Source organism: Nocardioides sp. HDW12B (assembly GCF_011299595.1).
Lineage (GTDB): Bacteria > Actinomycetota > Actinomycetes > Propionibacteriales > Nocardioidaceae > Marmoricola_A.
On sequence record NZ_CP049867.1, the window covers coordinates 1,486,929 to 1,542,933 of the forward strand.

The following is a 56,005-nucleotide window of genomic DNA, read 5'->3' on the forward strand; positions in this document are numbered from 1 at the left end:
CCGTGGGGCCTCCCTCAGCAGTGGTGTCGGTCGCGGCCGGTACGTCGCTGCGGGCCGGGTTGCGGGTGGTGACGGTGGTGGTGCCGGTGGTGGTGCCGGTGGTGGTGCCGGTGGTGGTGCCGGTGGTGGTGCTGGACATCGCGGGTTCCTTCTCTCGTGGGTTGGTGGTTGCTGCGATGACCTGACTCTCGGGGGCCGGTTGTCCCGGGGCCCAGGGACAACGGGGCACGTCCGGCGGGACACCTGTCGACGGGCAGTTACCGACGAGTAGCATGCAGGCATGCCGAGCCTGCTGACCCTCTGGAACCGTGCCTCGTCCCTGCCGCAGGGCCGTCGGGCCTTCTCGCTGGCGTTCAGCCAGAAGGCGCCGTACTTCGCGACGGTGCGACCGCTGTTCGTGGAGCTGCGACCGAACTACGCCGAGCTGCGCATCAAGAAGCGCCGCGGCGTGCAGAACCACATCGGCACCGTGCACGCGATCGCGCTGTGCAACGGGCTGGAGGCGGCGATGGGGGCGCTGGCCGAGGTCAGCATCCCCTCCGACAAGCGGTGGATCCCCAAGGGCATGGACATCTCCTACACCGCGAAGGCCGACAGCGACGTGCGGTGCATCGCCGAGACCGACGCCTCGCAGTGGGAGGGCGACGACCCCGACCTGCCGGTGCGCGTCAAGGGTGTGCGCAAGGACGGCACGGTCGTCGTCGAAGGCGTCATCCGGCTCTGGGTGACCGCCAAGCCGGCGCGCGCCGACGCCGCCGGCTGAGTCAGGCTCACGCGCACGCTCAGGTCTGCACCCGGGAGCGTCAGACGATCCCGCCACCGGCGCCGCCGCCGGTGTTGGTCGACTGCATGCCGGGGATGGCGGTCGTGTCGAGCGGGCTCTTCTCACCGACGAGCCGGTGCTGCAGCCAGGTCGCGAGGGCGGTCAGGAGCAGGTTGACCCCGATGTAGATGACGGCGACGACCGTCCAGGTCTGCAAGCGCGACTCACGGAACTCGTCCTGGATGGAGCCGCCGACGAAGGTCAGGCCGGGGGCTACGACGTAGGCGCCGAGGCTGGTGTCCTTCAGCGCCACCACGAGCTGGCTGATGAGGGCCGGCAGCATGATCTTGACCGCCTGCGGCAGCAGGACGATCGTCATGACCTGGGTCTTGCGCATGCCGATGGCGTACGCCGCCTCCGCCTGACCGGGGGGCACGGCGTTGACGCCGGCCCGGAAGACCTCGGCCAGCACGGACCCGTTGTAGAGGGTCAGGGCGAAGACGACGGCCCAGAAGGAGCCGAAGCCGTCGCCCACGCCGTAGGCGAAGTAGATGAAGATCATCAGCAGCAGCACCGGCACGGCGCGGAAGAACTCCACGATCAACCAGCTCGGCCAGCGCAGCCAGCGGTGCTCGGACATCTTGCCGACACCGAACACGAGACCGAAGACCACGGCGAAGACGATGGCCAGCGAGGCCATCTTGAGGGTCTCGAGCAGCCCGTCGACCAGGATGGCCTCGATGTAGGACGGAGTGAGGAACGGCTCCCACTTCGCGTAGGCGAACTGGTCGAACTCCACGAGGCGGGCGACCAGCAGCCCGGCCAGGGCGAGCAGCATGACGACGGTCGCCAGGGTGTAGAGCCGGTGGCGCCCGCGGGTCTTCGGGCCGGGGGCGTCGAACAGGATCGAGGTCATCGGGAGGCCACCTTCCAACGACGCTCGAGGGTCCACGCCCCGGCGGACAGGATCTCGACCAGCACGATGTAGCCGAGGGCGAACAGCAGGAAGATCTCGGGCCGCACATCCGCGTTCGCGTTGGTGAAGCCGCGCATACGGGCCGTCGCCTCGAGGAGCCCGAAAGCCGCCGCCACCGAGGTGTTCTTCAGCAGCGCGATGAGCACGCTGGCCAGCGGCGGCACCACGGCGCGGAACGACTGCGGCAGGATCACGTGGCGCATCGAGTCGCCGAACGTCATGCCGATCGCACGCGCCGCCTCAGCCTGGCCCAGGGGCACGGCGTTGATGCCCGAGCGGACGGACTCGCAGACGAAGGCGGAGGTGTAGAGGCTGAGGGCGATGACGCCCTTGACCAGGAACGGAGTGCCCACGAACCACTGAAGCGATGGCGCCACCACGAAGATGAAGATGAAGACGATGAGCAGCGGGGTGTTCCGCACCACGGTGACGTAGGTCCCCGCGGTGCGTCGCATGACCGCCACCGGACCGACCCGCAGCGCGCCGAGCAGGGTGCCGAAGGCCAGGGAGGCCAGGGCAGACCAGAAGAACAGCTGGATCGTCAGCCAGAAGGCCGAGAGGTACAGGTCGAAGTCCGCGAAGACCGGCTCCACCGGGTCACCTCCTCATCGTCGCTCGTGGGTCTCTCGGGACGGATCCGGGGCTGCCCGTGGGGCACGACGGACGCCGCGCCCCACCGGGCAGCACTCAGGATCCAGCGGGGCTCAGGCCTCGCAGGGGTCGAGCTCGGGCTGCTCCGGGGCGTCGACGCCGGCCTCGCCGAGCGTGGCGGCGAAGGCGTCCTCCCACGTGCCGTCCTCGTAGGAGGCCTCGATGGTGTCGTTGATCCACTGGCACATCTCGGGAGCGTCCTTGGAGTAGCCCACGCCGTAGCGCTCCTCCGAGAAGGGCTCCACGACGACCTTGAGGTTGTCGGGGTCCTCCGCGGCGTAGCCCAGGAGGATGGCGCCGTCGGTGGTCATCGCGTCCACCGTGCCGTTGGCGACCTGGTCGACGCACTCGGAGTAGGTGTCGAAGCCGCGCGGCGTCGCCCCCTCCTTCTCGATGTTCTCCAGCGAGGTGGAGCCGGTCACCGAGCAGACCTCGGTGCCCTTGACGTCGTCGAGGGTCTCGATGTCGGAGTCGGCGGCGACGAGGAGCTGCTGGCCGGTGACGTAGTAGGGGCCGGCCTGGCCCACGATCGCGCGGCGCTCGTCGGTGATGGAGTACGACGCGAGGACGAGGTCGACCTCGCCCTCCTGGAGGAACGGCTCGCGGTTGTCGGAGATCGTCTCCTTCCAGGTGATGTCCTCGGCCGCGATGCCCAGGGACGCGGCGAGGATCTTGCCCATCTCGGGGTCGAAGCCCTCGGGCATGTCGGCGGTGGCGCTCTTGAAGCCGATGCCGGGCTGGTCGTACTTCACGCCGATGGTGATCTCGCCGCTCTCGGCGAGCTCCTTCATCTTCGTGCCGTCCTCGAACTCGGCGGCCGCGTCCTCGGCGACCTCGACGTCGGGGGCGTCCTCCGAGCTGCTGCTGCCGGCGTCACCGCAGGCGGCGAGCCCGAGCGAGGCCAGGAGCAGGGCGGCTCCGAGGACGGGGGTCTTCCGGATCTTGTTGCTGCGCATCTCTTCTCCTGGTGCTCGTGGCGATGGATGGATGACGAACGAACGGGTCGGGCGACAGTCGGGTCAGTGCTTGAGGATCTTGCCGAGGAAGTCCTGGGCGCGCGGCGACTGCGGGTTGGTGAAGAACTCCTCGGGGGTGTTCTCCTCGACGATCGCGCCGTCGGCCATGAAGATCACCCGGTTGGCGGCCGTGCGGGCGAAACCCATCTCGTGGGTGACGACGACCATCGTCATGCCGCCCTCGGCCAGCTCGACCATGACGTCGAGGACCTCCTTGATCATCTCCGGGTCGAGCGCGGAGGTGGGCTCGTCGAAGAGCATGACCTTCGGCTCCATGGCCAGTGCGCGGGCGATGGCCACGCGCTGCTGCTGGCCGCCGGACAGCTGCGCCGGGTACTTGGACGCCTGGTGACCCACGCCGACGCGCTCCAGCAGCTGCTGGGCGCGCTCGTCGGCGGCCTTCTTGTCCTGGCCGCGGACCTTGATCGGACCGAGCGTGACGTTCTCGAGGATCGTCTTGTGGGCGAAGAGGTTGAACGACTGGAAGACCATGCCGACCTCGGCGCGCAGGTTGGCCAGGGCCTTGCCCTCCTGGGGCAGCGGCTGGCCGTCGAGGGTGATCGTGCCCTTGTCGATCGTCTCGAGCCGGTTGATGGCGCGGCACAGCGTCGACTTGCCGGAGCCGGAGGGTCCGATGACGACGACGACCTCACCGCGCTTGACGCTCAGGTTGATGTCCTGGAGGACGTGCAGGTCACCGAACCACTTGTCGACCTTGTCGAGGACGACGAGCGGCTCACCGGTGGACGGGTCGGCGTTCATCGCCGCAACGTAACGTGCCGACCGGCGTGTCTGCACCCGCCGCACCGAGGGAACCAGGCAACTCGCAACCGGATCGTGACCTTGGTTGCACTTCAGGTCCAGCCCGCGCGCGGGCGGGGCGGCTCCAGTAGCCTCCCCGGCCATGGACATCACCGGAGCAAGTGCAGTCGTCACCGGAGGGGCCTCGGGCATCGGGGCCGCCGCCGCGCGGGCCCTCGCCGGGGCTGGGGCGAGGGTCGTCGTGGCCGACCTCAACGAGGCCAAGGGCCAGGAGGTGGCGACGGCGATCGGCGGCGTCTTCGTGCGCGTCGACGTGACCCGCACCGAGGACATCGTGGCGGCCGTGGACGTGGCCGAGCAGCTCGGACCGGTCCGGGTGCTCGTCAACAGCGCCGGCATCGGGTGGGCCCAGCGCACCGTCGGCAAGGACGGCACGTACGGGTCCGCCGCCGACCTGGCGGCGTACAGCAAGGTCATCGCGATCAACCTGATCGGCACCTTCGACGCCATCCGCATCGCCGCGACGGCGATGAGCCGCACCGAGCCGCTGGACGCGTCGGGGGAGCGGGGCGCGATCGTCAACCTCGCCTCGGTCGCCGCCTTCGACGGCCAGATCGGCCAGGCGGCGTACTCCGCGTCCAAGGGCGGCGTGGTCGGCATGACGCTGCCGGTGGCCCGCGACCTCGCCGCGATCGGCGTGCGCGTGAACACGGTCGCGCCCGGTCTCATCGACACCCCGATCTACGGCGAGGGCGAGGACAGCGAGCGCTTCAAGGCTCACCTCGAGCAGGGCGTGCTGTTCCCCAAGCGCCTCGGGGCGCCGGAGGAGCTGGCGTCGATGGTGCTGGAGGCGGCGACGAACTCCTACCTCAACGGCGAGACCATCCGGGTCGACGGCGGCATCCGGATGCAGCCCAAGTAGCGGGTGCGGGTGTCGGGTCCGCCACCGTTTGGGGCGGCCGGTCGCGGGCACGTGAGAGGCGTGACCTCGTCGACGAAGGAGAACGCCTTGACCCCCATCCGGCTGGCCCAGAGCCTCGCCCACACCGCCGTCCACACGGCGGTCGACACCGTCCGCCACCCGGTGGCCGGCGCCTCGCGCGCGGTCGGCCTGGCGCGGGGGGCAATCCAGGTGGCGCGGGCCGCTCCGGGCATCGTGGCGGACACCGTCGCGACCCGGACGCAGGGCGGACCTCCGACCGACGGGCCCGTCACGAGCCCGGCCGACCGACCCGCTGACCGTGCCGCCGACCGGGCTGCCGACTCGCCCCGGGCCCGCGCCGGCGCCGGTACGTCGAAGCCGGCGGACTCGTCGGCTCCTGCCCCGGGCCCGTTGAAGACCACCGTGCCGGACCCGGCGAACCCGACGGCACCCCCGGCCCCCGGCCAGGGCGGGGTGCCGGACCTGGCGCCGCCGGACCCAGCCGACCGCGTGCTGGTCGTCGAGGAGGCGCTGGCCGCCGAGGCGGCCGACGGCACGACGGACTCGCGCTTCGGTGTCGCGACCGAGCCGCACGCCTCGACCCGGGGCGAGGACCACGGCGAGCGGCCGCTGGCCCGCGCCGAGGTCGACGAGCTGGCCGAGGAGGCCGAGGCCCGCGAGTGAGCGGCAGGCTCAGCCGCGGGGCGCGTCGAGCCGGGTGATCCAGTAGTCGGCGGTCGCCGGTGACGGGTTGCCGAAGCGGGCGTTCACGGCGTACAGCGAGCCCCGCAGGAGCGCCACCGTCGTGGGCACGTCGACGTCGTCGCTGGTCAGCTCGTCGGTGACCTCGCGGCTGAGCAGGTCGGCGGCGAGGTCGACCACCGCGATGAGGTTGTCGCGGTTGCGGACGACGTAGAGCCGGTCGCCGTCGATCTCGAGCCCGTCGCCGTTGGTCACGAGGTAGCCGCCGAGGTCGATCTGCTCGGTGTCGCCGGTGAGCGGGTCGACGCGGAACAGCAGCCCCTTGGCCGACTGCACCAGCACCAGGTAGCCGCCGCTGGCCACGATGCCGTTGGCGTTGAACCCGGCGCCGTAGACGAGGTCCCCGGTCAGCGGCAGCAGCTCGGCCGGTCCGGAGGCCGGCACCTGCTTGCCGTCGAGCCGGACCACCGCCAGCTCCTGGTTCATCGAGTCGGTGGCGTAGACGGCGTCGCGGGTCACGACGAGGTCGTTGACGAAGCGCATCGCCGTCGGCAGCGGGTAGGTCGCCAGCACCCGGCCCGAGGCGGCCGACTGGGCCCGGATCTCCCCGGCCTCGCCGCCGGCGACCCAGATGACGCCGCGCCGCCGGTCGGCCTCGACGCCGACCGCGGGCTTGCCGGTCGCGCTGCGGGGCAGCACGGAGGTGGTGCCGGTGCGCGGGTTGGCCCGCAGGATGGCGCCGGTGGCGAGCGAGCCGACGTACAGCTTCTGCCCGTCGGTGGTGATGCCCTCCGGCTGCCAGCCGCGCGGCAACTCGATGCGGTCCGGGGTCGGACCGGCAGTGCCGGAGCCGGGGGCGGCCTGGGCCGCACCGGTCGACGCGACCGTGGCGGGGGCGAGCAGCAGGGCGGTGGCGAGGGCGACGATCCGTGTGCGCACGTCAGGGGCCTTCCGGGTGGGGCGCCCCGGTGGGACGCGACCCTGTCCACCCTGCGTGGGCCGCGACGCCCTTTCAAGGCGGTCCGCCCGGCGCGGCCCGGGATTGGGGCTGCGACCGAGCGGCGCCGTACCCTGGCACGGTCATGACTGCCACGCCTGAGACCGTCGCCTCCGCCAATCCTGCCGGCCCCCGCACCTACGAGGTGCGCACCTACGGCTGCCAGATGAACGTCCACGACTCCGAGCGCCTCACCGGGCTGCTGGAGGACGCCGGCTACGCCAAGGCGCCGAGCGAGACGCAGGCCGACGTGGTCGTGTTCAACACCTGCGCGGTGCGCGAGAACGCCGACAACCGGCTCTACGGCAACCTCGGCCACCTGGCGCCGGTGAAGGCCGCGAACCCCGGCATGCAGATCGCCGTCGGCGGCTGCCTGGCGCAGAAGGACCGCAGCGAGATCACCCGCAAGGCGCCCTGGGTCGACGTCGTCTTCGGCACCCACAACATCGGCTCGCTGCCGGTGCTGCTGGAGCGCGCGCGGGTGCAGGAGGAGGCCCAGGTCGAGATCCTCGAGTCCCTCGAGGTCTTCCCGAGCACGCTGCCGACGCGACGCGAGTCGGCGTACGCCGCCTGGGTGTCGGTGTCGGTGGGCTGCAACAACACCTGCACGTTCTGCATCGTCCCGAGCCTGCGCGGCAAGGAGAAGGACCGCCGGCCCGGCGAGATCCTCGCCGAGATCGAGGCGCTGGTCGCCGAGGGCGTCAGCGAGGTCACGCTGCTCGGCCAGAACGTCAACGCGTACGGCGTCGAGTTCGGCGACCGCCAGGCCTTCAGCAAGCTGCTGCGGGCGTGCGGGGAGATCGAGGGGCTCGAGCGGGTGCGTTTCACCAGCCCCCACCCGGCGGAGTTCACCGACGACGTCATCCACGCGATGGCCGAGACCCCCAACGTGATGCCGCAGCTGCACATGCCGCTGCAGTCCGGCTCGGACCGGGTGCTCAAGGCGATGCGTCGCTCCTACCGCCAGTCGAAGTTCCTCGGCATCATCGACCGCGTCCGCGAGGCCATGCCCGAGGCCGCGATCAGCACCGACATCATCGTGGGCTTCCCGGGCGAGACCGAGGAGGACTTCCTCGACACCCTCGACGTCGTACGACGAGCGCGGTTCGCCAACGCCTTCACGTTCCAGTACTCCAAGCGCCCCGGCACGCCGGCCGCGGACCTGCCCGACCAGCTGCCCAAGGCGGTCGTGCAGGAGCGCTACGAGCGGCTCGTGACCCTGGTCAACGACATCGCCTGGGAGGAGAACAAGGCGCGCGTCGGCACCGTCGTCGAGCTGCTGGTCTCCGAGGGGGAGGGGCGCAAGGACGCCGCCACCCACCGCCGCACCGGCCGGGCGCGCGACAACCGACTCGTCCACTTCGAGGTCGACCCGGACGGGGTCTCGACGGGCTCGACCGACGTGCCGCGCCCCGGCGACGTCGTCGAGGTCCTCATCACCTCCGCCGCGCCGCACCACCTGATGTCGGACGCCCCGCTGCGCAGCCTGCGCCGCACCCGCTCCGGCGACGCCTGGGAGGCCCGGACCTCCACCCCGACCGCGTCGGGCACGTTGCTGGGTCTGCCCTCGGTCGGCGTCCCGGCGCCGCTCCCGGCCGCGACCGGCTGCTCGGTCGGCTAGCGCCCGTCTGTCGGCCCGTCTGCCGGCCCGTCTGCCGGCCCGTCTGCCGGCCCTGGTGTCGGCCCGTCGGTCGGTCCCTCCTGCCGCACCGTCGGCCCGGCCTGGTCCGGACCGGCGGGTATCACCCCCGGCCCCCGACCGCTCCTCCCCAGGGTCCACGACTCGACGAGAGGGAGGTGGACGCGATGTTCACCTGGATGTTCTGGCGGTCCGCGGTCGAACGGGCCGTCAAGTCGTTCGCGCAGTCCCTGGCCGCCTGTCTCGGCGCCAGCGGAGCCGGCCTGTGGGAGGTGGAGTGGACGACGGTCCTGGCCGTCGCGGGCATGACGACGTTGCTGTCGCTGCTCAGCTCCGTGGCCTCGGCGCCGGTGGGCGCCGACCACCACAGCCCGTCACTGCTGCCGGCACCGGGCGGACCCGCCGGACCCGCCGGGCCCGCCGCCGCCCCGGCCGGGGCCGTGCCCCAGCAGCGCGCGCCGGAGCACCTGCAGCCCGCTGCCGGCTGAGCCGACGCCGGTCGCGCCGGTCGCGCCGGTCGGCAGGGTCGGCACGGTCGTCGCCGGTCGTCGAGGCGGGCTGGGCGCGCGAGAGGTCTCAGGTCTCGCGGCGCAGCTTCTCGTCCGCGATGGGTGCCGGCTGCGGCTCGTCGACGTCCCACGGCGTGCCGCCGCGGTTCTCGGCGTCCGCGTCGGGCCGCTCGTGCTCGGCCAGGTCCCGCTGGGAGACGTCGGCGGCGTCCCACGCCCCCGGGGTGACGTCGAGCTCGCCGTCGGTGCGGGTCCGGGCGGTGCCCTTGGTGCCCATGCCCTCGACGCTGCCGGGAGCGCCGAGGCCGCGGGGGTCGGGGCCGTCGGGCCCGGTGCGCTCGCTGCTCACGCCCATGCGCCCGCCTGCCCCCTCGGGGCCGGGACTGTTCGGCGTCGAGGCCTCGTTCTCGAAGGGCACCGGCGCCTCGCCGGACTCCTTCGAGGTCACCGGGGGTACGTCGTGATCGGGTGTCTCTTCCATCGGTCCTCCTGAGGTCTCGACGAGCGCGACCGTCGTCGGCTGTCAGTCGGGCTTGCTGGTCTCGGGGTCGGCGGCGTCGCCGTCGGCACTCTCGTCGGTGTCCTCGGGCTCCTGCAGCGCGTCGGGCACGTCGGTCTCCTGCGTCTGCGCCGACAGCGGCTGGTCGGCGGTCAGCAGCTCGTCGGAGCTGTGGTCGCCGGCGCCCACGTCGGACTCCATCACGGTCGCGTCGGCACCGCCGGGGGCACGGTCCACGTCCTCGTCGATCTTCGCCTCGGGCAGGCCGGGGTCGTCGGACGGTGCGAGCACCTTCGTGACGTCACCCTGCTTGTTGGTCTCGACCTCGCGGTCCTCGTCGCTCATGGCACCACTGTGCCCGACACGCGCCCGGCCACACGCGGGACGGCCACACACGGGCCGGCTGCACGCGGGCCGGCCCTGCGACCACTCAGAAGCCGAAGGTCACCACGGCCGGGACCTGACCGGCGGCGAGCAGCGCCAGCACCGCGTGCTCGTGGGGCACCATCGGCGCGGGCGGCACGGCGGGGGAGACCCACCGCAGGTCGACGCACTTCTCCGGCTCCTGGATGGCCGGCTCGCCGGACCACGAGCGCACCGTGAAGAAGAAGTCGACCCGCTGCTCGATGGGAGCGGGGTTGCCCGGATCCGTGCGGTGCATGGCCGTCAGCGGCTCCAGGGCGTCGGGGTCGAGCTCGACGCCCAGCTCCTCGCGGGCCTCGCGCACGGCGGCACCGAGCACGGACTCGCCGGCCTCGACGTGGCCGGCGGCGGCAGTGGCCCAGTGGCCCGCCATGTACGTCGTCGCGGGCCCGCGCTGCTGCAGGAGCACCTCGGGCCCGGACGGGCCGTCACGCGTGAGCAGCACGTAGGCGGCCGGCACGACCTGGAAGCCGGGCTGCTCCGCGGGGTAGCCGCTCAGCGGAGGTCGTCGTTCTTGCCGTCGAGCTTGTCGAGCTGGACCTTCGCCTGCCCCTGGGCCTTGCGGATCTTGTCGCGGTGCTTGCCGCCGGTCTTCTTGTCGGCCACGGCGGCGCCCTGGTCGATGGCCTTGGAGATCTTGTCGCCGTGCTGGTCGACGGCCTTGGTGGCGGCCTTGCGTGCCTTGTCCAGGAATCCCATGGCTGCTCCTCGAGCTGGTCGGGCGGGTGGTGCGCGTGGACGGGCCTCCAACCTAGCGCGGTCGGCGCACGCCCCGGTCCCGCGTCGGGAGCCGGTGCGCGAGACTGGCGCGGTGAGCACCGACCCGCGCGCCGAGGCCCTGCCACCGGTCGTGGCGGTGGTCGGGTCGACGGCGGTCGGGAAGTCGGACCTGGCGCTGGAGCTCGCGCTGCGTCTGGGTGGGGAGGTCGTCAACACCGACGCGATGCAGCTCTACCGCGGCATGGACATCGGCACCGCCAAGCTGCCGCCGGACGAGCGCCGCGGGGTCCCGCACCACCTCCTCGACGTCCTCGGGGTCACCGAGCGGGCCTCGGTCGCGGTCTTCCAGCGCGAGGCGCGCGCGGTGATCGCCGACTGCCGGGCCCGCGGCGTCGTACCGGTGCTGGTCGGAGGCTCGGCGCTCTACACCCGCGCCGTGCTGGACCGCTTCGAGTTCCCCGGCACCGACCCTGCGGTCCGGGCGCGCTGGGAGGACGAGCTCGAGCGCGTCGGCGCACCTGCGCTGCACGCGCGGCTGGCGGAGGCCGACCCGGCCGCGGCCCTGGCCGTGCTGCCCACCAACGGACGCCGCGTCGTGCGCGCGCTGGAGGTCATCGAGGTGACCGGTCGACCGTTCAGCGCCACCCTCCCGCGCAAGGAGTACGTCGACCCGCGCACGGTCCAGCTCGGGGTGGACGCCGACCGCACGAGCGTCGACGACCGCGTCGGCCGGCGGGTGGAGCGGATGTGGCGCGACGGCCTGCTGGACGAGGTCCGCGACCTGGCCGCGCGGGGGCTGCGCGAGGGCTCGACGGCCGGACGTGCCATCGGCTACCGCGAGGCGCTCGACCACCTCGACGGGGTGCTGACCGCCGAGGAGGCGCGCGCCGCGACGGCGCTGGCCACCCGACGCTTCGCACGCCGTCAGGAGTCCTGGTTCCGCAAGGACGAGCGCGTCACCTGGCTCGCCCACGACGCACCCGACCTGCCCGAGCGGGCCGTCGCGGCGGTGCGTGACCTCGGACACCACGTCGTCGGCGGTGCGTGAGGGGTCCGGTGTGCGGTAGGAAGGACCCATGTCTTCGACCTACACCGTGGAACGTTCCCGCGTCGTCGACGCGCCCGCCGACCGCGTCTACCAGCTCGTGGCGGACTTCGAGCAGTGGACCCGCTGGTCGCCGTGGGAGGACGTCGACCCGCAGATGGAGCGTCGCTACAGCGGCGCCGACTCCGGCGTCGGGGCCGTCTACAGCTGGGCCGGCAACCGCAAGGCCGGCTCGGGACGCATGGAGATCAGCCGCGCCGACGAGCCCCGCCTCGTCGAGATCGCGCTCGAGTTCGAGAAGCCGTTCAAGTCGAGCAACCTCACCGTCTTCACCATCGACCCCTTGGAGCCGGCCGCCGGCGCCGACGAGGGCCGCTCGAAGGTGACCTGGCGCATGACCGGCCCCCGCCCCCTGCTGCTCAAGCTGCTGAGCCCGGTCATGAACATGGAGAAGATCGTCGGCACCGACTTCGAGAAGGGCCTCGCCCGGCTCGCCGAGGTCGCCCGCCCCAAGCCCGCCGGCTGACCACCACCCTGCCGTCGAGCACCCACCGGCCTACCCTGGGGACGTGACCGACGCGATCCGCTTCCTCAAGGGACACGGGACCGAGAACGACTTCGTCCTCCTCCCCGACCCCGACGGCGTCCTCGGACAGCCGACGCCGGAGCTGGTGCGCGCGCTGTGCGACCGCCGCGCCGGGCTGGGCGCCGACGGCGTCATGCGGGTCGTGCGCACGGCGGCCACGGACGACCCCGCCGCCGTCGCCGCTCGTGGGCAGGCGGAGTGGTTCATGGACTACCACAACGCCGACGGCTCGACCTCGGAGATGTGCGGCAACGGCGTCCGGGTCTTCGCCGAGCACCTGCGCCGCGAGGGCGCCGTCGACGCCACCGCGCCTCTGCCGATCGCCACCCGCGGGGGCGTGCGGACCCTGACCTGGACCGAGGGGCGTTTCACCGTCGACATGGGCACGCCCGAGGTCACCGACGCGCCCACCTGGGTGACGGCCAACGGCGGCCGGTGGACCGCGCGGACCATCAGCATGGGCAACCCGCACGCCGTCGCCCTCGTCGACGACCTGGCCGACGCCGGAGCGCTCACCGAGCAGCCCGGCTACGACGCCGCGGTCTACCCCGACGGCGTCAACGCCGAGTTCGTCGTCCGGGTCGGGCCGCACCACGTCGCGATGCGGGTGCACGAGCGCGGCTCGGGGGAGACCCGCTCCTGCGGCACCGGCGCCTGCGCCGTCATGGTCGCCAGCGCCCTCGCCGACGGGAACGGACCCGGGTCGACGTACGTCGTGGACGTGCCGGGCGGGCGGCTCGAGGTGACCTGGACCGAGGACGGGCGCACGCTGCTGACCGGTCCTGCGGTGCTCGTCGCGGAAGGTTATTGGTTCGCCTGACGTTGTGCCTCGTGCGACCCTGGGTCGCAGACACAGGAGGCACATGACCACGCGCAAGAACCTCGCCCTCGACGGCACCCGTGACGACGTCGAGACCGACTCCGTCGTGACCGGCGACGGGTCGGTGGAGCTCGACGACACCTGGACCCCCGACGACGACGCGCTCGACGCCGACCACGCCGACGACGACGACGCCGACGACCTCGACGACGTGGACGGCGCGGACGACTCGCTGGACTCCGACGAGTGGGGAGACGACCCGGAGGAGACCGACGGCGACTGGGACCTCGAGGCCCGCTACGCGCTCAAGCGCGTCGGCGGCCTGCGGACCGAGCTCGAGGACATCACCGAGGTCGAGTACCGCCAGCTCCGGCTCGAGCGCGTCGTGCTCGTCGGGGTCTGGACCGAGGGCACCAACACCGACGCGGAGAACTCGCTGGCCGAGCTCGCGGCGCTGGCCGAGACGGCCGGCTCGGAGGTGCTGGAGGCGATCTACCAGCGCCGGCAGAAGCCGGACCCGGCGACGTACATCGGGCGCGGCAAGGTCGAGGCGCTCGCCGAGATCGTGCAGCACACCGGCGCGGACACCGTCATCCTCGACGGCGAGCTCGCGCCCAGCCAGCTGCGCAACCTCGAGGACAAGGTCAAGGTCAAGGTCGTCGACCGGACCGCGCTGATCCTCGACATCTTCGCCCAGCACGCCAAGTCCCGCGAGGGCCAGGCCCAGGTCGAGCTGGCTCAGCTCAACTACATGAAGCAGCGCCTGCGCGGCTGGGGCGGCAACCTCTCGCGCCAGGCCGGTGGCCGCGTCGCCGGCGGTGCGGGCATCGGCGGTCGTGGCCCCGGTGAGACCAAGATCGAGACCGACCGTCGTCGCATCAACACCAAGATCGCGAAGCTGCGCGCCGAGCTGCGTCACATGCGCACGACCCGCGACACCAAGCGGTCCGAGCGCAAGCGCCACGCCATCCCGGCGGTGGCGATCGCCGGCTACACCAACGCCGGCAAGTCGTCGTTGCTCAACCGGCTCACCGACGCCGGGGTGCTGGTCGAGGACGCGCTGTTCGCGACGCTGGACCCCACGACACGGCGTACGACGACGCGCGACGGCCGGGTCTACACGCTCTCCGACACCGTCGGGTTCGTGCGCCACCTGCCCCACCAGCTCGTCGAGGCGTTCCGCTCGACGTTGGAGGAGGTCGCCGACGCCGACCTGATCGTGCACGTCGTCGACGGCTCGCACGTCGACCCCGAGGGTCAGCTCGCAGCCGTGCGCGAGGTCTTCGCCGAGATCGGTGCCAGCCAGGTCCCCGAGCTGGTCGTCATCAACAAGGCCGACGCCGCCGACCCGCTGGTCGTCGCCCGGGTGCTGGCCGCCGAGCCGCACTCCGTGGTCGTGTCGGCGCGCACGGGGGAGGGGATCGCCGAGGCGCTGGCCGCGATCGAGACCGACCTGCCGCGACCGGGCGTCGAGTTCGAGGCGCTGCTGCCCTACGAGCGGGGCGACCTGCTCAACCGGATCCACACCAGCGGCGAGGTCGCGACGGTGGAGCACACCGGCGAGGGCACGGTCGTCACCGGGCGGGTCAACGAGGACCTGGCCGGGGAGCTGCAGCCCTACCTGGTCTGAGCGCCGCGCGGCTGCGTCAGAGAGAGCGGGCGGCGGCCACGCGGGCGGCCTCCGCGGCTCGCTGCGCCCGGCGGGACAGCCGGCGCTCGCGCGAGAGCCGGCCGCCGCGGCGAGCGTCGTGCGCCTCGGCCCGACGACGGGTCAGGTAGGCCTGGAGGGTGAGGTCGCTGCCGGGTTCCATGGGTCTCTCCTGTCGGTGGGGCCGGACGCGGGCCCGGGCGTTGGACCGGACGGGGGCCCGGGCATGGACTGGACCGGCCGTACGGCCAGTTCGGGGTGTCAGACGTGGGTGAGGACGACGTCGCCGCTCATGGTGCGGGCGAGCACCTCGAGGTGCGGGTCGCCCTCGGCGGGGGCGCCGACGCTCTCGAGGTCGGAGCGGACCCGGCCCGTCATCGAGGTGATGTCGGTCCACACGGGCAGGCCACGGGGGACCGCGACGCGCACGTCGCCCGAGCCGCCCTTGGCCGACAGCCGACCGGCGCGCGCGTGGCGGACGGTGAGGTCGCCGCTCCCGGTGGTCAGCGTGACGGCGCCGGAGGTCTCACCGAGCTCGAGGTCGCCGGAGCCGGTGCGCACGACGGTCTTCGACCCGGCCGTGCCGACGGTGACGTCGCCGGAGCCGGACATGACGTTGAGCGTCCCGCCGACCTCACGGACGGCGACGGAGCCCGACCCGCTGCGCACGGCGAGGTCCTCGCCGACCCGGCCGACGCGGCTGGTGCCGGAGCCGGTCTCGACCGACGCCGAGCCGCTGACCTCGTCGAGGGTGACGTCGCCCGAGCCGGAGCGGACCCGGGCCTCGCCGACGGGTCCCTCGGACGTGACCTGGGCGCTGCCGACGCGGAGGTCCAGGCGGCTGCCCGTGGGCAGCATGACGTCGACGTCGAGCGACTGGTCGCCGGAGAAGAAGCCGAGGCGGGTGCGGGGGACCCGCACCGCGACGACATCGCCCTCGTGCCGGACCTCGACCTCCTCGGCGTGCCGGCCGCTGACCGTGACCGTGGTCTCGGTGACGTCACCGGCGTGCACGGCCACCCGGCCGCTGCCGTTCTCGACGTCCAGGGTGACCGGGGCCGGCGTGGTGAATCGGTGCTGCGTCATGTCGCTCCTCCTCGGGAGTGGGGTTGCTCGGGGGCGGGTCAGACCCACCCGGTCATGCGGCGGGCGTTGCGACCGCCGCGGTGGAAGGGGAAGCCCTCACCGAAGGGGATGCTCGAGAGGTCGACGTCGATGCGGACCGCGTCGGTCCGGGTGGCGTCGCGGACGGCCCCGACGAGCCAGGTGTTCAGCGACTGGCCGGCCTGCTCCGCAGCCTCCTCGGCGCGCGCCTTGAGCGACTCCGGGATGCGCAGGGTGAGCCGGACGACGCCGTCGTCGACGTCGGGCGTCGGGGCGGTCGGGGGCGCGGGGGGAGCCGGAGGTGCCGGCATGGCCGGGACGGCCGGGTGGACGACGAAGTCGAGCTCGCGTCCGTCGAGCCGGACGTCGACACCGGCTGACGGCACGGTCTCCGGCAGGGCAGCGGTGATCTCCGCCGCCGCCTGGCTGACGGCCTCCATGAGGGCGAGGCGGGCGGAGGGGTCGAGCGCGTAGGTCAGCCGCTCGACGGCGGTGCGGACCTCCTCACCGGCTCCCTCGGCGGCGATCAGCAGGTCGCGGCGGAGGCCTTCGACGTACGGCGTGATGTCCATGTGCACCATTATGACACCACCATGACGTCATGACAAGCACGTCTGGTGTCATCGTGCGTCACGACGTCCGGTGAGGGACAGCAGAACCCGTTTCGGACGCCACGGCGGGGCTCGACCCCGGGGTTCTGAACAGGGGCGCGCCCGGCGGTCCCGGGCGTCGCCGGGCCCCGTTAGGGTGCAGCGGTGCCAACGCAGGAGTCGAGCCCGGAGCCCGGTCAGCAGCGCAGCACGGACCCGACGGTCCGCGAGGTGCTGGCCGCCGCGGTCGCGTCGCTCGGGGGCAGGGAGCGACCCGGCCAGGTGGAGATGGCCGAGGCGGTCGCCGGCGCCATGGAGGACCGCACCCACCTGCTGGTGCAGGCCGGCACCGGCACCGGCAAGTCCCTCGGCTACCTGGTGCCCGCGCTGCTGCACGAGGACCGGGTGGTGGTCGCGACGGCGACGCTGGCGCTGCAGCACCAGCTCGTCGAGCGTGACCTCCCGGCGCTGATCCAGGCCTCCCAGGACGTGCTGGCGCGGACCCCGGCGTACGCCGTGCTCAAGGGGCGCTCGAACTACGCCTGCCTGCACCGCATCCGTGAGGGCGTGCCCGACGACCAGGGGGCGCTGGTCGAGCTGCCGACGGGCTCGCTGGGCTCCGAGGTGCTGGAGCTGCGGTCCTGGGCCGAGGAGGAGGCGGAGCGCCGTGGGGCGGGCGACCGCGACGGCGCGCCCCGCCACACCGACCGGGCCTGGCGCCAGGTGTCGGTCTCGGCGCGCGAGTGCCTGGGCGCGGCACGCTGCCCGTTCGGCGCCGAGTGCTTCGCCGAGCTCGCCCGCGAGGAGGCGTCCCGGGCCGACGTGGTGGTCACCAACCACTCCATGCTCGCCATCGACGCCATCGAGGGCGTGCCGATGATCCCGGAGTACGACGTCGTGGTGGTCGACGAGGCGCACGAGCTCACCGCCCGCGTGACGCAGGCCTCCACCCAGGAGCTGACGCCCACGCAGGTCGAACGCGCGACCCGACGCGCGGAGCGGCACGTCAGCGGCATCGAGGCCGACGACCTCGGGGACGCCGCGGAGTCCCTCCGCGACGCGATCGCCGGCTGCGCGCCGGGGCGCGTCGACTCCATGCCCGAGGAGCTGGCCGTCGCCCTGGCCCAGGTGCGCGACGCCGCGCGCGCCCTGGTGTCCGGCTTCGGCAAGGAGACCGGGGACGACGCCGGCGCCACCCAGGCCAAGGCCTGGGTCCAGGAGGTCTTCGCCACCGCGGAGCGGATGGCGGCCCAGCTGTCGACCGACGTGGTGTGGACGAGCGACCGGGAGCCGGCGCGCGGCGGCCCGGGCCTGTCCGTGGCGCCGCTGCAGGTCTGGGGCCAGCTGCGCGACCGGCTGCTGGCCAGCAAGACCGTGGTGTTCACGAGCGCAACCCTCAAGCTCGGCGGCGACTTCGACACGCTGGCCGGCACCCTCGGCCTGGTGGCCGCCGAGCGCGTGGCGGTGGGCGAGGAGCCCGGGGACGACGACGCGGCGCAGCCGTGGCGCGGCATCGACGTCGGCTCGCCGTTCGACTACGCCAAGCAGGGGATCCTGTACGTCGCCTCGCACCTGCCTCGCCCGGGTCGTGACGGCCTCGGCCCGGCCCAGATCGACGAGATCGTCGACCTGGTCGACGCCGCGGACGGTCGCACCCTGGGGCTGTTCTCGAGCCGGCGGGCCGCCACCGTCGCCGCGGAGGCGCTGCGCGAGCGACTGCCGCACCTGACGATCCTGGCCCAGGGAGAGGCGCAGCTGCCCGAGCTCACCAAGCAGTTCGTCGCCGACCCGCACACGTGCCTCTTCGGCACCGTGAGCCTCTGGCAGGGCGTCGACCTGCCGGGCGACACCTGCCAGCTGGTCGTCATCGACCGCATCCCGTTCCCGCGACCCGACGACCCGTTGATGTCGGCGCGCCAGCGGGCCGCCGACCGGGCCGGTCGCAACGGCTTCATGACGGTCGCCGCGACCCACGCCGCGCTGCTGCTGGCCCAGGGCGCCGGGCGCCTGATCCGGACCTCCGAGGACCGGGGCGTGGTGGCCGTCCTCGACCCCCGCCTGTCCGGCACGACGTACGCGCGCTTCCTGCAGGCCTCGCTGCCGCCGCTGTGGCGCACCACCGACCGCACCGTCGTGCTCGGCGCGCTCGCGCGCCTCGCCGCCGGCTGAGCCCGCGGCGGGCAGAGCGGGTCCGCAGGGGGCTGGTCGCTCAGGGGGCGACGAGACGCAGGGCGTAGTCGAAGCGACGGTTCTCGTCGCGGGAGAAGCCCTGGCAGGCGAACGGACCGCGGACCCGGCAGCGGTAGTCACGCCCGGCGTTGACCAGGGTGACGTCCACGGCGGTCGTGTCGCCGGTGGCGAAGGGCACCCGGATCTTGCCGTTGCCGTCGCGGTTCAGGGTCAGGTCACGGGTGACGACCTGCCCGCCGTAGAGGCGACGGGTCACGTTGACCTGGAGCTCCGCGGGCAGGCTCGGGGCGTTGACGACGACGCGCAGGTCGGTGCCCGGGCGCAGCGTCCCCGAGGGGCGCGCCTCGATGGTGGCAGCGGCGAGGTGGTCGATCGTCTCGCTGCCGGTGACGGGGGAGGCGACGGTCACGGTGCGGGCGGCGGGCGCCGAGGGGTAGACCGCGCCCTCCTCGTATGAGGTCGCAGGTGACCGGTTGGCGGTCGCGAAGTCGGCGACGAGCTCGGGGAAGCTGCCGCCGCGGGCGGTGACGGCCTGGGCCAGGGCCCGGACCGAGAACGACCCGGCGGAGTCGTCGGTGCGGTCCCAGGCCTGCTTGACCAGGACCGGCAGCCCGGTGCCGTTCTCCTCGGGGAACTGCTCAGTGAGGTAGCGCAGCCAGATCCAGTTGCCGTACCAGTTCTCCGCCAGGTCCAGCGGGTCCCCGGGCCACGCCAGCGCGCTGTCGTCGAAGTAGTTCCGGTTGTCGTTGACGTCGTCGAAGATCTCGTCCTCGATCCACGTGGACGAGTTCTCCATGAAGAAGCCGTCCTCGGCGTAGTCGATGCCGAACTGCACGGCGTGGAAGAACTCGTGCGCGGCGGTGACCTCCAGGTTGCCGCGTGAGGTGCCCGGGAACTGGCTGGTGCTGAAGTCGTCGTCGAGCGCGCAGTAGCTGGTGGAGCGGTAGGCGCTGAGCACCCTCTCGGGGGTGCAGTAGCCGTAGAGACGCTGCGGGTCCGCGCCGATGTCGCCGAGGTAGACGTCGAAGCGGTTGCGGTAGGCGCCGGGGCCGGTGCCGTCCGCCGGTGGCGCGCTGTAGGTCCCCTGGGTCACGATCCGGCTCCAGACCGTGTCGAGGACCTGGTGCGTGGTCTCCACCTGGTCGGGGACGCCGTCGGAGTCGCTGTCGGCCGACGGCGGGGCGTCGGCGGTGCGTCGGGCCCAGTGGACGCAGAAGTTCGACGAGGGCACCGGGTTGACGACGCAGTCGCTGGTCACGTCCGCGTCGGCGGCGTAGTCGAGGTAGCCGTCGCCACCGCTCGCCGTCGGGCGGGCGAGGATGCGCTCCGCGACCTCGCGGTCCTCGGGCGCCAGCGCGTCCTGGGCGAGCGCGAGGTCCCGCAGCACGATGCTGGCCTCGCGGCCCTCCGATGAGGCGTCCGGTCGCGCGCCGAGACCTCGCGCCTCCGCCAGGGTGCGCGCCGCCGTACGGCGCTCGTCGGCGGACACCGGGCCGCTCGAGCGGTCGAACGGGCGGCCGGGCGCGGACGACGAGCCACCGGGCGAGGTCTCGCCGGCGCCGGACGCGCTCGGGGCCGCGCTGAGCAGCGCGGCCAGCGTGGCGACGGCGGCAGCCGTCGCGGACACGCGACGCAGGGGGAGGGGCAGGCGCACGACGAAGTCCTCTGGAGGATCGGGGAGGGATGGCGACACGGGGCCTGCCACCGGGCGGGGTGCTCCCATCCTGTGCTGAGCCCCGGCCTGCTGCAACCTGAACGCACCGAACCGCCGGGAGAGGCGATCCTCCCGGCGGTCCGGTGACGAGCGGGTCGCGCGCAGCGCTCACATGCGGCGCAGCACCGTGGTGACCTTGCCCAGGATGGTGGCGTGCGTGCCGTCGATCGGCTCGAACGCCTCGTTGTGCGGGAGCAGCCACACGTGGCCGTCCTTGCGCTGGAAGGTCTTGACCGTCGCCTCGCCGTCGATGAGGGCGGCCACGATCTCGCCGTTCTCGGCGTTCGGCTGCTGGCGCACGACGACGTAGTCGCCGCTGCAGATGGCGGCGTCGATCATCGAGTCGCCGACGACCTCGAGCAGGAAGAGGGTGCCGTCGCCGACCAGCTCGCGGGGCAGCGGGAAGACCTCCTCCACGCGCTCCTCGGCCAGGATCGGGCCACCGGCCGCGATGCGACCGACCACCGGGACGTACGTCGGGGTGGGGCGGGCGTCGTTGATGCCGGTCTCGTCCTGCTCCGAGGGCAGCGACACCGTCAGCGCGCGAGGACGGTTCGGGTCACGCTTGATGAACCCCTTCTCCTCGAGCGTCCGCAGCTGGTGCGCGACCGACGACGAGCTCGTGAGCCCGACCTTCTCGCCGATCTCCCGCATGCTCGGCGGGTAGCCACGGCTGCTGACCGACTCGTGGATCACGGTGAGCACGCGCTGCTGGCGCGGGGTCAGGCCGCTGGCGTCCGGGGGGCCGTCCGGCAGCTCCCGGACCACCGGAGAGGTGCCGGTGGCAGCCTTCCCCGCTCGTCCGCGGCCGCTGCTCGTGCGCTTGCTGGTGGGGGTGTCCCCGCTCGTGGCCATGGTGCTCCCTCTCTGGCGAACTCGTGGTCGGCACGTTAGTCGTCCCCCTCACCGTCTTCAAACATGTGTTCGAACCGCGCGTGTCGCGTCGTCCGCCATCCGGGCTCCCGGGTCCGGGGTCGCCGACGCCCAGAACTGTTCGCACACCTGTTCGACCAAACCCTTGCGCGGGGCTCGCCGCGCCCCTATGGTCGAACACAGGTTCGATCGAACGTCCGTTCGACACCGCGCCGGGACCCGCTCCCGGGGATGTGTCGGGGGGTCTCGTTAGAACCGGGGTCGTGGACGACAGACATCCCGACCGGGCGGCGACCGCCGCCCCTCAGGCGAGGAGGCCCGAGATGAGCACCATGACGATGACCCGCCCCACCCGCTCGACCCGCACCACTCCGGTGGCGCGCGCCGTCCCCGACGCGCGACGTCACCCGGCTGCGCACGGCTCTCCCTCGACGCGCACCGCTCCGACGGCCCCGCGGGCCGCAGGTGCGCGCTCGGCGCCGGGGGTGCGGCTCACCCGTCGCGGCCGCTGGGTCGTGACTCTGCTGATCCTCGGGGCGATCCTCGGCCTCTCGCTGGTCGTGAGCTCGGGCTCCGTGGCCACCGGGGAGCGCGGTGCGCCGGCGACCGAGCAGGTCGTGGTCGAGCAGGGCGACACGCTCTGGGGCATCGCGACCCGCGTCGGCGGCCCCGGCGAGACCCGGTCCGTCATGCTCGAGATCGAGCAGCTCAACCACCTCGACAGCAGCGTGCTGGTCGAGGGTCAGGTGCTCGCGGTCCCGGCTGCCTGACCGGTCGGGTCGGGATGGACGGCGTCGGCCACGCCGGACGCGATCAAGCCCTGGGCAGCCGTGTAGGTGGCCATGACCGCGACGTCGAGGATCCGTCGAGCCGCGGTGGTCCCGCCGGCTCCCGCGGCCCCTGTGGCCCCGGTGGCGCTGTCGGGCAGGAGGAACTCCCGGGTGCCGAGCAGACCGTCCGAGACCAGGAACAAGGCAGTGCCCGCGACGACCTGGCGCCGCGCCGCAGCGTCGGCCGGCGGGCCGATCCGGCTGGCCGTGGCGACCATGCCGCACAGGGCACCCGCGTAGACCAGGACCGGCGTGCGCAGACCGGGGGAGGTGCGCCCGGCGGCCCGGGCGAGGACCGGTCCGGCGACGAGGAAGGCCGCAGCCGCCAGCCGTGGTCCTCGGGTCGCGGCCGGGTCGAGCGGAGCGGGGCTGCGCAGGCTCGTGAAGCCGACGACGTAGGCGCCGTGCGCGGCCAGGAAGCTGCCGAGGCCGGCCAGGAAGGGGCGTTTCCCCCGTCCCAGGAGGGCGACGTCACCGCAGCCGGAGAGCAGCTGCGCTGCAAGCGTGGCCCGACGGACCGGCAGGCTGCTGCCGCGCGTGGACGCGGCGAAGCCGTGGGCGAGGACGGGCATGAGCAGCGGCTTGGTGGCGCGACGGGCGCCTCGCGCACCCAGTCCCGCGAGGGCGGTGTCGACCACGGACAGGGCCAGGTAGGCCCGACGGGTCGGGGGAGGCAGGGGCACGGCACCCATCGTGACGGACCCGGCGGCGACGCGCCCGGGGAACGGCGACGCGCCGATGGCTCGACGAGCACGTCGCGGGAACATCCGGGGGGTGACCAGCGGTTTTACCCCTGGAGGCCGGCGTCGCCGGCCGCCGACGTCAAGGAAGTCGCGGCGAACGGTTGCACGTCGGGGGCCGCGGGCGTACGGTTCCCTACATCTAGTAGTTACAGCGGTGTAGTTCTCCACAGATTGTGGTTGGTACTCCACAGGCAGTGACCACTTATCCCCACTCACTACACAGGTTCCTCCACAGCGGAGGGCCTGGGACGGCTCTCGGGAGGTGATCCGGACCGATGCACTGCCCCTTCTGCCGGCACACCGACACCCGGGTCCTCGACAGCCGTGTCGCCGAGGACGGGGGCGCCATCCGGCGTCGTCGTACGTGCTCGGAGTGCTCGCGCCGCTTCAGCACCGTCGAGCAGATGCAGCTCGTGGTGGTCAAGCGCTCCGGCGCCACCGAGCCCTTCACGCGGGAGAAGGCGATCAGCGGGGTCCGCAAGGCCTGCAAGGGGCGTCCGGTCACCGAGGACGAGCTCGCCGTCCTCGGCCAGTGCGTCGACGAGGCGCTGCGCGCCGACGGGTGGGCCGAGGTGCCCGCCCACGAGGTCGGCCTGGCCATCCTGCGTCCGCTGCGCGCCCTCGACGAGGTCGCCTACCTCCGCTTCGCCAGCGTCTACCGCGCCTTCGAGTCCGCCGCGGACTTCGAGGCCGAGATCGCCCTGCTGCGCCTCGACGGCGCCCGGGACGCCGAGCCCGTCCCCGCCCAGCCCGCGTCGGGCTGACCCCAGACCGCCCGGCACACAGTGGGGAAGCTGTGTGCCGGGCGTACCACTTCCCTCGCAGGCTTCCCCTGCAGTCAGCACGACGACCGCCCGACCGAGATGTGTCGGAGCAGTCGGCCACCATGGAGAACAGCCCACTCAAGGGAGAGGAAGTCGGCATGACGGAGACGGTGTCCGGACCCGCGAAGCAGCGGGGCCGCAAGGCGACCGGGATCGCGATCGAGCGCGTGTTCAGCACGGAGGGCGCGCACCCCTACGACGAGGTGACCTGGGAGCGTCGCGACGTCGTCCAGACGAACTGGAAGACCGGCGAGGCCGTCTTCGAGCAGCGCGGTGTCGAGTACCCGGACTTCTGGTCCGCCAACGCCTCGACCATCGTGACCACGAAGTACTTCCGCGGCGCGGTCGGCACCGACGTGCGCGAGTGGAGCCTCAAGCAGCTGATCGACCGCGTGGTGAAGACCTACACCAAGGCCGGCGTCGACCACGGCTACTTCTCCACCCCCGCCGACGCCGAGGTGTTCGAGCACGAGCTGACCTGGCTGCTGCTGCACCAGTACTTCTCCTTCAACTCCCCGGTCTGGTTCAACGTCGGGACGCAGTCGCCGCAGCAGGTCTCGGCGTGCTTCATCCTCTCCGTCGACGACTCGATGGACTCGATCCTGAACTGGTACAAGGAGGAGGGCTTCATCTTCAAGGGCGGCAGCGGCGCCGGCCTCAACCTCTCCCGCATCCGCTCCTCCAAGGAGCTGCTGTCCTCCGGCGGCACCGCCAGCGGCCCGGTCTCCTTCATGCGCGGCGCGGACGCCTCCGCGGGCACCATCAAGTCCGGCGGCGCGACGCGTCGGGCCGCGAAGATGGTCGTCCTCGACGTCGACCACCCGGACATCGAGGAGTTCGTCGAGACCAAGGCGCGCGAGGAGAACAAGATCCGCGCCCTGCGTGACGCCGGCTTCGACATGGACCTGGGCGGTCGCGACATCACCTCGGTGCAGTACCAGAACGCCAACAACTCGGTCCGCGTCACCGACGAGTTCATGCGCGCCGTCGAGGACGGCACCGACTTCGGGCTGCGCGCCCGCGGCACCGGCGAGGTCATCGAGACCGTCGACGCCCGTGAGCTGTTCCGCAAGATCGCGGTCGCGGCGTGGGAGTGCGCCGACCCGGGCCTGCAGTACGACGACACGATCAACGACTGGCACACCAACCCCGAGACCGGTCGCATCACCGCGTCGAACCCGTGCTCGGAGTACATGTCGCTCGACAACTCCTCGTGCAACCTGGCGTCGCTGAACCTGATGAAGTTCCTCTCCGACGACGACACCTTCGACGGCGCGCTCTTCGCGAAGGCCGTCGAGGTCATCATCACCGCGATGGACATCTCCATCTGCTTCGCCGACTTCCCGACCGAGTCGATCGGCGACACCACCCGCGACTACCGCCAGCTCGGCATCGGCTACGCCAACCTCGGCGCGCTGCTCATGGCCATGGGCCTGGGCTACGACTCCGACGGCGGTCGCGCCATGGCGGCGTCGATCACCAGCCTGATGACCGGTACGTCGTACAAGCGCTCGGCCGAGCTCGCCGCCGTCGTGGGGCCCTACCAGGGCTACGCCCGCAACGCGGCCGCCCACAAGCGGGTCATGCGCAAGCACCAGGCCGCCAACGACGCCGTCCGCAGCGTGCACAGCCACGACCGCGACGTGCACGTGCTGGCCACCGACGTGTGGGACAAGGTCGTGAAGCTGGGGGAGCGCAACGGCTACCGCAACGCCCAGGCCTCCGTGCTGGCGCCGACCGGCACGATCGGCTTCATGATGGACTGCGACACGACCGGCATCGAGCCGGACTTCTCGCTGGTCAAGTTCAAGAAGCTCGTCGGCGGCGGCTCCATGCAGATCGTCAACCAGACGGTGCCGCGGGCGCTGCGCAAGCTGGGCTACCAGGAGGAACAGGTCGAGGCGATCGTCGAGTACATCGGCGAGCACGGCCACGTCATCGACGCCCCCGGCCTGAAGACCGAGCACTACGAGATCTTCGACTGCGCCATGGGCGCCCGCCCGCTGGCCCCGATGGGTCACGTGCGGATGATGGCGGCGGCGCAGCCGTTCCTGTCCGGTGCGATCTCCAAGACGGTCAACCTGCCGGAGACCGCCACGGTCGAGGAGATCGAGGACGTCTACCTGCAGTCCTGGAAGCTCGGGCTGAAGGCCACGGCCATCTACCGCGACAACTGCAAGGTGGGTCAGCCGCTGGCCGACGGCAAGGCGAAGGCCAAGGACGCCGAGCCCGCGGTCGAGGCCACGGTCGTCGAGGTGCACAAGCCGTTCCGCAAGCGTCTGCCGAAGTCGCGCACCTCGCGCACGACGTCCTTCACGGTCGGCGGCGCCGAGGGCTACATGATCTCCGGCGCCCACCCCGACGGTGAGCTCGGCGAGATCTTCCTCAAGCTCGGCAAGCAGGGCTCGACCCTGGCCGGCGTGATGGACGCCTTCTCGATCGCGGTCAGCATCGGCCTGCAGTACGGCGTGCCGCTGGAGACCTACGTCTCGAAGTTCACCAACCTGCGCTTCGAGCCGGCCGGCCTGACCGACGACCCGGACGTGCGGATGTCGCAGTCGATCATGGACTACATCTTCCGTCGTCTGGCTCTCGACTACATGGGCTTCGACGACCGGTCGATGCTCGGCATCTACTCGGCCGAGGAGCGCCAGCGTCAGCTCGAGACGGGCTCCTACGAGGCCGCGGCCGAGGAGGTCGTCGAGGTCAGCGAGGCGGAGTCGCTCAAGGAGACCCCGCATGTCGAGGCCGAGCCGACCACGCCGGCGTCGGTCGAGGCCGCCGCGGTCAAGGAGGCGCCGCAGGGTGCCCACACCAGCGCCGAGCTGATGGAGAAGATCACCGGCACGGCGGTCGACAGCCCGCTCTGCTTCACCTGCGGCACCAAGATGCGCCCCGCCGGCTCGTGCTACGTCTGCGAGGGCTGCGGCTCGACCAGCGGCTGCAGCTGAGCACGACACCGCCCGGCCCCAGACCGGGCGGTGCGCACCACCCGACGACCCCGCGGCTTCTCCCAGCCGCGGGGTCGTTCGCGTGCGCGCGGTCGCTCCACGTGAGGCGCAGGCGACAGGTGCGGCCTGTCGCCCCTCGGGTTCTCCGAGGGGGCCGGGGCGGAGGGGGCTCGTCCGGCATGGCAATGTCGACCACTGTTGTAGACATTGCCCGACACGAGGAGCCCCCATGAGCAGCGAGACCGTCCACCCGCGCGCCCACGAGCCGCTGGCGTTCGCCTACTGGGTGCCGAACGTCAGCGGCGGCCTGGTCGTCAGCACGATCGAGCAGCGCACCGACTGGAGCCTGGAGTACAACCTCGAGCTGGCCCGTCTGGCCGAGGTCAACGGCTTCGACTACGCCCTGTCGCAGGTGCGCTACATGGCCGGCTACGGCGCGGCGTACCAGCACGAGTCGACGTCCATCAGCCTCGCCATCGCGCTGGCGACCGAGCGACTGAAGGTCATCGCCGCGGTGCACCCCGGCCTCTGGCAGCCGGGCGTGCTCGCCAAGCTCGTCGCCAGCTCCGACCAGTACACGAAGGGCCGCTTCTGTGTGAACGTCGTCAGCGGGTGGTTCAAGGACGAGTTCACCAAGCTCGGCGAGCCGTGGCTCGAGCACGGCGAGCGCTACCGCCGCTCCGAGGAGTTCATCCGCTACCTCCGCGAGATCTGGACGTCGGACCACGCGGAGCTCGCCGGCGACTTCTACCGGCTCCACGACTTCGACCTCAGGCCCAAGCCGTACGACGTACCGGGTCGGCCGCACCCGGAGATCTTCATGGGCGGCAACTCGACGGACGCCCGCGGGATGGGTGGGCGCGTCACCGACTGGTACTTCATGAACGGCAACACCCCGGACGGCATCGCCGAGCAGGTCCACGACGTCAACGACGCCGCCGCCGTGCACGGCCGCGCTGGCCACGTCCGCTTCGGCGTGAACGGCTTCATGATCGGCCGCCCGACCGAGGCCGAGGCCCGCGACGTCCTGCGCGAGATCGTGGACAAGGCCGACCGGGAGGCGGTCGAGGGGTTCGGCTCGGCGGTCAAGCAGGCCGGGCAGTCGACCGGGGACAAGCGGGGCATGTGGCAGGACTCCGAGTTCGCCGACCTGGTGCAGTACAACGACGGCTTCCGCACCGGCCTCATCGGGACCCCGGAGCAGATCGCCCACCGGATGCTGGAGTACAAGCGTCGGGGCGTGAACCTCTTCCTGCTCGGCTTCCTGCACTTCCAGGAGGACGTGCAGTACTTCGGCCGCGAGGTGCTGCCGATCGTGCGGGAGCTCGAGGCCGTCGAGCTGGAGCGCGTGTGAGCACTGCCGTCGTCGTCGGCAACCCCAAGCCCGCCTCACGCACGCTCGTGGCCGCCACGCGGCTCGCCGAGGACCTCACCGGGGCGCCGCCGGAGCTCGTCGTCGACCTCGCCACCGTGGGGGCCGGGCTGCTGGCCTGGGACGACGAGGACGTGGCGGCACTGGTCGAGCGGGTCGGGGAGGTGGACACGGTCGTCGTGGCGTGCCCGACGTACAAGGGGACCTTCACGGGGCTGCTCAAGCTCTTCCTGGACCGGTTCGAGGCACGCCCGCGCCGCGCGGTCGCCGTACCCCTCATGCTCGGGGCCGGGCCCGGCCACGCCCTCGCGCCGGAGCTCGGCCTGCGGCCGGTGCTGACCGAGCTCGGCTTCACGACCACGCGGGGTCTCTACCTGATCGACAGCAGGTACGACGACCGCGAGGCGTCGCGGGACTGGCTCGACCAGGTGCGTCCCGTCGTGGCCGCGCTCACGCGGGCGTAGGTCCCCGGGGCCACCGCGCCGTCAGTCGGGAGGGCTCAGAAGCAGTGGGACCAGGTGTTCGGCCAGGCGTTGCGCCCGCCCTGGGCGCGGTGACCGTTCCAGCCGTGCCAGGCGACGCGCTTGGCGACGTAGATCTGCTCGGCCTTCGTCGCCTTGTGCGGGTAGGCGTTCCCCGAGTGGTTGGGGCCGCCGTAGTAGCGCCACGTCGACAACGAGAACTGGAGCCCGCCGTAGTGGCCGTTGCCGGAGTTGATGGCCCACCGGTGGGTCGACTCGTAGTGGGCCAGGCAGTCCCAGTTGCTCGGCCCGGTGTGCGCGACGGCAGGTGAAGCGACCCCGACCAGCGACGCCAGGAGCGCCAGGGCGCCCAGGAGGGCGGCCGCGAGCGACGCGGGCGTCGTACGACGGGCGGGGGAGGGCGAGGTGGTCGAGTGCACGTCGAGTGCGTGGGCGGACGGCGCAGCAGGCATGGCGGATCCCTTTCCGCGCCTGCGAGGTGAGCTGTCGGGCTGGAGCTGAAAGGTGCTCCGCCACCGGAGTGGCTGCGCCCCGAGTGGTCGCCGACCCGGGAGGGTCGGCGACCGCGTGGAACCTGGGTCCCCCGTTCCTGCCCGGCGTGCTCGGACGGACCAGCAGCGGCGGGCAGGACTCGGCGTGGCCGCGCTGGATGTGGAGTTGTGGCGTCAACCGTGGGACGACGCTCGGGAGATCGTAGGCTCCCGCGCGCCTCCGCGACAGGGGGTCGGGTCGTGCGGGACGGGTGGGGCGGACTTTTCGTGGGTCGCTGGACGTCGGCCCGCCCACCCCCTGGCCCGGAGCGCGCCGGTGGAGGACAGTGGCCGCGTTGTGTCGGAGGGCCCCGTTAGCATCGAACACATGTTCGACGAGGGTGAAGTGATGAGCACCGAGTGCCTGCGCGGTGTGCGCGACGCACTCGCGCTGCTCGACCCCGACGTTGGCGACACCGAGCGCATCGACCAGATCCGGCTGCTCGAGGAGCTCAAGTCCGTGGCCGCGGCAGCCCAGGCGCAGGTGGTGGCCGCCCTCCACGCCTCGCAGGTCCGTGACCAGCGCGAGCGGGGCGTGCCCGCCGCCCAGCTGGGTCGCGGCGTCGCAAGCCAGGTTGCCCTGGCCCGCCGCGAGTCACCGTCACGCTCGCGGCGCTTCCTGGGCTGGTCCACGATCCTCCTCACCGAGCTGCCGCAGACCTTCGCGGCGCTGCAGGCCGGGCGGACCACCGAGTGGCGTGCCCAGGTCGTGGCACGCGAGACGGGCTGGCTCTCGCTCGAGCACCGGCGCGCGGTCGACGACGAGGTCGGACCGCTGCTCGAGCAGTGGGGCGACCGTCGCGTCGAGGCCGAGGTCACGAAGCGCGCCTACCGCCTCGACCCGCACGGCTACCTCGGCCGGACGGCGCGGGCGGAGCGCGACCGTCGCGTGACGCTGCGGCCGGCACCCGACTGCATGACGCACCTGAGTGCAGCGTTGCCGGTCGGGCAGGGCGTCGGCGTCCTCGCGGCGCTCCGACGGCACGCCGACTCGCTGCGCGGCCAGGGCGACGAGCGCACGCGCGACCAGATCATGGCCGACACCCTCGTCGAGCGTGTCACCGGCGCGGCCTCCGCCGACGCCGCCGTTCCCGTCCGGGTCGAGCTCGTCATGACGGACCAGACGTTCTTCAACACCGGCGACGGCAGCGACGAGCCCGCCCACCTCGTGGGCGCCGGCACCGTGCCCGCCGAGCTCGCACGTCGCCTGGTCCGCGTCGCCGACGAGAAGGCTGCGGTCTGGGTGCGGCGGCTGTACGCCGACCCGGACGGACGACTGGTCGCCATGGAGTCGACGAGCCGCCGCTTCCACGGAGCGCTCGGGGAGTTCCTCGTGCTCCGCGACCAGGTCTGCCGCACCCCGTGGTGCGGCGCCCCCGTGCGTCACGGGGACCACGTCGTACCCGTCGACCTCGACGGCGCGACCTCGGAGGCCAACGGCCAGGCGCTCTGCGCCGCCTGCAACCTCGCCAAGGAGGCCCCGGGGTGGCGCTCGCGCCCGGACGAGGACGACGGCGCCGGCGAGACGGTCGAGATCAGGACCCCCACCGGCCACCGCTATCTCAGCCACCCGCCGGATCCACCCGGCTCGGACCAGCGACCCCGCGGAACGCCGCTCGAGCGGATCATCTGCGACCTCGCCTGGGTCGCGTGAGCCCGACGCGCCCGAGCGCCGAGGCGCTCACGACCCGGCGCCACCTCGTCGACCGCTGAGCGACCGCTAGGTTCGTGCCATGACGTCGACGGCCCCGGGGGTCCTGCCGGCCGGGTTCTCGCTGCGGACCCACCAGTCCGCCGCTCTCGACGCGCTGCGCCGTCGCGACGAGGAGGGCCACCTCCGCTCCTGGGTCGTGCTGCCGCCGGGCGCGGGCAAGACGCTCGTCGGCCTGGTCGCGGCAGCCGAGCAGCTCACCTCGGGCCGGGTCAGCCACGTCGTGGTGCTGAGCCCCAACACCGCGATCCAGGGCCAGTGGCACCAGCAGGCGACCCGCTTCGGACTGGCCACCGACGACGATCGTGACCTCGACACCGCCCTGACGGTGCTGACCTACCAGTCGCTCGCGGTGTTCGACCCCGACAACGAGGTCGGCGACGACCCGCAGGACGAGCCGTCACTGATCGACTCCCTTCACGTCAACGGCCGCCGCCTTCTCGAGGGCCTGCAGCGCACCGAGGGGCTGCTCCTCGTGCTCGACGAGTGCCACCACCTGCTGGAGGTCTGGGGACGGCTGCTCGGCGAGATCCTCGACTCGATGCCGCACGCCCGCGTGCTCGGTCTGACCGCCACCCCCGCCGAGGCCCTGACCCGGGAGCAGGCGGCGCTCGTCGCGCACCTCTTCGGCGAGGTCGCGTTCCGGACCTCGATCCCCGCGGTGGTCAAGGAGGGTGACCTGGCGCCGTTCGCCGAGCTGGCCTGGCTCGTCGAGCCGACACCGGAGGAGCAGGACTGGCTCGACGAGCAGGCCGTCCGCTTCACCGAGCTGACCACGGCGCTCACGCAGCCCGGCTTCGCCGACGTCGCCTTCCTCGACTGGCTGCGGCGTCGGTACGTCGACCCCGTCCCGGCCACCCTCACCTGGGCCGACGTGGTGACCCGTGAGCCCGAGCTGGCCGACGCGGCGCTGCGGATGCACCACGCCGGGTTGCTCGCCCTGCCCGACGGAGCACGCCTGACCGAGCAGCACCGGCGACCGCCGACCGTCGAGGACTGGATGGGCCTGGTCGAGGCGTGGGCCCTGGGTCTCGACGACCCCGACGTCACCGACGCGCTGCGACGTGCGCTGCCGTCGGTCGGCTACGCCTGGACCCGCCGCGGCGTGCGCCGTGGACGCACCCCCACCGACCGGGTCCTGGCCCGCTCGGTGGCGAAGGCCTCGGCCGCCGTCGACATCGCCACGGCCGAGCACGCCTCGCTCGGGGAGCGGCTGCGGCTGCTGGTGCTCTGCGACCACGAGCGGGCCGGCGCGACGGTGCCCGCCACGCTCGTCGGGGTGCTCGACCAGCAGGCCGGGTCGGCCCGGGCGGTGCTCGACGAGCTGCTGAGGGACGCCGGGACCCGTGCCCTGCACCCGCTCCTGGTGACCGGCAGCACCGTCGCGGGCGGCCACGCGACGCTCGCCGCTCTGCGCGAGCAGGTCCGTCTCACGAGCCCCGAGGTCGCGGACACCTTGCGGATCGTGCCGCTGGACAGCCGGCCTCTCGCTCCCACCCGGGTGGAGGACGACCCCGACGCCCCGCCCGGGGACGACGCGGCGGCGTACCGCCTGGACGGGCGCTGGTCCTCACGGCAGTGGGTGCGCCACGTGACGGAGCTGTTCACCCAGGGCGGCACCCAGGTTCTCGTCGGCACCCGCGGGCTGCTCGGCGAGGGCTGGGACGCCCGGTGCGTCAGCGGCCTCGTCGACCTGACCACGGCCACGTCACTGACCGCCGTGGTGCAGACCCGTGGGCGGGCGCTGCGCACCGACCCGTCCTGGCCGGACAAGGTCGCGGTCACCTGGTCGGTGACGTGCGTCAGCGACCGGCACCCGCGCGGGGGCAACGACTGGGACCGCCTGGTCCGCAAGCACACCGGGTTCCACGGCGTCGACGCCGACGGCACGGTGGCGGACGGTGTCGCCCACCTCGACGGCGCGTTCTCGCCGTACGCCCCTCCGCCGGTGGCCGACTTCGCCGCCGTCAACGCCCGCATGCTGGTGCGGGCCGAGGACCGCGCCGGCATCGCGCGCTCCTGGCGGGTGGGGGAGCCGTACGCCGACCGGACGGCGGTCGCCGTCCGCCTGCGACCGCGCCGTGACCTGCCTCGAAGCGACCTGCGTCGCGTCCTACTCGTCAGCCCGGACGGCCTGCTCGCCCTGCCCGGGGGAGGCGAGCCCACCCCGGAGACCCGTCCCTGGCACCTCGGCCTCGCTCTCAGCGGATGCTTGCTCGTCGCAGCCCTCGTCACCGGGGTCCTCGGGCGGGGGACGACGGCGCTCCTCGTCCTCGCCGGGGTGCTCGCGCTGACGGCGCTCGCTCCTGCCGCCCGCGGCTGGTGGCTCGCCGGCCGCGACAGCGCGGCCAGGATCCGCGGCCGGCTCGAGGACGCGGCGACGCCACCCAGCCTCACCCAGATCGCTCGAGCGCTCGCCGACGGCCTCCAGGGAGCCGGCCTCACCAGCCGCGGCGCCGACGCCGTGCGCGTGGAGGTCGTGCGCTCCGGGGAGCACCGGGTCCGACTGGGCGACGTGGACGAGGACGAGTCGGCTGTCTTCGCCGCCGCGCTGGAGGAGCTGGTGGCACCGCTGTCCGCGCCGCGCTACCTGCTGTCGCGCCACGTCATCGAGGCGTCGGCCGCGCCGAGCTGGGTGCGCCCGACGGAGAGGTCCGTGCGCCAGGCCGAGCGCGACCTCCGCCCGACGGGCGAGGCGTGGCACGCGGTCCCGTCCGTGCTCGGCGCCAACGCGGGCCGCGTCGAGGCGCTGCTCACCGGGTGGCGGCGCTGGGTGGGCGAGGGGCGCGCGGTGCGGGCCGCGACCCCCGAGGGTGCCGGGGTGCTGGCAGCGCAGGTCGGCACGGACCCCTTCGACGTCTCGACGGTGCTGCGCCGCCAGTGGGAGTGAGGGGCGGCGGGGTCAGGGCAGCTTGTGCACCAGTCCACGGACCAGGTCGTAGGTCTCCCGGTCGCCGGCGGCGATGAGGCCCTTCGGTGCCGCGGCCTGCGGCTGGTACGGCGTGCCGGCGAAGGTCCCGACGTACCCGCCGGCCTCGGTCAGCAGCAGCGAGCCGGGGCAGTGGTCCCACGGCAGGGCCTTGCGGTAGAGCGCGTAGTCGGCCGAGCCGGCCACCAGCTTGGGGTAGTCGACGCCGCAGCACACCCAGGTGATGTCGAGCTCGCGCAGCGTGCCGAGGGCGCGGCCGATCCACGACCGGCGTGAGGTCACCCCGCGCAGCTCCTCGCCCAGCGGCGGGCGGTGGACGCGCTCGCCGTTGCGCCACGCGCCGGCACCCCGCTCGGCGACGAACGCCACCTCGTGCTGCGGCTGCCAGATCCAGCTGCGGACCACCTCGCCGCCGATGACCTCGGAGACCATCAGGGCGTGGTCGGGGGAGCCCTTGACGAAGTTGCGGGTGCCGTCGACCGGGTCGATGGTGAACGCGTGCGCCGCGGAGCGGAACTGCTCGGGGAGCGACGGGTCGGCCGCGGTGGCCTCCTCCCCGAGGAGCAGCGCGTCCGGGTAGGCAGCCCGCAGCTCGGCCGCGATCGCGACCTCGGCCTCCCGGTCGGCGATCGTCACCAGGTCTCCGGGGTGCGACTTGGAGGACACGTCGTCGGAGGCCAGCTGCCCGAAGCGCGGGTTCACGACCTCGTCGGCCACGTGCTTGAGCAGGGCGAGTACGTCGTCGGTCTCCACCCGGCCAACCTAGCGACCCGGTGCGCCGCGTCGGACGAGGAGGCCCTCAGGCGGCCAGGGCGTCGGGGGAGCACACCTCGAGGACGCTGTCGTTGGCGCGGTGCACCGGGCGGTCGGTCATCCCGGCACGCCCCGCGACGCGCGCCAGCCCGCGGGCCCAGGCCAGCTCGTCGTCGCCCAGCGGTCGCCGACCCGGACCGGTGAGCAGGAAGGCGACGCTGGCGTCGCCGAGGACGCCGTGGCGCAGCAGGTCGACGAGACCGTCGAGGCCCTCCTTCCCGGGGTGGGCGGGCAGCTGGTCGATCTGGACGATCGGGCCGGGCCGGTCGTCGTGGTCGATCGGCACCATCCACAGCACGCGCTGGGAGAAGCCGAGCGGCCCCATGAGGCCGCGCCAGAAGCGCTCGAGGTCGGCCTGGGTCCGGATCGGCGGGTGGTCCACCGACGAGGGGACAGCAGGGATGTCGTCATCCGGGTGGGGGGTCGTGTGAGGGTCCATGACCGAGGAGCCTGCCGCACCGAAGGGCCCCGGAACCGTTGTCCACAGGCCCGATCCCGGCTGGCACGATGGGGCCCATGCAGCTGAGCGAGCACGAGATGACCGCCGCCCTCGAGGGTGCGGCCAAGACGGTCCTTGCCGCGCAGCGCCGCGACGTCCGCAAGGGCCGGACCGACATCGAGACGGTGTGGAAGGAGATGGACCGCTACCAGCGGTTCAAGCTCCTCGACTCCCTGGGCGACCAGATCCTGCCGGTGCTGATGGCACTGCCCGACCGCGAGGTGCCGGTGGGCGAGCGGCCACGCTACGACGACGCCGAGATCACCGCCGTCGTCGAGGAGAAGCTGCCCGAGGGGGCCGGAAAGCTGCGGCGCAAGGTCGTGGTCGCCACCCGCGTCGCGCTGGTGCGTACGGCGCTGGGCCACGTCCCGCCGCGCGCCGACCCCGAGCGGCTCGACGTACCGGACCACCTGTAGCGCCTCGGCCGGTCAGCCCTCGATCGTGTGGACGGCCGCCTCCTCGGCGGACGCACCGGCCCCGTCGATGCCGACGTCCTGGGCGACCTCCTCGGACTCGACGTCCTCGTGCGCGCCCTCGTCGGGGGACACCAGCCGACCGGTGCGCGCGTCGCCGACCTCACCGCCGTCACCGTCGTTCTCGATCTCCTCGACCGACATGTGCGCCGCCTGCTCGTAGGGGTCCTCCTCGGGCACCTCCTGGGCGTAGCGCTGGTCGAAGGTCTCGCCCGTCGCCTCCTCGCGCGGGGTGGTGCCGAAGCCCTGGCCCGGCGACCACCTCTCCCCGGGCGAGTAGCCCTCGTCGAGCGGCTCGGCCAGCCCGCGGTTGTCGCTGAGGCTGTCGCCGTCGCCCTGGGGCTGGTCCTCGTCGTCGACGCTGTAGCCGTGGTAGCTCTCACCGTCGGGCTCGGTGGGGTCGGCGCCCTCGACCGGGTCGGACCCGCCGCTGCTCGTGTCGCTGGTCATCTCGGGCTCCTGTCACGTCGGGTGCGGCGCCCCGTCCGTTGACGCGCCTCCCCTCCAGCATGCGCCCGCGGTGAAGCGACGGACAGCCCGTGCGGGAGCGACTACGACGCGGGACCCGCCCGCTCGGACGCCTCCTCCGGCGTGACACGGATGCAGTCGGTCGTCGCGCTCCAGACGAGGACGTCCTCGTCCACGCTGAGTCGCACCTCCACGTCGTCACGGGACACGGACACGCTCGCGGGGATGAACCCCTCGGCGTCGGAGGTCTCGCCGACCTCCCACCCGGCCTCCGTCGCGGCCTCGGTCACGCGGTCGAGGGAGGGTCTCGCGTCCGGTTTCCGGAGCGCCCACCGCGCGTAGTAGCTGAGCCCCTCGACGGGCGCGGACGAGCACACGTCGTACTGGGTCGACCCGGCCTCGACGGTCCCGCCGAGCGCGTCGGACAGGGCCTCGCCGAGGGCGTCTCCGGCCCGGTCGACCTCGGGCTCCGCCTGCTGCAGCCGCGCGGCACCGTGCTCCGGGTCCTGGTCGCCGAGTCCGCCACTGCCACCGCCGCTGCCACTGCCACCGTCACCGCAGGCCGCGACCACGCCCGTCGCGAGCAGCACCCCGAGCACTCGCCTCATCACGTGTCGGCCCCCCAAGGTCGCTGTGTCGACGGGGCCGAGACTACGCACGCGCGGCCCGGTTCGAACCGCTTCCGGCGTCCCTCGCGCCGCCCCTGGTGCCGGTCCTGGCCGGTCCCGGTGACGTTCCGTCCCGCGCCCGGGTTCGTGCCGCGGGCGCCGTCGTCTGCGCGGCGAGCGGCGGCGGGGGCCGACCCTGGGTAGATTTCGTGTCAGACGGACACCAGGTGCAGGAGGTGGGATGGGCACGGCGACGCTGGTGCGCACGGTCGTGGTCGCGCTCGTGTCCGCGACCGGTGCGGCGGCCCTCGCCCTCCCCGCGGCCGTCGCGGCGCCGGCCAACGAGCCCGCGAACCGCCCGGCACCGACCGCGACCCCCACCGAGGAGCCCAGCCCGACCGAGCCTCCCGAGCCGCCGCCCGACACCGTGCCCCCGCCGCCCCCGGACCTGGGGGAGCCGGAGGTCGAGCCGGGCGGCGAGATCACGCTGGCCTTCGCCGCTGAGGACCGCTCGCTCGTCGAGGTCGTCGAGGTCGGTGAGGACGCCGAGAGCGACCAGCCGGTCGCGCAGCGTCGCGCCAACGCCCAGGCGCAGGAGCTGCGGTGGACCGCCGAGTCGGGGGAGCGGACCTACGAGGTCACCGCCACCGACCGGGAGGGCAACGAGAGCCAGCCGGCGACGGTCACCATCGAGATCGACGCCGACCCGCCCGTCGTACGACGCTTCGAGGTCACCTCGGGCACCGCGAAGGACCCGTTGAGCAGCGTGCTGCTCGTGACGGAGCCGGCCACCACCTACGCGGTGACCGTCGACGACGAGGTCGTGGCGTCCGGCACCACGGCCGACACCGGCCGGGAGGTGATCGAGGAGAGCCTCGACCTCGCCGACGGCCGCTACCCGGTCGAGATCGACCTCGCCGACGAGACCGGCAACACGACCGAGGACCGTCAGGTGCTCGTCGTCGCCGTCGGCGACCTCTTCGTGAGGGCCCGGCTGACCAGCGAGCCGACCGACCTCAGCCAGGTCGTCGAGATCCGTGCCACGCCGGGTGCCACCGGTCAGGTCGAGGTCACCGCCACCGCCGACGACACGGCCGACGACACGGCCGACGACACGGCCGACGACACGGCCGACGACACGGCCGACGACACGGCCGAGGACACCGACGCGGCCACCGAGGTCGAGCCGGAGCGCTTCCGGGTGGCCGACGACGGGACCGCCGAGGTGCGCCTGCAGCTGCCCGACGGCGACTACGAGGGCGCGGTCGTGCGCGTCGAGGACGCGCAGGGCCGCGAGGGCAGCACCGCGATCGACGGGTTCGCCGTCGACACCACGCTGCCCGAGCTGGAGCTCGCGCTCGTCGACGGGGTCGCCGAGGAGGGCCGCCTGGCCTTCGAGGTGACGGCCGAGGAGGGCAGCGAGGTCGACTGGCGCGTGCTCGACACCGCGGGCCGCGTGGTCACGCTGGGCACGTTCATCGCCTCGGCCACCCCGGAGGTCGTCGACCGCGACGTCGACGAGGGCACCTACACCGTCGAGGTCTCGACCGCCGACATCTTCGACCGGACCGCCGAGCAGCAGACCGAGGTCACGGTCGCCTCCGACCCGATCACCCCCCGCACGCTGGCCCTGGCCGGGCTCGTCCTGCTGGTGCTGCTGCTCGCCCTGTTCCTGGTGGCGCGTCGCCTCTGGCGACGGCGGCAGGAGCGGCGCGAGGAGCGGCGTGCGCTCGGGCCGAGGCTCTCGGCCCAGGAGGACCGCGCGGCGTACGAGCGGGCCGAGGCGGCCTGGGTGACCCAGCACCAGGCCCTGACCCGGCTCGTCCACGTCGCACGGGGCGACGTGCCCGACGACCTCGTGCTGCCCGTCGGCTTCACCCTGCTGCCGGGCGAGGTGGCCCTGTGGTCCACGTCCGCCCGGCTCATCGAGCTGGCCGAGAGCGGTGGCGACGACGCCGCCCTGGAGGGCGGGAGCGGCGACGTGGTGGTCACCGACCAGCGCCTGGCCTTCGTGGGGGCCGGGGGTGCCGGGGGTGCCGAGGGTGCGGCGTCGCGTGACTGGTGGCTCGCCGCCGTCGAGCGGGTGCGCCACCTCGACCACGAGCGCACGGTGCTGCGGAGCCGGGACGCCCCGGGCTGGACGGGCGTGGCGTACGCCGCGCAGGTGACCCGGCAGTACCTCGACCTCGCGCTGGCACGTGCGCAGGGCACGCCGTACGACGGCATCGTCGACCAGGGACTGCGTGACCACGAGATGCGACGCCCCACCCCGCCGGCCTGACCCGACCACCGAGCCGGGTGGCTTCGTCACACGGCGGCAACGACTCCTGCCTACAGTGGCGCCATGTCGCGCCCGGAGAAGTCCGCCTCGTCCCGTCCCCACGTCGTGGTCCTGTTCGGCGCGACCGGCGACCTGTCGCGCCGCAAGCTGCTCCCGGGCCTGCTGCACCTCTTCCAGGCCGGGCTGCTCGACGACACGCGCATCATCGGCAGCAGCCTCGACGAGATCGACGACGAGAAGTTCGTCGCCATCGCGCGCGAGGCGTGCGAGCAGAGCCGCGGTGACGGAGCCGACGGGCGCTGGGACGAGTTCGCCTCGATGCTCTCCTTCGTCCCGCAGCAGAAGGGCGCCCAGGGGCTCGCCGACGCCGTCGCCCGGTGCGAGAAGGAGCTCGCGGGTGAGGGGGAGGTGCAGCGGCTGCACTACCTGAGCGTGCCGCCCAAGGCGGCGCTCGCCGTGGTGCACATGCTCGAGGAGGCCGGGCTGGCCGAGCGCTCGCGCATCGTCATGGAGAAGCCGTTCGGCACCGACCTGGAGAGCGCGCGGTCGCTCAACGCCGAGCTGCACGAGGTCTTCGCCGAGGAGCAGATCTTCCGCATCGACCACTTCCTGGGCAAGGAGGCGGCGCAGAACATCCTCGCCTTCCGCTTCGCCAACGGTCTCTTCGAGCCGATCTGGAACCGCAACTTCATCGACCACGTGCAGATCGACGTGCCGGAGACGCTGGGGCTCGAGACCCGCGCGGAGTTCTACGAGTCCACCGGCGCCTACAAGGACATGGTCGTCACCCACCTGTTCCAGGTGCTGGCGTTCATGGCGATGGAGCCGCCCACCGCACTGGCGCCCGGGCCGATCGGGGAGGAGAAGGTCAAGGTCTTCCGCTCGATGAAGACGATCGACCCGTCGCAGGCCGTGCGCGGGCAGTACGTCGGCTACCGCGAGCTCGACGGCGTCGACGACGAGTCCGACGTCGACACCTTCATCGCGCTGCAGGTGGAGATCGACAACTGGCGCTGGGCCGGGGTGCCGTTCTACCTGCGCACCGGCAAGAAGCTGGCCGAGGGCGCCCGCATCATCTCCATCGCCTTCAAGGAGCCGCCGCGCCACATGTTCCCCCAGGGCTCAGGGGTGGGTCTGCAGGGCCCGGACCACCTGACCTTCGACCTGGCCGACCAGTCCCGGATGTCGCTGTCGTTCTACGGCAAGCGTCCGGGCCCGGGCATGAAGCTCGACAAGCTGTCGATGCAGTTCGCCATGCACGAGAACAAGAACTCCGACCAGGTGCTCGAGGCCTACGAGCGGCTCATCCACGACGCGATGCGCGGCGACCACACGCTGTTCACGACCGCCGACGGCATCGAGCGGCTCTGGGAGCTCTCCGAGCCGCTGCTCACCGACCCGCCCCCCGTCCGGGCGTACGGCGAGGGCACCTGGGGCCCCAATGCCATCCACCAGCTGATCGCTCCGCGGGCGTGGCGGCTGCCGTTCGAGCGGAGCTGGCGCGACCCCAACGACAGCGGCGTCTGACGGGGTCCGTCACGATCCGTCGGGCGGGCTGGACACGGGGAGCAGGATGGCCCCATGGACTACACCCATCTCGGCCGCAGCGGCCTCTCCGTCAGCCGACTCTGCCTGGGCACGATGAACTTCGGTCCGGAGACCTCCGAGGAGGACAGCCACGAGATCATGGACCGGGCACTCGAGCTCGGCATCAACTTCTTCGACACCGCCAACGTCTACGGCTGGGTCCCCGGCGAGGGCGTGACCGAGCAGATCATCGGTCGCTGGTTCGCCCGCGGAGGGGAGCGGCGCGAGAAGACGGTGATCGCGACCAAGCTCTACGGCTCGATGAGCCAGTGGCCGAACGACACGTTCTTGTCAGCGCGCAACATCCGGCTCGCGTGCGACGCCTCGCTGAAGCGGCTGCAGACCGACTACATCGACCTCTACCAGATGCACCACGTCGACCGGAGCACGCCGTGGGACGAGATCTGGGAGGCCTTCGAGGTGCTGCGCCAGCAGGGCAAGGTGCTCTACTTCGGCTCCTCCAACCACGCGGGCTGGCACATCGCCCAGAGCATGGAGACGGCACGGCGCCGCGGCCAGACCGGGCTGGTGAGCGAGCAGTCGATCTACAACCTGCTCAAGCGCGAGGTCGAGCTCGAGGTGCTCCCGGCCTGCCAGGGCTACGGGCTCGGCGTCATCCCCTGGTCGCCGCTCAACGGCGGGCTCCTCGGCGGCATCATCCGCAAGACCGAGAAGGGCCAGCGCCGCCTCACCGGACGTGCCAAGGACGCCCTCAAGACGCACCGCAAGGCGCTGCGGGCCTACGAGGACTTCTGCGACGAGATCGGCGAGCTCCCGGCCCACGTCGGGCTGGCCTGGCTGCTGCACCAGGAGGGCGTCACCGGACCGATCATCGGGCCACGGACCCTGGAGCAGCTCGACGGGTCGATCCGGGCCACCGAGATCCGGCTGAAGAAGGACGAGCTCGCGCGGGTCGACGAGATCTTCCCCGGACCCGGCGGGCCCGCCCCCGAGGCCTACGCCTGGTGAGACGCCGACGGATCAGCCGACGGTGGGCAGGTGCACCTGGGTGTCGTCGAGCGTGACGACACCCGCCGTACGGCTGCCGAAGCCGACGAAGGAGTCGCTCAGGGCCGAGGTCAGCAGGTAGAGGTTCTGGCCCTTCGGGACGTTGACCGCGACCGCCGGCAGCTCGATGCGACGGCGCTCGCCGGTGACCGGGGTCTCCTCGTTGAGCGGCATCACGTTCTTCTGCACCAGCTTGGCGTCGGCCGGTGAGGTGCCGATGGCGAGGCCGAAGAAGGCCCGGCTGTTCGGCGTCAGCGTCGTCACGTCGGCGGTGAGGTGCGACGAGCCCGCGACGCGGTAGGGCCCGGTCGCGATCTCGGTCGCCTGCGCCGGGCTCGCCACGGTCGGGGTCGTGATCGTCCCGAGCGCCTTGGTGGTGTCCGGCGTCACCGAGCTCACCGTGGTGCAGGTGTTGCCGGCGGTCGCCAGGTGGAAGCGGCCGTAGCCGCGCAGCCCCGTGTCGCGCCCGCGCAGCTTCTCGTCGAAGAAGCGCAGGGAGAGCTGCTCGAAGCTGCCCCCGGCGAGCTTGGTGCTGCAGGGGTCGCCGCTGACCTCGACGCCGGCGGGGAAGGCCGACGGCAGCACGTGGCCGCCGTTGTAGCCCACGAAGATCGAGCTGCGGCGGGCCCGGTCGGTGAGCGCGGTGCGCCAGTTGGTCAGACCCTCCTGGAGGTTGAACAGCGAGTCCGTGGCGCCCTGTCCCATGAGGACCGGGATGTCGAGGCGGCGGCCGTGGTCGACGTGCCACTGGGGTCCGTTGCGCTTGAAGAACTCGACCAGGTTCTGCCCACCGGGCACGCTGCCGTCGGGCCACTCGCCGGTGGCGGCGCCCTCGATGAGCGCCTGGTAGATCTGCGGCGGCAGCGAGTTGCTGGGCACGGCTGCGCCGCTGAGGGCCAGCGCCCACTCACTGCGTACGACGCCCTCCGGGGCGAGGCTGCGGTTGAGGTCGTTCCACGTGATCTCGGGGGCCAGTGCGTCGAACACCGGCGTGCCCTTGAGCCGCAGGCTCTCGAACGCGCCGAGGAACTGGTAGCCGCCGCCGTAGCTGCCGCCGATGGCGCCGAGGCGCGGGTCGCCGGGGGCGTCCTTCTTCACCCACCGCTGCTGCGCGACCAGACGGATGAGGCCGCGGACGTCGTGCCCCTCGACGCGGGGGTTCTCGACGTACGCCTGGCCGCCGCTCTGGCCGAATCCGCGCTGGTCGTAGGACAGCACGCCGTAGCCGGCGTCGAGGAACCGCTGGAAGTCGGCGGGGTCCTGGTTGCGTGAGCCGCCCCAGCCGTGGCTGTGCATGATCAGGGGGACCTTGCGGTCCGCCGTGGCCTGGGCAGGCTGGAAGAGCGTGTAGCAGATGTCGACGCGTTCGCTGGTGCCCGGGTCCGGCACGCTGCTGATGCAGCCGTCGGTCACCCGCGTGGCCGCCGCCGAGGCGGCCGGCAGCGCGCCCCCGGTCAGCGGCAGCGCGGTCAGGCCGGCGGCGGCCGCGGCCGTGGCCAGCAGGCCTCGGGCGGTCCTGGTCGTTCCTCGCACGTCTCTCACCCTCCGTCGAGATCGGTCACGTGGAAGGTTCAACGATGTGACGACGGTCGCGTTACGTCGGCTCCAGCGGCTGGGTTGTCAGCCGAGTCGTCGGCCGGGTTGTCGGCCGGGGCTACCGTCGACAGCCAGGGCCCCACCCCCGACGACCGCAGGTCAGGGAGGTCACCGTGCGACCGGACGGACGTCCCCCGCAGCGACGGTCTGCCGGCCTGCATCGGCCACCGGGACGGGTGCTGGGTGTGCTGGCAGGGGCGGTGGCCGTCCTGGTCCTCTCGCTCGCGGCCTGCGACTCGGGGCCCCGACCCGGCGGTCTCCCCGAGCGCGTCGCGCGCCTCGACCCGGAGGACGCGGGAGACGACGGGCGTGCCCGAGGCAGCGACGGCCCGCCCCGGGGGACGGTGAGGCTCGCGTTCGCCGGCGACGTGCACTTCGAGCTGCAGCACCGCCGGTTGCTGGGTCGCCCGGCCACGGCGCTGCGGGCGATCGCACCGGCACTGAGGTCGGCCGACGTCACCATGGTCAACCTCGAGTCCGCGGTGACGCGGCGCGGGACGCCGGAGCCGAAGAAGTACCACTTCCGCACCGACCGCCGCGCCCTCGACGTGCTCGCCGGGGCCGGCGTGGACGTCGCCTCCCTGGCCAACAACCACGCCGTGGACTACGGCGCGGTCGGGCTGCGCGACACCCTCGCCGCCAAGCGGTCGGACCCGCCGGTGGCGCTGGTGGGTGTGGGCGCCGACCGTCGCGAGGCGTTCGCGGCCCACCGGGTGAGGGTCGGCAGCACCGACCTCGCGTTCCTGGCCGCATCGTCCCGCCGTGAGTACACGATGGACGCCTGGTCGGCCGCGCCCGGCTCCCCGGGGATCGCGGCCGCGCGGCACCCGCGTCCGCGTGACCTGCTCGACGCGGTCGAGCGCGAGGCCGCACGCGCGGACGTCGTGGTCGTCTACCTGCACTGGGGGGACGAGTACGCCCGCTGCCCGGACCCGAAGCAGCGCACGACCGCGCGGGCCCTGGTCGCGGCCGGCGCCGACGTGGTGGTCGGCACGCACGCCCACGTGCTCCAGGGGTCGGGCTGGCGCGGGGACAGCTACGTGAACTACGGCCTCGGCAATTTCTTGTGGTACCACAACTATCGTCGTGAGGACACCGGGGTCCTCCAGGTGACGATCCGCGACGGAGAGGTCGTGGGGGACGCCTGGACGCCGGCGGCGGTCGACGTCGACGGCTCCTTGCCCCGACCGGTCTCCGGCCCGGCCGCCGCGCAGGACCGCCGTGCCTGGGAGCGTCTGCGCTCCTGCACCGACCTCGCCGGCTCCCCGCAGGGCTGAGGGACGTCAGCCGCCGGAGGCGGAGAAGTGCTGGTAGTCCTTCGAGCTGCGCCAGCGACCCCCCCACTCCCAGCCGACGCTCGCGAACGCCCGGTCCACCACGTCGCCGGCCACCACGACGCCGGGCTCGGCGCGCGCCCCGCGCCCCCGCGGCACGTCGACGTACGCCGCTCCCTCGGCGGGGACGAACGCGGCGCCCTGGACGTAGGGGTTCTGCACCGGGTTGAGGTCGATGGCGCCGCCGTAGGCGTGCTCGGACCACCGGTCGGTCCCGGCCACGCGCCGGCAGTTGTAGGCCGAGGTGTTGTTGGCCGCCATCGAGCGTGCGTCGTCGGCGCCGTAGGCGTCCACCAGGCGCATGCGCTGGATCGGGAAGCGCGCGTCGTACAGGCGCTCGAAGACGCTCACGACGTCGTCGGCGTGGCGCGCGGCGACCACGAGCTCGCCGGTGCGGGAGCGACCGTCGAAGCCGACGTAGGACAGGGTCAGGTGCCGCAGTCGGTCCAGGGGCACCGGGCAGCCCGGTCGGTGGCTCGCCGACATCCGCTCCCGCAGCGCGGGCGTGATGGGCGAGACGCGTGCGGTGAACCCCGCCGGTCCCGGGTCGGCTCCCCGTTTCTTCTCGGGAGCGCCGCTGCTTCGCACGCGCTCTGGTTCGGGGCCGGGCGGCGTCGACGAGGAGGGGGTGGCCGGGGGCTCCGCGCCCGTGGGCGCGGAGCGCCGGTCCGCGGGGCCGGAGCACCCGGCGGCGAGCAGCGCCACCGTCACCAGTCCCAGGAGGGTCCTCATGGCGTCGACCCTAGGTCGCGCCCGGTCAGCGGCTGGCTCAGCGGGTGGGCTTGACCGCCACCACCGGGCAGTGGGCCTCGAGGATCAGGCGCTGGGCGACGCTGCCCATGATCAGCTTGCCGAGCGGGGTGCGGTGGCGCACGCCCACCACGAGCATCCGCGGCTGCACCTCCTGCGCCACCGCCAGCACCTCGTCGGCGACGTCGGGGGAGATCGACTGCCGCAGCTCGGCCTCGAACGGCAGCGCCTCCAGACGGGCCCGCACGTCCTCGGAGGCCGCGCTGCCGGCGTACCGGTCGTCGACGAGCTTGTCGCCGCGGGTCGCGTTGACGACGACGAGTCGGTCACCGCCCTCGGCAGCCAGCCCGACCCCGTAGTCGAGGGCGGCGGCGCCGTAGACGTCGTTGCTGTAGGCCACGACGACGGTCATCGGGTCACCTTCTCGTGGTCGGGGTGGGTGCCGAGCGACTCGTGCGAGCCGTCGGGGTGGGGCACGACGTCGACCAGCGGGTCCGGCCGGCCACGCAGGGAGCGCAGGCCGAGCAGCACCAGGCCCAGCGCGACCACGGCGTACACGATCACCGCGACCGGCTCGCTCCACAGCGTCGAGATGCTGGGGTCGATGGCCAGGGCCTGGGCCAGCTGGTACTCCATCTGGGGGCCGAGGATGACGCCGATGATCAGCGGCAGCACCGGGATGCCGAACCGGCGCATCCCCAGCCCGAGCACGCCGAAGATCAGCAGCAGGAGCAGGTCGAAGGCCTGGAAGTTGACGCTGTAGGCGCCGAGCGAGGCGAAGAACAGGATGCCCGCGTAGAGGTAGGGCCGCGGGGTGCGCAGCAGCTTGGCCCACAGCGGCGCCATCGGCAGGTTGATGAGCACCAGCAGGGTGTTGGCGATGAAGAGCCCGGCGAGCAGGGTCCACACGAGCAGCGGCTCGTTGTCGAACAGCGCCGGGCCGGGCTGCAGGCCGTAGCTCTGCATGGCGGCCAGGATGACCGCCGCGGTCGCGGTGGTCGGCAGGCCGATGGCCAGCAGCGGGACCATGGTGCCGGCGGCGGAGGCGTTGTTGGCCGCCTCCGGCCCGGCCACGCCCTCGATGGCGCCGCGGCCGAACTCCTCGGGGTGCTTGGTCAGCTTCTTCTCGCTGATGTAGCTGAGCAGCGTGGGCATCTCCGCCCCGCCGGCCGGGATGGCGCCGAAGGGGAAGCCCAGCGCGGTGCCGCGCAGCCACGGCTTCCACGAGCGGCCGAGGTCTGCCTTGCTCATCCACGGACGGCCGACGGGGATGATCTCGAGCGGCTTGCGGCGCAGGTGGGCCGCGACCCAGAGCGCCTCGCCGAGGGCGAAGATCGCCACGGCCACCACGACGATGTCGATGCCGTCGGCCAGCAGGGGCTGGTCGAAGGTCAACCGGGCCTGCCCGGTGGTGGTGCCGACCAGCCCGATGGCCAGGCCGACGAAGAGGGCAATGAAGCCGCGCAGCCGCGAGTTGCCCAGCACCGCGGTGACCGCGATCAGGGCCAGCAGGATCAGCGCGAAGTACGACGGGGCGCCGAGCTGCACGACCAGCTTGGCCAGCGGCGGGGCGAAGAACACCAGCAGCGCGGTGCCGATGGTGCCGGCGACGAACGAGCCGATGGCGGCGGTGGCGAGCGCCTGGGCGGCCCGGCCGGTCTTGGCCATCTTGTTGCCCTCGAGCGCGGTCACCACCGACGAGGACTCCCCGGGGGTGTTCAGCAGGATCGAGGTGGTCGACCCGCCGTACATGCCGCCGTAGTAGATGCCGGCGAACATGATGAGCGCGGCGCTGGGGGAGACGTTGTAGGTGACCGGCAGCAGCAGCGCGACCGTCATGGCGGGCCCGATGCCGGGCAGCACGCCCACGGCGGTGCCGAGCATGACGCCGAGCACGGCGAAGAGCAGGTTGGTCGGGGTCAGCGCGTTGCCGAACCCCTCCATGAGCATGGTGAGGCTGTCCATCAGAGCACTCCGTCCAGGATGCCGGCGGGGATCGGGACCCCGAGGCCGACGTAGAAGCCGTACCAGGTGCCGACCGAGAGGACGGCGCCGATGACGAGGTTGAGGCCGATGCGGCGGCTGCCCACGACCCACGCGGCGCCGGCGAACAGCAGCGCGCCCGTGATCGCCCAGCCGAGCCAGTCGATGAGCACGATGTTGAGCACGAAGACGCCGACGAGCTTGGCGACGGTGGCCCAGTCCGAGGGAAGCGTCAGGTCGACGTCCTCGCCCTCCTCGGCGCTCGGCAGGTCGCCGCGCCGGGTGGCCACGGCGAGCAGGACCCCGAGCAGGACCAGCGCGGCACCGACGAGGAACGGCAGTGCGTCGGGCTGCACCGGCTGGTCGGAGAACGCCGGGGCGAGGGTGCTCGCGTCGTACAGCACGTAGCCGCCGCCGACCACGAGGCCGCCCGCGACGGCGTACTGCGCCTTGTCGGTGCGCGCGGGGGTGGACGCGGAGGTGGACGCGGCCGGGACCGGCGGCGGGGTGGGGGTGGTGGAGGTGCTCATACGAGTCCCAGCTCCTTCAGGGTGTCTTCCACGCGGGTCTCCTGCTCGTCGAGGAAGACCTCGAAGTCCTCGCCGGTGGCGAAGGCGTCGATCCAGTTGTTGGCCTCGAGCTGCTCCTCCCACTCGGGGGAGTCGTGCATCTCCTCCAGCAGGCCGGTCAGCTCCGCGCGGGTCGCGTCGCTGATCCCGGGCGGGGCGAAGACGCCGCGCCAGTTGGTGAAGACCAGGTCGACCCCGGCCTCGCTCAGCGTCGGTACGTCGCTGCCGGGGAGGCGCTCGTCCCCTGAGGTGGCGAGCATCCGCAGCGACCCGTCGGCCAGCTGGCCCTCGACCTCGCTGGGACCGGTGGTCCCGACGTCGATCTTCGAGCCCAGCAGCGCCGCGGTGAGCGGACCGCCACCGTCGTAGGAGATGTAGCGGACGTCACCGGGCTCGACGCCGATCGTGTCGGCCAGCTGCATCGGGAAGAGGTGGTCGGGCCCGCCGGCGGTCGAGCCGCCGCCGACCACGACCGAGCTCGGGTCGGCCCGCCAGGCCTTGACCAGGTCGTCGACGGTCTCGAAGGGGGAGCCAGCGGGGACCAGCAGGCCCTCCTGCTCCTCGATGAGGCGGGCCAGCGGGGTCGCGTCGGTGACGCGGGCGGCCGACTTGTTCGTGTAGACCGCCCCGACCACGCCGAGCCCCATGGTCATCATGAGGTCGTCGGCGCCGTCCTCGTTGAGCAGCCGCTGCATGGCGACGCTGCCCGAGGCACCGATGATGTTCGAGACCTCGAAGCGACCCGTGAGGTCCTCGTCCTCCAGCACGTGCACCGCCGCGCGGCCGGTCTGGTCGTAGCCGCCGCCGGGGCTGTTGGGGATCATCATGCGCAGCCGACGGTTGCCGGGCTCGTCCCCGCCGCGGGTGACGCCGCACGAGCTGACGCCGGCGGTGAGGCCGACGACGAGCAGCGCGGCGGCGACTCGGCGCAGACTCTGCCGTCGGGGCCGGCCGGGCCGTCGGTGCCGGCCGGGCCGTCTGGTCCGGGGTGTCCTGGTCACGTGTGCTCCTCCTGGTCCGGCGCCGGCCGGGCTGTGACTGCGGTCACGATCGACGGGCGCAGGACGATCATGCGGTCGACGTGTGAGGGTGGTCACCGTTGAGGTCGCAAGAGAGGTTGAGTTCATTGTGGTCACGGCCGCCTGAGCGCGTCGGTCGGCTGTCGCTGGCCGGCCAGCTGCTGCTCGTGCAGCTCGCGGTGCTCGGCGCGGTGCTCGCCCTGGTGGCGGTGATCTCGGTGCAGCAGTCGACCCGGTCGTTCGAGGAGGAGCGCGGCAGCCTGCTCCGCTCGGTCGCGGAGTACCTCGCCAGCCAGCCGGTGGCACGTGTGCAGGTCGGGCAGCCGGACGCGAGCACCGCGGTGGCTCCGCTGGTGAGCGAGGTGCTGGCGTTCTCCGCCGCCGAGACGGTCGCCATCGCCTCGCCCGACGGCGTGGTGGTGGCCTCCACCGACCCCACCCGCAACGGCCGCGAGGCCGCCCTCGGCGACAGCCGGGTGCTGGAGGGCCGCGGCTGGAGCGGGGAGGTCGACGACGACGGCGACCACCTGCTCGCCGCCCACGCCCCGATCCTCGACGACCGGGGCGACCTGGTCGGGGTGGCGATGGCCGAGGCGTCGTACCCGTCGGTCTGGGAGCGGTTGACGCTGGCCGCGCCGGACCTGCTGCTCTACCTCGGGCTGGGGGCGCTGCTCGGGGTCGGCGGCTCGCTGCTGGTGTCGCGCTCGGTCCGGCGGCGCACCCGGGGGCTGCGGCCCGGAGAGATCGCGACCCTCGCCGACCACCGCGAGGCGCTCATCTCGAGCATCCGGGAGGGCGTGATCGCGGTCGGCACGGACGGCCGGGTGACGATGGTCAACGACTCGGCGCGCGACCTGCTCGGGCTGGGGGCCGACGCGGTGGGGCGTCCGGTCTCCGAGGCGGGCCTGCCCGCGGAGGTGGAGGCGCTGCTGCTGGCGCCCCAGGAGTCGCAGGACGCCGTGCTCGTGGTCGGCACCCGCGTGCTGGTGTTCAACCAGCGCGCTGCCTCCAGCCGGGGCGAGGGGATCGGTACGGTCACCACCATGCGCGACCGGACCGAGCTGGTGTCGATGCAGAACCAGCTGAGCTCCAACCTCTCCCTGACCGACACGCTGCGCGCGCAGACCCACGAGTTCGCCAACCAGCTCCACACCATCTCCGGGCTCGTCCAGCTCCAGGAGTACGACGAGGTGGTCGCGATGGTCGGCGACATGGCCCGGCGTCGTGAGGAGCTGGTCCGCCACGTCACCGAGCGACTGGCCGACCCCGCCGTCGCCGCGCTGGTGGTGGCCAAGACCAGCGTCGCGGACGAGGCCGGTGTCACCCTCACCCTGCTCGACGACGCCCGCCTGCCGGGCCTGCCCGCCGACGTCTCGGCCGACCTCGTGACGCTGGTGGGCAACCTGGTCGACAACGCCGTCGACGCCTGCCGTGACGCGGCCCGCCCGACCGTGCGCCTGCTGCTGACCCACGACCCGCTCGAGGGACTGGTCGTCGAGGTGCGCGACAACGGACCGGGCGTGCCGGCCGGCGCGCGCGACAGCATCTTCGTGCGCGGGTTCTCGACCAAGGGCGACGCTCCCGGAGGGCGTGGCATCGGCCTCGCGCTGGTCCGACTGATCTGCACCCAGCGCGGCGGCACGGTGGCCGTGGACCGCGACGGCGCGGAGACCGTCTTCCGGGTCGCGCTGCCGCTCGAGCGGGAGCCGGCATGAGCGACGACCTGGGTGTCCTGGTCGTCGACGACGACTTCATGGTGGCCCGCATCCATGCCGGCTTCGTGGACCGCACCCCCGGCTTCCGCACCGTCGGCCAGGCCCACTCCGGCGGCGAGGCCCTCGACCTGGCGGCCGGGCTGCGTCCGGACCTGATCCTGCTCGACGTGCACCTGCCCGACCTGAGCGGGCTCGAGGTGCTCGCCACCCTCCGCTCGCGCGGCAACGTCGCCGGTGTCGTCATGGTGACCGCCGAGCGGGACGTCGAGGTGGTCCGGGCCGCGCTGCACGGCGGCGCGATGCAGTACCTCGTCAAGCCCTTCACCGCCGACGAGCTCGCCCGTCGGCTGGAGCGGGTCCGCCAGGCGCTGGCCACCCTCGACACCGCGGAGGTCGACCAGGCCGCCATCGACCGGGCCTTCGAGGCCGGGGCGGCAGGCCCCGCCGGACGCGGGCGCGCGTCGCTGCCGAAGGGCCTCAGCCAGCAGACCGCGGACCTCGTGCTCGGGGCGCTGCGCGAGGCGGGGGAGCAGTCCGCCGCCGACTGCGCCGAGCGGCTCGGCCTCTCGCGCGTCACGGCACGCCGCTACCTCGAGCACTTCGTGGCCACCGGAGTCGCCTCGGTGCGCCTGAACTACGGCGGCTCGGGGCGCCCCGAGCACCGCTACCGCGGCACCTGAGCCGCGTGGGCGGGATGTCCTGCTCGGGACCGTCACGGAATCGCATCAGTCTTCAGTCCCGGTCTACCCATTCGTCACTTCCCTGACATAGCGTCCGCGGGGTCATCCCCCCTCGGAAAGGCACCACCTGTGCGCTCTCGCACCCGGACAACACCCCTGGTCCTGGCTCTCGGCACCACGGCGGCGGTCGTCACCGGACTCATCAGTCCCGTGCCGGCCTCGGCCGCAGCCCCCACCGCGCCGTACATCTCGGAGATCCACTACGACAACACCGGCAACGACGTCGACGAGTTCGTCGAGGTCACCCTCCCGCCCGGTACGTCGAGCGAGGGTCTCAGCCTCGTGCTCTACAACGGCACGAGCTCGGCGAACGCCGCACCCTCCTACGACACCGATGCGGTGACCGCACGGACCGCTCCGGCGGACGAGTCGCTCGCCGTCGCCGTCGGCTACCCGGCCAACGGCCTGCAGAACGGCGAACGTGACGCGATCGCCCTCGTGCGCGGGGGCCAGGTGCTCGAGTTCCTCTCCTACGAAGGGGTCACGACCGCCGGCGGCGGCCCGGCTGCCGGATCGACCAGCACCGACATCGGGGTGAGGGAGGCCGGCACGGAGCCGGTCGGGCAGTCGCTGCAGCGCACGTACGACGCCGCGTCCGACCGCCTGGTGTGGTCCGGTCCTGCCCCGGCGAGCAAGGGGCAGGTCAACGCCGGGGGCACGGAGCCGGAGCCCGAGCCGGAGCCCGAGGTCTGCGACCTCACCCCCACCCACCGCATCGGTCAGGTCCAGGGCGACGGTGCTGCCAGCCCGCTCGTCGGGCAGCAGGTCGTGGTCCGTGGCACGGTCGTCGGAGACCTTCCCGGGTTCAGCGGCTTCTACCTGCAGGACGCGGGCGACGGCGACGACGCCACCAGCGACGGGCTGTTCGTCTTCAGCCCGGCCGAGGTGGACCTCGGCGACGAGGTCGCTGTCGCCGGCGCGGTCGCGGAGTTCGGGGGCCAGACGCAGGTCGGCTCGCGCGAGGACGTCGAGGTCTGCGCCGACGGCACGACTGCCGACCTGCCCGCGCCCGCCGGGCTCGACCTGCCCGCCTCCGACGCCGAGCGCGAGCCGTTCGAGGGCATGCGCGTCGAGCCGGTCGACACCCTGACCGTGAGCGAGGTCTTCGACCTCACCAGCTTCGGCGAGCTGACCCTCTCCGAGGGCGGTCTCCTCGTCCAGCCCACCGAGCTCGCCCGCCCGGGACCCGAGGCCGAGGCCATCCGTGATCAGAACACCCTGCGCCGCATCGTGCTCGACGACGGCCGGAGCGCGCGGGTGAGCACGACCACCCGGCCCTACCTGTCCCCGCGCACGCCGGTCCGCGTGGGCGACGAGCTGTCGTTCACCGAGCCGCTGGTGCTGGGCTACGGCTTCTCGCAGTGGCGGCTGCAGCCCGCCGACGGCACCGCCGACGGCGTCTTCGCCCCGCAGAACACGCGGCAGGCCACCCCCGACCCTGTCGGCGGCGACGTCCAGGTGGGAGCGTTCAACGTCCTCAACTACTTCCTGACGCTGTCGGGGCCGGACGCCCGCGGCGCTCGCACCGCCGCCCAGCTGGAGAAGCAGGCCGGCAAGATCGTGCCCGCCGTCAACGCGCTCGGCGCCGACGTCGTGACGCTGATGGAGATCGAGGACACCGACTCCACGGGTTACGCCCCCGGCAACGCCGACGCCGCCCTGGCCGACCTGGTGCGCCGCCTCAACGCGGACGCCGGCGCGGGCACGTGGGACTACGTCCCGATGCCCGAGGAGCTGTACGGCGTCGACCGCGACGCCATCCGCAACGCGATCATCTTCAAGCCGGCCGCGGTGCGTCCCGTCGGCGACCCGGTCGGCCTCGTCGACGAGGACGTCTGGTTCAACGCGCGCGAGCCGATCGCCCAGACCTTCACGGGGCGTGCCCCGGCCGAGGACGACGTGTTCACCGTCGTGGCGAACCACTTCAAGTCCAAGAGCGCGGGGGAGTCGACCGGCGACAACGCGGACGCCGGTGACGGGCAGGGCCAGTGGAACGGTGACCGGACCCGGCAGGCGGCCTCGCTGGCTGCGTTCACCGACAGCCTGCGCGCGGAGACCGAGGACGACGACGTCCTGCTGCTCGGCGACTTCAACGCCTACACGCAGGAGGACCCGATCGAGCGCCTGCGCGACGCCGGGTTCGACGACCTCGGCGACCTGCTCGACGCCGGTCGCTACAGCTACGTGTTCGACGAGCAGTCGGGCTCGCTCGACCACGCTCTGTCCACCGCGTCGCTGACCGAGAAGGTCACCGACCTGGCGCACTGGAACGTCAACGCCGTCGAGTCCTTCGCCTACCAGTACACCGGCGACCCGGCGCTCTACGCCCCCGACGCGTTCCGCTCGAGCGACCACGACCCGCTGGTGCTGGGCCTCGACCTCGAGGTGCCGACCCCGGCGGCGTACCCGTGCGACGGCCGCGTGCCGACGCTGATCGGCACCCAGGACGACGACGTCCTGCGGGGCACGGCCCGACCGGACGTCGTCCACGCGCTGAGCGGCGACGACACGGTCACGGGCCTGAACGCCGACGACGTGGTCTGCGGGGGCGCCGGCGACGACGTCCTCGAGGGTGGCAACGGCGCCGACCGGCTGCTCGGCGGGTCGGGCGACGATGTGCTGCGCGGGGGCAACGGCACCGACGTCCTCGACGGCGGGTCGGGTGAGAACACGCTGGTGCAGGGTCGCGGCTGACCCGCAGGATCGGTGGAACGACCGATCGCCGTCCCGGGGTGTGTGATGCACCACGCCCCCGGGGCGGCGATGCGGGTGTTGTCCTCGGAGCACGCTAGGCTCGGGTCTGCCCGGCAACGGGCGCGTCCGGCCCCTTCTGTTCTGCCTCGGGCCGTCGACTCTTCGTCATCCACCAGCGCCGCGGGCCCTCTGCCCGCGCCGGGCAGGACGACCCATCGACGTTTCTGGAGATACCTCATGGCGGACTCCCGCCCCCCGTCCACCCTGTCCACCCCCGCGTCCGGCTCGTCGTTCGCCGACCTCGGCCTCCCGGCTGCCGTCGTCACCGCCCTGGCCGACCAGGGCATCACCGAGCCGTTCCCGATCCAGGCGGCCACGCTGCCGCCCGCGCTCGCCGGCCGCGACGTCCTCGGCCGCGGCCGCACGGGCTCCGGCAAGACCTACGGCTTCCTGCTGCCGCTGGTGACCCGGCTGTCCCAGCCCGGCGCCGCCCGTCGGCCCAAGCAGCCGCGCGGCCTCATCCTCGTCCCCACCCGTGAGCTCGCCACGCAGATCGACACCGCACTGGCCCCGCTCGCGCGCGCCACCGGGCTGCGCAGCACGACCGTCTTCGGTGGTGTCTCCGCCGGTCGCCAGATCGACGCCCTGCGTCGGGGCGTCGACATCGTCATCGCCTGCCCGGGTCGCCTCACCGACCTGATGCAGCAGGGCGCGGTCGACCTCGGCGGCGTCAGCGTCACCGTGCTCGACGAGGCCGACCACATGGCCGACCTGGGCTTCCTGCCCGGCGTCCGCCGCCTCATGGACCAGACCCCGCGCAACGGTCAGCGGCTGCTGTTCTCCGCCACCCTGGACAACGCGGTCGACGTGCTGGTCAAGCGCTTCCTGACCGACCCGGTCGTGCACAGCGTGGACACCGCGCAGTCGCCGGTGACGAACATGGAGCACCACGTGCTCGAGGTCGACACCGCTGCGCGCATGACGGTGATCTCCGACCTGGCCGCGGCGCCCGGCCGGACGGTCATCTTCACCCGCACCAAGCACGGCGCGAAGGCGCTGAGCCGCAAGCTCAACGCCGGCGGCGTGCCGGCCGTCGAGCTGCACGGCAACCTGTCGCAGAACGCCCGGGCCCGCAACCTCGCGACGTTCTCCGAGGGCAACGGCGGGACGCTGGTCGCCACCGACATCGCCGCCCGCGGCATCCACGTCGACGACGTCTCGCTGGTCATCCACGCCGACCCGCCGACCGAGCACAAGGCCTACCTGCACCGCTCGGGCCGCACCGCGCGCGCCGGTGCCGCCGGCACCGTCGTCACCATCGTGCTGGACCACCAGCGCTCCGAGGTCCGCGCCATGACCAAGAAGGCCGGGATCAGCGCGACGCGCACCCGCGTCGACGGCACCCACCCGCTGCTGCGCACGATCGCGCCCGGCGAGCGCACGTACGCCGACGCGGCCACCATCGCGGCCTCGATGCCGAACGTGCCGAACCAGCCCGGACACCGCTCCGGCGGTCGCTCGGGCGGGGGGCGCTCCGGCGGCTCGGGTGGCAACCGCTCGCGTCGCGGCGGTCCGTCGGGCCAGGGCGGCTCGTCCGGCCAGAACGGCCAGGGCGGCCAGGGCGGCCAGTCCCGCTCGGGAGCGGGCCGACCCCGTCGTGGCGGCAGCGGCGCCGCGACCCGCACCGGCTCGTCCGGTGGCTCGCACAGCGCCGCCTCGTTCTCCGGCAACCGCTCGCGCGGCCGCTGACCACGACCCGCTCGACCTGCTCGACCTGACCGGTCGGCCCCCTGGGCCGGCCGGTCAGTCGCAGTCGTCGCAGACGCCGGTGGCGGGTAGCTCCGTGAAGTGCACGGGGCAGATCGCCAACGGCTTCTCGACCGGCGCCGCCTTCGCGACGCTCGCAGCCGTGGACCGCGACGACGTCGCGGTCCGGGGCGTCGCCGCCCGGGCCCCCGGGACCCGAGTCGACCGCTCCGGTCGCGGTGCCGCGGCCCGCACGGTGACGACCGGGCCACCCCCGCCCTCGGGGAGCTCGGCGCCGAACCAGCGGTGGCACGCCAGCCGCTCGTGGGAGGCGTGCTCGTCGGGGTCGCCCACCTGCTCGTGCCGCAGCACCTCGACCGAGAGCGCGTAGGCCGGGCTCACGTGCCCCTTCGCGTCGACGCACAGCGACGACAGCAGCGGTTCGCGCCGCTCCACGCACGCGCGGCCCACCCGGCCGAGGACGTCGCCGATCCAGCTCATCGGGAGCTGCTTGGTGCGGATCAGGCTGCGCTCCTGCACCCAGGCGGCCAGGTCGCGCAGCGACACCGTCTCGCCGTACGTGCCGGCGGTCTGCTCCAGC

54 protein-coding genes (2 of these 54 only partly in view) are annotated in these 56,005 nt (G+C 73.0%); 26 read left to right on the forward strand and 28 right to left on the reverse strand.

All coding sequences use genetic code 11. From position 1 onward, the window contains the following. Window positions 1-139: the beginning of a hypothetical protein gene (locus G7072_RS07020; protein ID WP_166084895.1), read on the reverse strand. Its footprint begins 677 nt before the window's first position; only the first 139 of its 816 coding nucleotides appear in the window; its start codon is at window positions 137-139; the stop codon falls past the left edge of the window. 141 nt (window positions 140-280) lie between these two features. Between G7072_RS07020 and G7072_RS07025 the strand changes: the two genes are divergently transcribed. After that, complete coding sequence (locus G7072_RS07025; RefSeq protein WP_166084896.1) at window positions 281-763, forward strand: hotdog fold domain-containing protein; 483 nt, start codon at window positions 281-283, stop codon at window positions 761-763. Window positions 764-803: 40 nt separating this feature from the next. Here G7072_RS07025 and G7072_RS07030 read toward each other — a convergent pair whose 3' ends face one another. The 4 genes from G7072_RS07030 to G7072_RS07045 all read right to left on the reverse strand — a co-directional run bounded on the left by G7072_RS07030 (window position 804) and on the right by G7072_RS07045 (window position 4,168). Further along, window positions 804-1,679 carry an amino acid ABC transporter permease gene (locus G7072_RS07030; protein WP_166084897.1) on the reverse strand — a complete coding sequence of 292 codons (876 nt, stop codon included), beginning with the start codon at window positions 1,677-1,679 and terminating at the stop codon, window positions 804-806. Next, a complete protein-coding gene (locus G7072_RS07035) occupies window positions 1,676-2,332 on the reverse strand; it encodes an amino acid ABC transporter permease (protein WP_166084898.1) in 657 nt (218 codons plus the stop codon). The genes G7072_RS07030 and G7072_RS07035 overlap by 4 nt, the downstream gene beginning before the upstream one ends. Before the next feature lie 111 nt (window positions 2,333-2,443). Continuing rightward, window positions 2,444-3,346 carry a glutamate ABC transporter substrate-binding protein gene (locus G7072_RS07040; protein WP_166084899.1) on the reverse strand — a complete coding sequence of 301 codons (903 nt, stop codon included), beginning with the start codon at window positions 3,344-3,346 and terminating at the stop codon, window positions 2,444-2,446. A 63-nt stretch (window positions 3,347-3,409) separates the two neighbouring features. Continuing rightward, entirely contained in the window at window positions 3,410-4,168 is a 759-nt protein-coding gene (locus tag G7072_RS07045; protein WP_166084900.1) for an amino acid ABC transporter ATP-binding protein, read from the reverse strand. 142 nt (window positions 4,169-4,310) lie between these two features. Here G7072_RS07045 and G7072_RS07050 point away from each other — a divergent pair, with 142 nt between their 5' ends. Continuing rightward, a complete protein-coding gene (locus G7072_RS07050) occupies window positions 4,311-5,090 on the forward strand; it encodes an SDR family NAD(P)-dependent oxidoreductase (RefSeq protein WP_166084901.1) in 780 nt (259 codons plus the stop codon). Window positions 5,091-5,150: 60 nt separating this feature from the next. After that, the gene (locus G7072_RS07055) at window positions 5,151-5,774 is read left to right on the forward strand and encodes a hypothetical protein (RefSeq protein WP_166084902.1); all 624 of its coding nucleotides are present in this window, start codon (window positions 5,151-5,153) and stop codon (window positions 5,772-5,774) included. A 9-nt stretch (window positions 5,775-5,783) separates the two neighbouring features. Here G7072_RS07055 and G7072_RS07060 read toward each other — a convergent pair whose 3' ends face one another. Then, on the reverse strand, window positions 5,784-6,731 hold the full coding sequence (locus G7072_RS07060) for a superoxide dismutase (RefSeq protein ID WP_166084903.1): 948 nt from the start codon (window positions 6,729-6,731) through the stop codon (window positions 5,784-5,786). A 143-nt stretch (window positions 6,732-6,874) separates the two neighbouring features. On the opposite strand from G7072_RS07060, the gene miaB reads away from it, so the two are divergent. Further along, on the forward strand, window positions 6,875-8,410 hold the full coding sequence (miaB, locus tag G7072_RS07065) for a tRNA (N6-isopentenyl adenosine(37)-C2)-methylthiotransferase MiaB (protein ID WP_166084904.1): 1,536 nt from the start codon (window positions 6,875-6,877) through the stop codon (window positions 8,408-8,410). Window positions 8,411-8,595: 185 nt separating this feature from the next. Then, window positions 8,596-8,916 carry a holin gene (locus G7072_RS07075; RefSeq protein WP_240917263.1) on the forward strand — a complete coding sequence of 107 codons (321 nt, stop codon included), beginning with the start codon at window positions 8,596-8,598 and terminating at the stop codon, window positions 8,914-8,916. Between the two features lie 88 nt (window positions 8,917-9,004). Here G7072_RS07075 and G7072_RS07080 read toward each other — a convergent pair whose 3' ends face one another. From G7072_RS07080 to G7072_RS07095, 4 genes are all read right to left on the reverse strand, one after another. Continuing rightward, complete coding sequence (locus G7072_RS07080; protein WP_166084906.1) at window positions 9,005-9,418, reverse strand: hypothetical protein; 414 nt, start codon at window positions 9,416-9,418, stop codon at window positions 9,005-9,007. Between the two features lie 42 nt (window positions 9,419-9,460). Next, entirely contained in the window at window positions 9,461-9,781 is a 321-nt protein-coding gene (locus tag G7072_RS07085; protein WP_166084907.1) for a hypothetical protein, read from the reverse strand. 85 nt (window positions 9,782-9,866) lie between these two features. Beyond that, window positions 9,867-10,319 carry an NUDIX domain-containing protein gene (locus G7072_RS07090; RefSeq protein ID WP_240917184.1) on the reverse strand — a complete coding sequence of 151 codons (453 nt, stop codon included), beginning with the start codon at window positions 10,317-10,319 and terminating at the stop codon, window positions 9,867-9,869. Between the two features lie 35 nt (window positions 10,320-10,354). Continuing rightward, window positions 10,355-10,558 carry an antitoxin gene (locus G7072_RS07095; RefSeq protein ID WP_166084908.1) on the reverse strand — a complete coding sequence of 68 codons (204 nt, stop codon included), beginning with the start codon at window positions 10,556-10,558 and terminating at the stop codon, window positions 10,355-10,357. A 112-nt stretch (window positions 10,559-10,670) separates the two neighbouring features. Between G7072_RS07095 and miaA the strand changes: the two genes are divergently transcribed. From miaA to hflX, 4 genes are read left to right on the forward strand one after another with little or no spacing between them, the layout of a single operon-like run. Next, window positions 10,671-11,627, forward strand: coding sequence for a tRNA (adenosine(37)-N6)-dimethylallyltransferase MiaA (gene miaA, locus G7072_RS07100; protein ID WP_240917185.1), 957 nt, complete (start codon window positions 10,671-10,673; stop codon window positions 11,625-11,627). 28 nt (window positions 11,628-11,655) lie between these two features. Continuing rightward, a complete protein-coding gene (locus G7072_RS07105; RefSeq protein ID WP_166084909.1) occupies window positions 11,656-12,150 on the forward strand; it encodes an SRPBCC family protein in 495 nt (164 codons plus the stop codon). Between the two features lie 43 nt (window positions 12,151-12,193). Continuing rightward, entirely contained in the window at window positions 12,194-13,030 is an 837-nt protein-coding gene (dapF, locus tag G7072_RS07110; protein WP_166084910.1) for a diaminopimelate epimerase, read from the forward strand. Window positions 13,031-13,073: 43 nt separating this feature from the next. Next, the gene (gene hflX / locus G7072_RS07115; protein ID WP_240917186.1) at window positions 13,074-14,660 is read left to right on the forward strand and encodes a GTPase HflX; all 1,587 of its coding nucleotides are present in this window, start codon (window positions 13,074-13,076) and stop codon (window positions 14,658-14,660) included. 16 nt (window positions 14,661-14,676) lie between these two features. Here the strand turns inward: hflX and G7072_RS07120 are convergent, their stop codons facing one another. The 3 genes from G7072_RS07120 to G7072_RS07130 form a co-directional block, all read right to left on the reverse strand. After that, entirely contained in the window at window positions 14,677-14,841 is a 165-nt protein-coding gene (locus G7072_RS07120; protein WP_166084911.1) for a hypothetical protein, read from the reverse strand. Between the two features lie 98 nt (window positions 14,842-14,939). After that, entirely contained in the window at window positions 14,940-15,764 is an 825-nt protein-coding gene (locus G7072_RS07125; RefSeq protein WP_166084912.1) for a DUF4097 family beta strand repeat-containing protein, read from the reverse strand. 38 nt (window positions 15,765-15,802) lie between these two features. Then, entirely contained in the window at window positions 15,803-16,354 is a 552-nt protein-coding gene (locus tag G7072_RS07130; RefSeq protein ID WP_240917187.1) for a toxin-antitoxin system HicB family antitoxin, read from the reverse strand. Window positions 16,355-16,537: 183 nt separating this feature from the next. On the opposite strand from G7072_RS07130, the gene G7072_RS07135 reads away from it, so the two are divergent. Then, window positions 16,538-18,541 (forward strand): ATP-dependent DNA helicase, encoded by a 2,004-nt coding sequence (locus G7072_RS07135; RefSeq protein WP_240917188.1) that lies wholly within the window; start codon window positions 16,538-16,540, stop codon window positions 18,539-18,541. Window positions 18,542-18,581: 40 nt separating this feature from the next. On the opposite strand, the gene G7072_RS07140 is transcribed toward G7072_RS07135, so the two are convergent. Together G7072_RS07140 and lexA are read right to left on the reverse strand one after the other, a co-directional pair. Then, complete coding sequence (locus G7072_RS07140) at window positions 18,582-20,216, reverse strand: MXAN_6640 family putative metalloprotease (RefSeq protein ID WP_166084915.1); 1,635 nt, start codon at window positions 20,214-20,216, stop codon at window positions 18,582-18,584. A 168-nt stretch (window positions 20,217-20,384) separates the two neighbouring features. Further along, complete coding sequence (lexA, locus tag G7072_RS07145) at window positions 20,385-21,131, reverse strand: transcriptional repressor LexA (RefSeq protein WP_166084916.1); 747 nt, start codon at window positions 21,129-21,131, stop codon at window positions 20,385-20,387. Between the two features lie 341 nt (window positions 21,132-21,472). Between lexA and G7072_RS07150 the strand changes: the two genes are divergently transcribed. Continuing rightward, a complete protein-coding gene (locus G7072_RS07150) occupies window positions 21,473-21,919 on the forward strand; it encodes a LysM peptidoglycan-binding domain-containing protein (protein WP_166084917.1) in 447 nt (148 codons plus the stop codon). Here G7072_RS07150 and G7072_RS07155 read toward each other — a convergent pair. Then, on the reverse strand, window positions 21,892-22,662 hold the full coding sequence (locus tag G7072_RS07155) for a lysoplasmalogenase (RefSeq protein ID WP_166084918.1): 771 nt from the start codon (window positions 22,660-22,662) through the stop codon (window positions 21,892-21,894). The genes G7072_RS07150 and G7072_RS07155 overlap by 28 nt on opposite strands. A 335-nt stretch (window positions 22,663-22,997) precedes the next feature. Here G7072_RS07155 and nrdR point away from each other — a divergent pair, with 335 nt between their 5' ends. From nrdR to G7072_RS07175, 4 genes are all read left to right on the forward strand, one after another. Further along, window positions 22,998-23,486, forward strand: coding sequence for a transcriptional regulator NrdR (gene nrdR / locus G7072_RS07160; protein WP_166084919.1), 489 nt, complete (start codon window positions 22,998-23,000; stop codon window positions 23,484-23,486). Between the two features lie 158 nt (window positions 23,487-23,644). Beyond that, window positions 23,645-26,497: a vitamin B12-dependent ribonucleotide reductase gene (locus G7072_RS07165; protein ID WP_166084920.1), complete on the forward strand. Its 2,853-nt coding sequence runs from the start codon at window positions 23,645-23,647 to the stop codon at window positions 26,495-26,497. A gap of 229 nt (window positions 26,498-26,726) precedes the next feature. Continuing rightward, window positions 26,727-27,851 (forward strand): dimethylsulfone monooxygenase SfnG, encoded by a 1,125-nt coding sequence (gene sfnG, locus G7072_RS07170; protein WP_166084921.1) that lies wholly within the window; start codon window positions 26,727-26,729, stop codon window positions 27,849-27,851. Then, window positions 27,848-28,333 (forward strand): NAD(P)H-dependent oxidoreductase, encoded by a 486-nt coding sequence (locus G7072_RS07175; RefSeq protein ID WP_166084923.1) that lies wholly within the window; start codon window positions 27,848-27,850, stop codon window positions 28,331-28,333. The genes sfnG and G7072_RS07175 overlap by 4 nt, the downstream gene beginning before the upstream one ends. Before the next feature lie 35 nt (window positions 28,334-28,368). Here the strand turns inward: G7072_RS07175 and G7072_RS07180 are convergent, their stop codons facing one another. Further along, a complete protein-coding gene (locus G7072_RS07180; RefSeq protein WP_166084925.1) occupies window positions 28,369-28,803 on the reverse strand; it encodes a transglycosylase family protein in 435 nt (144 codons plus the stop codon). Between the two features lie 406 nt (window positions 28,804-29,209). Between G7072_RS07180 and G7072_RS07185 the strand changes: the two genes are divergently transcribed. Further along, on the forward strand, window positions 29,210-30,535 hold the full coding sequence (locus G7072_RS07185; protein ID WP_206063312.1) for an HNH endonuclease: 1,326 nt from the start codon (window positions 29,210-29,212) through the stop codon (window positions 30,533-30,535). Window positions 30,536-30,614: 79 nt separating this feature from the next. Further along, window positions 30,615-33,482: a DEAD/DEAH box helicase family protein gene (locus tag G7072_RS07190; protein ID WP_166084927.1), complete on the forward strand. Its 2,868-nt coding sequence runs from the start codon at window positions 30,615-30,617 to the stop codon at window positions 33,480-33,482. A gap of 12 nt (window positions 33,483-33,494) precedes the next feature. Here the strand turns inward: G7072_RS07190 and G7072_RS07195 are convergent, their stop codons facing one another. Together G7072_RS07195 and G7072_RS07200 are read right to left on the reverse strand one after the other, a co-directional pair. Then, the gene (locus tag G7072_RS07195; protein ID WP_166084929.1) at window positions 33,495-34,274 is read right to left on the reverse strand and encodes an inositol monophosphatase; all 780 of its coding nucleotides are present in this window, start codon (window positions 34,272-34,274) and stop codon (window positions 33,495-33,497) included. Window positions 34,275-34,320: 46 nt separating this feature from the next. Then, complete coding sequence (locus G7072_RS07200; RefSeq protein WP_166084931.1) at window positions 34,321-34,773, reverse strand: hypothetical protein; 453 nt, start codon at window positions 34,771-34,773, stop codon at window positions 34,321-34,323. Window positions 34,774-34,850: 77 nt separating this feature from the next. Between G7072_RS07200 and G7072_RS07205 the strand changes: the two genes are divergently transcribed. Further along, on the forward strand, window positions 34,851-35,249 hold the full coding sequence (locus G7072_RS07205; protein WP_166084933.1) for a hypothetical protein: 399 nt from the start codon (window positions 34,851-34,853) through the stop codon (window positions 35,247-35,249). Window positions 35,250-35,261: 12 nt separating this feature from the next. On the opposite strand, the gene G7072_RS07210 is transcribed toward G7072_RS07205, so the two are convergent. Both G7072_RS07210 and G7072_RS07215 read right to left on the reverse strand, forming a co-directional pair. Continuing rightward, window positions 35,262-35,756: a DUF5709 domain-containing protein gene (locus G7072_RS07210; RefSeq protein ID WP_166084934.1), complete on the reverse strand. Its 495-nt coding sequence runs from the start codon at window positions 35,754-35,756 to the stop codon at window positions 35,262-35,264. Between the two features lie 101 nt (window positions 35,757-35,857). Next, window positions 35,858-36,382: a hypothetical protein gene (locus tag G7072_RS07215; RefSeq protein ID WP_166084936.1), complete on the reverse strand. Its 525-nt coding sequence runs from the start codon at window positions 36,380-36,382 to the stop codon at window positions 35,858-35,860. A gap of 241 nt (window positions 36,383-36,623) precedes the next feature. On the opposite strand from G7072_RS07215, the gene G7072_RS07220 reads away from it, so the two are divergent. The 3 genes from G7072_RS07220 (at window position 36,624) to G7072_RS07230 (ending at window position 41,219) form a co-directional block, all read left to right on the forward strand. Continuing rightward, window positions 36,624-38,663, forward strand: a complete 2,040-nt coding sequence (locus G7072_RS07220; RefSeq protein ID WP_166084938.1) for a hypothetical protein — start codon at window positions 36,624-36,626, stop codon at window positions 38,661-38,663. A 63-nt stretch (window positions 38,664-38,726) separates the two neighbouring features. Continuing rightward, window positions 38,727-40,190, forward strand: coding sequence for a glucose-6-phosphate dehydrogenase (gene zwf, locus G7072_RS07225; RefSeq protein WP_166084941.1), 1,464 nt, complete (start codon window positions 38,727-38,729; stop codon window positions 40,188-40,190). Window positions 40,191-40,244: 54 nt separating this feature from the next. Next, window positions 40,245-41,219 (forward strand): aldo/keto reductase, encoded by a 975-nt coding sequence (locus G7072_RS07230; RefSeq protein WP_166084943.1) that lies wholly within the window; start codon window positions 40,245-40,247, stop codon window positions 41,217-41,219. Between the two features lie 12 nt (window positions 41,220-41,231). Here the strand turns inward: G7072_RS07230 and G7072_RS07235 are convergent, their stop codons facing one another. Next, entirely contained in the window at window positions 41,232-42,791 is a 1,560-nt protein-coding gene (locus G7072_RS07235; RefSeq protein WP_206063313.1) for an alpha/beta fold hydrolase, read from the reverse strand. Between the two features lie 263 nt (window positions 42,792-43,054). Between G7072_RS07235 and G7072_RS07240 the strand changes: the two genes are divergently transcribed. Then, complete coding sequence (locus G7072_RS07240; RefSeq protein WP_166084945.1) at window positions 43,055-44,131, forward strand: CapA family protein; 1,077 nt, start codon at window positions 43,055-43,057, stop codon at window positions 44,129-44,131. Window positions 44,132-44,137: 6 nt separating this feature from the next. Here G7072_RS07240 and G7072_RS07245 read toward each other — a convergent pair whose 3' ends face one another. The 5 genes from G7072_RS07245 to G7072_RS07265 are packed head-to-tail and all read right to left on the reverse strand — an operon-like array spanning window position 44,138 to window position 48,491. Further along, on the reverse strand, window positions 44,138-44,920 hold the full coding sequence (locus tag G7072_RS07245) for a M15 family metallopeptidase (protein ID WP_166084946.1): 783 nt from the start codon (window positions 44,918-44,920) through the stop codon (window positions 44,138-44,140). A 37-nt stretch (window positions 44,921-44,957) separates the two neighbouring features. Further along, window positions 44,958-45,350 carry a universal stress protein gene (locus G7072_RS07250; protein ID WP_166084948.1) on the reverse strand — a complete coding sequence of 131 codons (393 nt, stop codon included), beginning with the start codon at window positions 45,348-45,350 and terminating at the stop codon, window positions 44,958-44,960. Then, window positions 45,347-46,903 carry a tripartite tricarboxylate transporter permease gene (locus tag G7072_RS07255; protein ID WP_166084950.1) on the reverse strand — a complete coding sequence of 519 codons (1,557 nt, stop codon included), beginning with the start codon at window positions 46,901-46,903 and terminating at the stop codon, window positions 45,347-45,349. The genes G7072_RS07250 and G7072_RS07255 overlap by 4 nt, the downstream gene beginning before the upstream one ends. After that, the gene (locus G7072_RS07260; protein ID WP_166084952.1) at window positions 46,903-47,451 is read right to left on the reverse strand and encodes a tripartite tricarboxylate transporter TctB family protein; all 549 of its coding nucleotides are present in this window, start codon (window positions 47,449-47,451) and stop codon (window positions 46,903-46,905) included. Before G7072_RS07260 ends, G7072_RS07255 begins: the two co-directional genes overlap by 1 nt. Continuing rightward, window positions 47,448-48,491: a tripartite tricarboxylate transporter substrate-binding protein gene (locus G7072_RS07265; RefSeq protein ID WP_240917189.1), complete on the reverse strand. Its 1,044-nt coding sequence runs from the start codon at window positions 48,489-48,491 to the stop codon at window positions 47,448-47,450. The genes G7072_RS07260 and G7072_RS07265 overlap by 4 nt, the downstream gene beginning before the upstream one ends. Before the next feature lie 125 nt (window positions 48,492-48,616). On the opposite strand from G7072_RS07265, the gene G7072_RS07270 reads away from it, so the two are divergent. The 4 genes from G7072_RS07270 to G7072_RS07285 all read left to right on the forward strand — a co-directional run bounded on the left by G7072_RS07270 (window position 48,617) and on the right by G7072_RS07285 (window position 55,407). Beyond that, window positions 48,617-50,224 carry an ATP-binding protein gene (locus G7072_RS07270; protein WP_206063314.1) on the forward strand — a complete coding sequence of 536 codons (1,608 nt, stop codon included), beginning with the start codon at window positions 48,617-48,619 and terminating at the stop codon, window positions 50,222-50,224. After that, window positions 50,221-50,904 carry a response regulator gene (locus G7072_RS07275; protein WP_166084957.1) on the forward strand — a complete coding sequence of 228 codons (684 nt, stop codon included), beginning with the start codon at window positions 50,221-50,223 and terminating at the stop codon, window positions 50,902-50,904. The genes G7072_RS07270 and G7072_RS07275 overlap by 4 nt, the downstream gene beginning before the upstream one ends. Window positions 50,905-51,033: 129 nt before the next feature. Beyond that, window positions 51,034-53,658 (forward strand): ExeM/NucH family extracellular endonuclease, encoded by a 2,625-nt coding sequence (locus G7072_RS07280; protein ID WP_166084958.1) that lies wholly within the window; start codon window positions 51,034-51,036, stop codon window positions 53,656-53,658. Between the two features lie 237 nt (window positions 53,659-53,895). Beyond that, window positions 53,896-55,407 (forward strand): DEAD/DEAH box helicase, encoded by a 1,512-nt coding sequence (locus G7072_RS07285; protein WP_206063315.1) that lies wholly within the window; start codon window positions 53,896-53,898, stop codon window positions 55,405-55,407. Between the two features lie 54 nt (window positions 55,408-55,461). Here G7072_RS07285 and G7072_RS07290 read toward each other — a convergent pair whose 3' ends face one another. Then, a protein-coding gene (locus G7072_RS07290) for a hypothetical protein (protein WP_166084960.1) crosses the window boundary here: on the reverse strand, window positions 55,462-56,005 show its 3' portion. The gene runs 110 nt beyond the window's last position; the window shows 544 of its 654 coding nt (coding positions 111-654); the start codon falls outside the window, past its right edge — the gene reads right to left on this strand; its stop codon occupies window positions 55,462-55,464.

Bases quoted from the DNA above. Each gene is read 5' to 3' on its own strand.
- G7072_RS07025 (WP_166084896.1), top strand. From the start codon at position 281: ATGCCGAGCCTGCTGACCCTCTGGAACCGTGCCTCGTCCCTGCCGCAG.
- G7072_RS07030 (WP_166084897.1), bottom strand. From the start codon at position 1,679: ATGACCTCGATCCTGTTCGACGCCCCCGGCCCGAAGACCCGCGGGCGC.
- G7072_RS07040 (WP_166084899.1), bottom strand. From the start codon at position 3,346: ATGCGCAGCAACAAGATCCGGAAGACCCCCGTCCTCGGAGCCGCCCTG.
- G7072_RS07045 (WP_166084900.1), bottom strand. From the start codon at position 4,168: ATGAACGCCGACCCGTCCACCGGTGAGCCGCTCGTCGTCCTCGACAAG.
- G7072_RS07050 (WP_166084901.1), top strand. From the start codon at position 4,311: ATGGACATCACCGGAGCAAGTGCAGTCGTCACCGGAGGGGCCTCGGGC.
- miaB (WP_166084904.1), top strand. From the start codon at position 6,875: ATGACTGCCACGCCTGAGACCGTCGCCTCCGCCAATCCTGCCGGCCCC.
- G7072_RS07075 (WP_240917263.1), top strand. From the start codon at position 8,596: ATGTTCACCTGGATGTTCTGGCGGTCCGCGGTCGAACGGGCCGTCAAG.
- G7072_RS07080 (WP_166084906.1), bottom strand. From the start codon at position 9,418: ATGGAAGAGACACCCGATCACGACGTACCCCCGGTGACCTCGAAGGAG.
- G7072_RS07085 (WP_166084907.1), bottom strand. From the start codon at position 9,781: ATGAGCGACGAGGACCGCGAGGTCGAGACCAACAAGCAGGGTGACGTC.
- G7072_RS07095 (WP_166084908.1), bottom strand. From the start codon at position 10,558: ATGGGATTCCTGGACAAGGCACGCAAGGCCGCCACCAAGGCCGTCGAC.
- G7072_RS07105 (WP_166084909.1), top strand. From the start codon at position 11,656: ATGTCTTCGACCTACACCGTGGAACGTTCCCGCGTCGTCGACGCGCCC.
- hflX (WP_240917186.1), top strand. From the start codon at position 13,074: ATGACCACGCGCAAGAACCTCGCCCTCGACGGCACCCGTGACGACGTC.
- G7072_RS07120 (WP_166084911.1), bottom strand. From the start codon at position 14,841: ATGGAACCCGGCAGCGACCTCACCCTCCAGGCCTACCTGACCCGTCGT.
- G7072_RS07125 (WP_166084912.1), bottom strand. From the start codon at position 15,764: ATGACGCAGCACCGATTCACCACGCCGGCCCCGGTCACCCTGGACGTC.
- G7072_RS07130 (WP_240917187.1), bottom strand. From the start codon at position 16,354: ATGGACATCACGCCGTACGTCGAAGGCCTCCGCCGCGACCTGCTGATC.
- lexA (WP_166084916.1), bottom strand. From the start codon at position 21,131: ATGGCCACGAGCGGGGACACCCCCACCAGCAAGCGCACGAGCAGCGGC.
- G7072_RS07150 (WP_166084917.1), top strand. From the start codon at position 21,473: ATGAGCACCATGACGATGACCCGCCCCACCCGCTCGACCCGCACCACT.
- nrdR (WP_166084919.1), top strand. From the start codon at position 22,998: ATGCACTGCCCCTTCTGCCGGCACACCGACACCCGGGTCCTCGACAGC.
- G7072_RS07165 (WP_166084920.1), top strand. From the start codon at position 23,645: ATGACGGAGACGGTGTCCGGACCCGCGAAGCAGCGGGGCCGCAAGGCG.
- sfnG (WP_166084921.1), top strand. From the start codon at position 26,727: ATGAGCAGCGAGACCGTCCACCCGCGCGCCCACGAGCCGCTGGCGTTC.
- G7072_RS07180 (WP_166084925.1), bottom strand. From the start codon at position 28,803: ATGCCTGCTGCGCCGTCCGCCCACGCACTCGACGTGCACTCGACCACC.
- G7072_RS07185 (WP_206063312.1), top strand. From the start codon at position 29,210: ATGTTCGACGAGGGTGAAGTGATGAGCACCGAGTGCCTGCGCGGTGTG.
- G7072_RS07190 (WP_166084927.1), top strand. From the start codon at position 30,615: ATGACGTCGACGGCCCCGGGGGTCCTGCCGGCCGGGTTCTCGCTGCGG.
- G7072_RS07200 (WP_166084931.1), bottom strand. From the start codon at position 34,773: ATGGACCCTCACACGACCCCCCACCCGGATGACGACATCCCTGCTGTC.
- G7072_RS07205 (WP_166084933.1), top strand. From the start codon at position 34,851: ATGCAGCTGAGCGAGCACGAGATGACCGCCGCCCTCGAGGGTGCGGCC.
- G7072_RS07210 (WP_166084934.1), bottom strand. From the start codon at position 35,756: ATGACCAGCGACACGAGCAGCGGCGGGTCCGACCCGGTCGAGGGCGCC.
- G7072_RS07215 (WP_166084936.1), bottom strand. From the start codon at position 36,382: ATGAGGCGAGTGCTCGGGGTGCTGCTCGCGACGGGCGTGGTCGCGGCC.
- G7072_RS07220 (WP_166084938.1), top strand. From the start codon at position 36,624: ATGGGCACGGCGACGCTGGTGCGCACGGTCGTGGTCGCGCTCGTGTCC.
- zwf (WP_166084941.1), top strand. From the start codon at position 38,727: ATGTCGCGCCCGGAGAAGTCCGCCTCGTCCCGTCCCCACGTCGTGGTC.
- G7072_RS07230 (WP_166084943.1), top strand. From the start codon at position 40,245: ATGGACTACACCCATCTCGGCCGCAGCGGCCTCTCCGTCAGCCGACTC.
- G7072_RS07245 (WP_166084946.1), bottom strand. From the start codon at position 44,920: ATGAGGACCCTCCTGGGACTGGTGACGGTGGCGCTGCTCGCCGCCGGG.
- G7072_RS07250 (WP_166084948.1), bottom strand. From the start codon at position 45,350: ATGACCGTCGTCGTGGCCTACAGCAACGACGTCTACGGCGCCGCCGCC.
- G7072_RS07255 (WP_166084950.1), bottom strand. From the start codon at position 46,903: ATGGACAGCCTCACCATGCTCATGGAGGGGTTCGGCAACGCGCTGACC.
- G7072_RS07260 (WP_166084952.1), bottom strand. From the start codon at position 47,451: ATGAGCACCTCCACCACCCCCACCCCGCCGCCGGTCCCGGCCGCGTCC.
- G7072_RS07275 (WP_166084957.1), top strand. From the start codon at position 50,221: ATGAGCGACGACCTGGGTGTCCTGGTCGTCGACGACGACTTCATGGTG.
- G7072_RS07285 (WP_206063315.1), top strand. From the start codon at position 53,896: ATGGCGGACTCCCGCCCCCCGTCCACCCTGTCCACCCCCGCGTCCGGC.